The following is a 46,378-nucleotide window of genomic DNA, read 5'->3' on the forward strand; positions in this document are numbered from 1 at the left end:
GGCGGTGGCAGCAGTGGAAGCAGCGGCGGTGGCAGCAGTGGCGGTGGCAGCAGTGGAAGCAGCGGCGGTGGCAGCAGTGGCGGTGGCAGCAGTGGAAGCAGCGGCGGTGGCAGCAGTGGCGGTGGCAGCAGTGGAAGCAGCGGCGGTGGCTTCGGCGGGAGCAGCGGCTGCGGTTGCGGTGGTGGCCCCAGCGGCGGCCCTGGCGGTGGAAAAGGAGGCGGCCCTGGTAGCGGTGGTGGTTTTGGCGGAGGCTTCGGTGGCGGGTTCGGCGGCGGCTTTGGCGGAAGCTCCGGCGGCGGCCACGGAGGCAAGGGTAGCGGCGGTAACGGTGGTGGCAATGGCGGAGGAAACGGGCATTAGCAGTCGCCTGCTTCCCGGGTAGGGGGCCCCCGCGCCCTACCCGTCGCTAACGACATACTTCGGTATCTCGTCCGCAGTCCCCCGGCATCGGCGGTGATGTCTCGATCCCCCGGTCGAGCGTCACCGCCCAAGGCCGGTCGGCGTCAACAGCGTCCGCCAGCGGCCCGCCAAAACGGCGCAACTGCCGAAAACCGCGGACAAGCGGCTCCCGCACACGTTCAAAACCAGAACAACCGCTCGCGCTGTGCTTGACCGGAACCAAACCGAAGCGATTGCCTCATATCAGATTCAACGTTCGATATGAGGGCATCACAACATGCAACGAAACGTCCCCCACTCCATGGCGCGCATGGCCACCGGCCTGCTGATGGTCACCGCTCTGGGCCTCGCATCGCTCGCTCATGCGCAAACACCTGCGCAAACCCCGGCTACTTCGGCCCAGCCGCAGCCACAAACCTTGTCGCAAGCCGCTCCGCCGGTCGACCCCACGTTCTCCGCCTATTCGCTCGCGCAAACCTGCAAGCAGAAAAACGACAACGTCGCGCAAGGTGAATGCGTCGGCGCGATCCGCGGCATCATCCACGGCTATCAGTACGGCGTGTTGTTCCTCGGACAGCGTGCGTCGCTGCCGCCCAACGAAACGCAACGGGTGTCGCTGTGTTTGCGCAATACGCAGGTGTCGTCGATCGTCGACGACTTCGTCGCCGACGCCGCCCAGGTCAACGAAGATTCGCTCAAGCACACGCCCGCTGAAGTTGCCGTTCTGGGTTCCGTGCACATGCACCACGGTTGCAATTAATGACGCTAGCGCCGCGAGTCACAGTGGCGCAAGCGCATCGACTGCAAGGCCGGCTGCGATTCGCTAACGGCCACCGCTGCGCTTACAGCATTTCGAGCGGCCGCTTGCTGCGAGGCGGTTTGAAATAAGCGTCGATGGCAGCGAATTCATGAGCGTCGAGTTGCAGTTGCGACGCCCGATGGTTGTCGCGCACATGCTCGACGCGGCCTGCCTTCGGAATCGCGAACACGCCGGGCTTTTGCAGAACCCACGCCAGTGCCACCTGAAACACCGAAACGCCACGTGCGTCGGCGATATCGTCGAGCGGCGAGCGCTTTGGCAGGCGCCCGTGATCGACCGGGCTGTATGCCATCGCCGGCATCTTGCGCGCGGCGAGCCACGGCAACAGGTCGAATTCCGGCCCACGGCGCGCGACGTTGTAGAGAATCTGATTGGTGGCGCATGCCTCGCCGCCCGGCGCAGCGACAAGCTCTTCCATGTCGTCGGTATCGAAGTTACTGACGCCCCAGTGCCGAATCTTGCCCGTGCTGCGCAACGTCTCGAATGCCTCGACGGTTTCCGCAAGCGGCACCGAGCCGCGCCAGTGCAGCAGATACAGATCGAGCCGGTCGGTTTTCAGGCGCTTGAGGCTCCGCTCACAGGCCGCGATCACGCCGCGCCGGCTGGCGTTATGCGGATACACCTTGCTGACCAGAAACACCTGGTCGCGCAACCCCTCAAGGGCATCACCAACGAGCGATTCGGTAGCGCCGTCGCCATACATTTCCGCCGTGTCGATCAGCGTCATGCCCAGTTCGATACCGCAGCGCAGCGCGGCGAGCTCCGAGGCGCGGCGCGCCGGCTGTTCGCCCATCTCCCAGGTGCCCTGCCCCAGTTTCGGAATGCGTTCACCGTCGGGCAGGCTTACGCTCGCTATATCGCTCGTCATGCTTTCTCCTCGAAATGGCTAAACGGATTGCAATGCGCGTATGACCATGCGTGTATCTCGATGCGGCGGCACAGGCGAGTGCGCGGCGCACGCTAAGGAAATCATAGAGGGCGAGTTTAGCGGTTGTACGGGCATCGGATCGGGCCCCAGGCAAAAGCCCGCTATAACGGAGCGCGCCGATGTCTTAGAATTGCCGCTTGCCCTTCTTGCGTGAGCCCCATGACCTCTGCCTCGGAAGACCGCTGGCGCGACCTGCGCCCGGACCCGGAAAACGACACGCCGCTATACCTGCAGCTCGCTCGCAAGCTCGGCACTGCGATTCACGAAAACCGTTGGAACGCGGGCGAGGCGCTGCCCTCCGAGCGCGTGCTGTCCGAAGCGCTCGGCGTATCGCGGATCACCTCGCGCAAAGCCATCGCCCTCCTGGTCGAACAGGGATTGATCCGCCGCACCCAAGGCGCGGGCAGCTTCATCACGCCGCGCTATGAAGATCCGCTCTCGCGTCTGTCGAGTTTCAGCGAAATGCTGCGGCGACGCGGTTTTACGCCGAGTTCAAAGTGGTTGTCGCGGGAAATTTCTCCGGCTAACCGCGATGAGGTGATTCAACTGGGCTTGTCGCCGGCTGCTGCCGTGACCCGGCTGCGTCGCTTGCGCCTCGCCGACGGCATCGTGATGGCGGTGGAGAATTCCACTTTCCCGGCTGCGGTCATTCCCGATCCTCAGGCGATTGGTGATTCTTTGTACACGTACCTGGAAAATCGCGGACTGACGATTGTGCGCGCGCTGCAGCATTTTCGTGCAGTGAACGCGAATGAAGAGATCGCGCAGCAGATGAGCATTGCCCCGAACGAGGCACTGTTGCTGATCACTCGCGTCGGGTATACGGCGGATCAGCGGGCGATCGAGCTGACCGATACCTACTGTCGCAACGACTACTACGATTTTGTAGCCGAGTTGAGGAAGTAGATTTCTGCCCACGCGGCGCCTTTTCGCCGCATCTGCGATCAGGCGCCGTGCGCAAGCAATTGGACGCCGTGCGGGTAAATGGTCTTCACACCCATTTCGCGTCGTGCGCCCCGATCCGGGCCGGCGGCAACGCAAAATAGGCTGGCGTCTCTTCCAGACATTCGGCCGGTAGAACCCCGAGAACACGCCCGAACTCGGACTGAACAGTCGCAAGGCAATCCCGCACATCGTCGAGCGAAACATCGGGCGCCTTCCAGCCGTCGGGCTGCAATCCAAACGACTGCAGCCACCGCCCGGTCTGCGCGAGCGAAACCCGCGCGTGCCAGCTCCCGCCTTCGGTGGCTCGCCGCGCCAATGCGGCCATCGCGCCGAATGCGGCCAGATACCCCGTCGCGTGATCCAACGCCTGACAAGGTAAATGCTTCGGCTCATCCCATCCCGCCGCCTGGCGCTCGGTAAAGGCAATCCCGCTCGCGGACTGCACCAGACTATCGAAGCCGCGCCGCTCGGCCCAAGGCCCCTTGTGCCCGTAAGCGCAAACCGAGACATAGACGAGCCCCGGCCGCACCCGCGCCAGCTCCTCGGGACCAAACCCGCGTGCCGTCAGCGCGCCCGGCCGATACGCCTGCAAAAACACATCGGCGCCGCCGGCAAGGCCACGCAATGTTTCGCGCCCGGCTGCATCGCGTAAATCGACAACAGCCGAGCGCTTGCCGCGCCCGTTGTCGATCACCAGCGGCGCAATGTTCGGCAAGTGCGGAGCGTTGACCATCAATACCTCGGCACCATGCTGTGCCAGCGCGCGCCCCGCCACCGGGCCAGCGATGATGCGAGACAAATCCAGCACCCGCACGCCCGCTAGCGGCCGCTCCCCGCCGTCCTGCCGTGGCGGCTCAGCCGGTGCGTCGCCGATACGCTCGATCTCGAACAACGGCAGCCCCGCAATCGCCTTCGCCTGCTCGAGCGCGGCCCACTCGTCGGGCGTGCGAATCAAGGCGGCGCACAAGCCGGCGTCGGCGAGCGTCTGGTCAAGCGTTCCGCCATCCCAGCCGCGAATCGCCTCGGCCACCGCCGCGCGATCGTTCGCGCAGCCGAGTACCTTCAGCACCCCTTCGAGGTGATGCGGAAAATTCGTGTGCAGTTGAATCCAGCGGTCGTCTCGCGTCGCGTAGAAACCCATCACCGGATCGCGCAAGGCGGGCGGCGGCCCCTCGTCGATGCGCAGATAGCGCTCGCTGCGAAACGAGGCCAGCGCGCGCCGCATCTCCACCGTGACGTGTTGCCGGTGCCCCGTGCGCAAGCGGTGGTATTCGGCAGCTGCGAGACCGGTCGCGGCGATGGTCGCCGAGGCCAATGTGCCGACCCGATAGACCGACGGCAGGCCCGGATCGGTGCCGGCAAGCGAAACGGACCTCAACGCGGTCGGGTCACATTCCGCAGTCGTCCAGATATGTTTGAGAGCGAGTTCAGGCGTCATGGCGTTCATGTCGTTTCATCTCGAAACGGGAAGAAAGTGAACCGAGTCTAGAATTTCGCCTTGCCGCAATCAATCTTGATTATGATAATCAATATATATTGATTTCTTCGGTTTCTACGCGTTTCCATGCCACCCTCCCATTCCCTGACCGCTGCCGAAGCCGCCGCTGCGCTCGGCATCAGCCTGCCTACACTGTATGCGTATGTCAGCCGCGGCATGCTGAGCTCATCGCCGGATGCGCAAGGCAAGCACCGGCTCTACGACGCCGCCGAAGTGCGGCGGCTCGCGCGGCGCAAGGAAGACGGCAAGCGCGCCGGCAAGGTCGCGCAGAAGGTGTTGGACTGGGGCGTGCCGGTGCTCGAATCGTCGATCACGCTGGTGGCCGACGGCCGCCTGCTGTATCGCGGCCACGATGCCATGGAACTGGCGCGCACGGCATCATTGGAAGATGTCGCGGCGTTGTTGTGGGAATTCAGTGCGAGGCGGATCGCCGATGCACCGGCCGTGCCGTTCGCCGCCGCCCAGTGGGCAGCGTGGCTCAAGCTCTGGAGCGACAGCACGTCGCTCGACCGCGCGCTCGTGCTGCTGCCTGCCGCCGCGGCACAAATGCCGCGGGTATGGGCGCTCGGTCGCGATGCGCAGCTTGATACCGCCTGCGCGGTCATGCACTTGCTGGCCGCGGCGATGATCTCGGCGGCGCCGTCGAACGAACCGATGCACAAGCAGCTGGCTTCAGCGTGGAACGTGCGCAATCGTCAGCAGGCAGGGCTGCTGCGCGCAGCGCTGGTGGTATGCGCAGATCACGAACTGAATGCATCGACCTTCACGGTTCGCTGCATCACGTCGACGGGGACGCATCTGTTCGGCGCCGTGGCGGGCGGTCTGGCCGCGTTGTCCGGGCCGCGGCACGGTGGCGAGACGGTACGGATTGCCGCGCTGCTCGATGAAGCGTCGCGCGCCCCCGATCTCGACCGCTATCTGGCGACCCGGCTTGCGCGCCACGAACACGGCGCGCATGGGCCGGTGCTGTCGGGCTTCGGCCATCCGCTGTATCCGGAAGGCGACCCACGCGCGCGTCTGCTGCTCGGGATGCTCGCCGACTACGCACCGGCCCGCTCGCCGCTAGGCGAAGTGCATGCACTTGCGCGCGCGGTGCGCGACACGACCGGTGCGGAGCCGAATGTCGACTTTGCGCTTGTGGCCATCGAACGGGTACTCGGCCTGCCGGCCGGCGCCGCATTCACGCTGTTCGCAGTCGGCCGGGTCGTCGGCTGGATCGCCCATGCAATGGAACAGACGCGCGATGGCCGCTTGATCCGGCCACGCGCGCGCTATATCGGGGAGTATGAGGTGCCCGGTTGAGACGCGGATTACGCCACGCCCAACCAGCGCGGCAGCCAGTTCAACACCGGCAAACCGCGCAGTAGCCGCGTTGCAGCGCGCTCTGACCCGCTAGCCAGCGCGAAACGCGCACCGGCCTGCCCTGCGCTGACCCACGCCACCGCACCGCGCGGCAACTCGATGGATTGCCCCGTTGCCAGCCAGTGATCCTCGCTGTCGCCTTCCACGGTCACCCAGATCTCGCCCGAGATCGCCTTGAAGATCGACGGACGCGCGACACGCCAGGCTGCCGCGGGCTCGCTATGCTCCATTTCGAAAATACGGACTTCACGCATCGCTTTTCTCCTTCGAAGAACTTTCCTGTTGTACCGATTATTGACGTGCGATCATCAGATACCCATGCACAGTTCCGAACACTTCCATCGGAACTGTTCAGTCGAAAAAACGGACAGTTGGCGGCAATCGCGCGTCACGAGCGCGCGCAGCGGGAGCGGGCGATGAGCCGACGGCTCGGCGCTCCGCCTACTCGGCGAAGGAAAAAACCGCATGAAACTCGAAATCCAACTCGATCGGGACAACGGCGTACCGCTCACCGAGCAGATCGTCACGGGCATCACCGCCTGGATTCGTTCACGCACCGCTCACCCCGGCGCGAAGCTGCCGTCGATCCGCCAGTTCGCCGCTGACTACGGCGTGAGCCGTTTTCCTGTGATCGAGGCTTACGACCGGCTGGTGTCGCTCGGCTATGTCGATTCGCGCCACGGCTCTGGCTTCTATGTGTCCGACCGTCAGCCGGCAAGCACGCATTGCCAGGGCACGTCGGACCCGCGCCGCGCCGAGGACGAATCCGGGCACATCCTCCAGCAGTTCAACCATCAGGGCGAAACGCTCAAGCTCGGCAGCGGCTTCATTCCCGATGGGTGGCGCGACGTGGACAGCCTCGCGCAGGCGATCCGCCACGTGTCGCGCACCGACACCGCAAGCATGGTCGATTACGCGACCCCGCTCGGCAATCTGACCTTGCGCGAACATCTGCAAGGCCGCATCGGCCAGTTAGGGATTCAAGCGGACGCCTCGCAGATTCTGATCACCAACGGCGCGAGCCAGGCGCTCGATCTGCTGATGCGCTACATGCTCAAAGCCGGCGACACGATGTTCGTCGAGGACCCCGGCTACTACAACCTGTACGGTCTGCTGAAGCTGCACGGCGTGAAGCTGATCGGCATTCCGCGCACCCGCAACGGCCCCGATCTCGATGTGTTGCAGGCGCAGTTGCAACTGCATCGGCCGAAGCTGATGTTCATCAACACGGTCTTCCACAATCCGACCGGCACCACAGTCGCGCCGCCGGTAGCGTTCCGGCTGCTGCAACTGGCGCGCGAACACGGCTTCACGATCATCGAAGACGACATCTACGCCGACTTCCAGTCCGACGTCACCGACCGTCTCGCGACCCTCGACCAACTCGAGCACGTGATCTACGTGGGCGGCTTGTCGAAGACGCTGTCGTCGTCGTTGCGGATCGGATGCGTGGTGGCGAGCCACGCGATCATCAAGGATCTGGTCGACATCAAGATGCTGACGAGCATCGGCGGTTCGCGCTTTGCCGAGGCGGTCGCCGTGTCGCTGCTGGAGCGCGGTGCGTACCGCAAGTATCTGGAGCGCTTGCGCCGCCGCATGCGCGACGCACTCGGCTCGACCATCCAGACACTCGAAGACGCCGGCTGGGAGCTGTTCGAAAAGCCTGTCGGCGGAAAGTTCGTATGGGCGCGTGTGCCGCACGTCGATAACGCCGAACGGCTGGTGGCATGCGGCGCACCGCTCGGGGTGACAGTGGCGCCCGGCAGCTATTTCCGTCCAAACATGGAAGTAAGCCCGTGGACAAGGATTCACGCCGCCTTCGGCAATGACCCGCGTGCGCAGGCATTTTTCCGTGCTGCTGTGGCGTTGCCTGCTTCGGACTGAGCGGCTCATCCCGCGTTCGCGCTGAGCGTATATCCGCTGCGCCGGGCCACGCTTTTCCCTAGAATAGCGAGTCCCAGCCCGCCCCTGCGCGCCTAGCCGCCCTCCATGTCCACGCCGCCGACCCAGCCTGCTTCCGCCCCCGCCGCTTCGGCCTCCACAGGCCCATCGGCCCGCTCGCTCACCGTGATGCTGTGGCTCGTCGCCACCGGCTTCTTCATGCAGACGCTCGACTCGACCATCGTCAACACCGCGCTCCCCGCGATGGCGACGAGCCTCGGCGAGTTGCCGTTGCGTATGCAATCGGTGGTGATCGCCTACTCGCTGACGATGGCCGTGATGATCCCGGTGTCAGGCTGGCTCGCCGACAAACTCGGCACCCGGCTCGTGTTCTTCAGCGCGATCCTCGTGTTCGCGGTCGGTTCGCTACTGTGTGCGAACGCGCATACGCTGAATCAACTGGTGATCTTCCGCATCATGCAAGGCGTGGGCGGCGCGATGCTGCTGCCAGTCGGACGGCTCGCGGTGCTGCGCACATTCCCGGCGGAACGCTATTTGCCGGCCTTGTCGTTCGTGGCGATTCCAGGGCTGATCGGACCGCTGATTGGACCGACGCTCGGCGGCTGGCTCGTGAAGATCGCGTCATGGCACTGGATCTTTTTGATCAACGTGCCGGTGGGCATTGTGGGTTGCATCGCCACGTTTATCTTTATGCCGGATAGCCGTAACGAGCACACCGGCAAATTCGATCTGAAAGGGTATCTGCTGCTGATCTTCGGCATGGTGGCGATTTCGTTCGCGCTCGACGGCCGCACCGAGTTCGGTATTCAGCACGCCACCGTGCTGGTGCTGCTGATCCTGAGCCTCGCCTGCTTCGTCGCCTATGGTTTGCACGCCGTGCGTGAGCCCGCGCCGATCTTCCCGCTCGACTTGTTCAAGATCCACACCTTCAGCGTCGGTCTGCTCGGCAATCTGTTCGCGCGGCTCGGCACCGGTGCGATGCCGTATCTAATCCCTCTGCTATTGCAGGTGAGTCTCGGCTATAGCGCCTTCGAAGCCGGCATGATGATGCTGCCGGTGGCGGCCGCGGGCATGGCGGCCAAGCGCCTCGTCACGACGCTGATCGTCAAGTACAGCTACCGGCGCGTGCTCATCGTCAACACGGTGCTGGTGGGCCTGACCATGGCGAGCTTCGCGCTCACCACCGCCGGCCAGCCACTGTGGCTGCGGCTCGTGCAACTGGCGTTCTTCGGCGGCGTCAACTCGATGCAGTTCACCGCCATGAACACGTTGACGCTCAAGGACCTCGGCACCGGCGGCGCGAGCAGCGGCAACAGCCTGTTCTCGCTGGTGCAGATGCTGTCGATGAGTCTCGGCGTGACGGTAGCCGGCGCGTTGCTCGCGACCTTCACCGGCCTCCTGCCGCGCGTGACAGCCGCCAACTCGCTGCCCGCGTTCCATGCGACGTTCCTGTGTGTCGGCATCATCACCGCGGGCTCGTCCTGGATCTTCGCGCAACTGTCGCCGGACATCCGCACGCCCGCGAAAAAGACCGACCCTTCGGAACGGACCTGAGTTATTTGCCGGGATGCGGCGACCTCACGGCGACCTGGCTCGGGCTGGGTGCAGTGACTTCACTGCAACCTGGGCGCAACTTCGCGGCGGACTCGCGGCGACTCGCCGTCGCCCCGGCGTCACCGCAACAAGCCTCCTCGCCGTTCCCCGCCGCGCCTGCGCCGCCGACCCGCAACGGGGCGCGTGCCGCACCACTGAAGTGCGAATCATCGCCTTCGCGCACGCGCTGGCGCACAATCGCGGTATTGACCGGGGTAACCGGGCGCGCGCAGTGTGTTTCCGCGCGCGCATAGTTCTTGCTCACCTATCCTGTAAACTCACATTTTGCGCGTGCCCACTCGTGTCGAGCATGAGAAGCGCGCCGCCACCTCAACACGACTGACATGATGAGCATGATCGAACTCGATCCTCCCGGCTTCCAGCCGCCGCGCCCGATGGCCGGCGACGAAGGCTCCCGGCGCACCGTCCTGTACGGCGGCTACACGGTTTTCAGCGTGTTCCAGCCGGTTTTCTCGGTGTCGCACCGGCGCGCGATCGGTTATCACGCTTCGCTGCGCGCACACGACGAACATGCGCTGCAGGTGCCGTCGCACGAGGTTTTCACGCAGGCAGCGCGGCGCGGCGACCTGCTGGAGCTCGGGCGGCTCGCCGAATCGCTGCATCTGGGTAATTTCAACGCATTCGACAGCCACGACGAATGGCTTTTCCTGAGCCTGCACCCAGCGGCGCTGATGGACACCAGTTACGGCGACGCACTGCTCGCCGGCCTCAAGGCGATGGGCCTGCCGCCGCAACGGGTGGTGCTGGAAGTGTCCGAACAGGCAGGCGGTGAAACCACGCGCTTCGCCGACATCATTGACGCATTGCGCAAATCCGGCTTCCTGATCGCACTGGACGGCTTCGGCGCGAAGCATTCGAATATCGACCGCGTGTGGAATCTTCGCCCGGACATCGTCACGCTCGACCGCTGCATCCTCGCGCAAGCGAGCGAGCACTCACATATTGAACGCGTGCTGCCGGGCCTCGTCTCGTTGCTGCACGAATCCGGGCAACTGGTGCTGATGGGCGGCCTGGGCACCGAACGCGACGCGCTGATCGCGCTCGAATGCAACGTCGACTTCGTGCAGGGCGCGTATTTCGCCGGCCCGAGCGTCGAGCCTGTGAAACCGCAAGCGGCGGCCGGCTTGATGGACTCGCTCTCCGCGGCGCTACGCGAACGGGTGACCGCGCGCGAACGCGCACAGTCTGCGCGGCTCGCACCCTATGTCACGGCGCTGGAAACGGCGGCGGCCCAACTGGTGGCCGGGGAATCGGTTACCCAGGCGACCGCACCGCTGCTCGCGCTCGGCGAGACGGCACGCTGCTTCGTGCTTGACGGTTCGGGCCGGCAAATCGGCGACAACGTGCTGCCGCCAGGACGTGCTTCGCAACGCGCCAAGCGCTTCCGGCCGCTGCTGCATTCGGAAGGCGCAAGCTGGGAGCGCCGGCCGTACTTCATTCAGGCAATGCGCGTGCCCGGCCAGGTGCACCTCACGCCGCCCTACCTGTCGATCAACGAAGCGCACCTGTGCGTGACGGCCTCAATTGCCGCGCATACGCCGCACGGCACTCAGGTGCTATGCGTCGACATCAACTGGGAAGTCGCTGCGCATCGTAATTGAGGCAATGGCGTTCCGCTGAATCCGCGCGAGCAGCTTCATGACAGCCGCGCGACCCAACAAGCGGTTCGCCGCCTGCAAACGCGCCGCGCTGGTGACCGCGCGCAATGCGACGATCTTCGTGGCGCCGTCCGTGGACACGTCGATGACCCCGACAACCTCGCCTTCGAAGAGCAACGCAATACACATTGCGCCTTCGACCGACACGACCTCTGCATGGCTCGCCTGATGCGCGAGCGCTGTCACTGTCTCCATCCAGGCCACCGGCGCCAGTTCTTGCGTGCACACCGGCGCGTCGCTGACGACTTCCGGCGCGTCGCTAAAGAGACGCAGCAAGCCCGCTCGATCCTGCGCCTCCAGCGCGGTGCGCAAGCGCTCCACGATCCGCGCATGCGCAGCAGGATCCGGCCGTTCCAGCGGCGCACCCGCACGCTGCAAACGCGCCTTGGCCCGGTGGACGATCTGCCGGCAACCGGCCGGCGTGCGGTCGAGGATTTTCGCAATCTCCGCGTAGTCGCAATCGAAAGCTTCGTGCAGCACGAATGCCGCCCGCTCATCCGGTTTCAGACGTTCGAGCAGGAGCATCACGCCGTACGACATCTCCGCCGCGCGCAAGGCTAATTCCTCAGCCGAGGGCGCCACCTCATCGAGCCAAGGCTCCGGCAGCCAGCCGGCGGCTTGTGACGCGCGTTCACGCTGCACGTCACGCAGCCGGTCGATGGCCGCGCGCGTGGTGATCGTGGTGAGCCAGGCGGCCGGTGTCTGCACCTCTTGCGTATCGGCGAGATGCCATTTGAGCCAGACGTCCTGCACCACGTCTTCCGCTTCGGCGCGGCTGCCGAGCATGCGGTACGCCAGCGCGAGCAGGCGGGCGCGCACGGCCTCGAAGCTGGATGCCTTGTCGATTCCTTGTTCCGTCATGCGTACACCTCCAGATCTGCATCCCTTTTGCCTTGACGCTTGGCACCACACGGACGTGACAGGTCAACGAAGAAATATTCCTGTCACGCCGCCGCACGCCCTCTCGTCATAGGGGCAACAACGCGCGCAACCGGTGCCCGGTTGTTCGAATCGGCCACCGCTACCGGTTATCGGCAACACGCCGCCTAAAACGAGGCAAACATGCATTCCAGCTATTCACCCGTCACCGGACTGGGCCTCGTGCCCACCGTGATCGAACAGTCCGGCCGCGGCGAGCGCGCCTACGACATTTATTCGCGTCTGCTGCGCGAGCGCATCGTCTTTCTGGTCGGTCCGGTGAACGAACAGTCAGCCAGTCTGATCGTCGCCCAGTTGCTGTTTCTGGAATCCGAGAATCCTGACAAGGATATTTCGTTTTACATCAATTCGCCGGGCGGCTCGGTATACGACGGCCTCGCCATCTACGACACGATGCAGTTCATCAAGCCCGAAGTGTCGACCTTGTGCACCGGCTTTGCCGCCAGCATGGGGACGTTCCTGCTGACCGCCGGCCAGCGCGGCAAACGCTACGCGCTGCCGAACGCGCGCATCATGATTCACCAGCCGTCGGGCGGCAGCCAGGGCACCGCTGCGGACGTCGAAATCCAGGCGAAAGAGGTGCTCTACCAGCGCGAACGCCTCAACGCGATGATGGCCGAGCGCACCGGGCGCAGCATCGAAGAGATCGTACGCGACACCGACCGCGACAACTTCATGTCGGCCCACGGCGCCAAGGCGTATGGCCTCGTCGACGAGGTGCTGGAAACACGCGCGGCGCTAAGCGACCCAACTCGTTATACGGACAGATAGCGTGGGAACGCCGCGCGGCCGCCTCCTGACAAAGGCCGGGCGCAAAGATATACCTGTTCTCGCGCCCCGCATGTCCAGCAGCCGCTTGCGTTCACAGCAAGGAGGCAGTGAATGCAAGAGCGCCGACACTGCTGAGGCCGCTGGACGCGTACGAGCGCGTCCATTTCTTCCCCCTACCCGTGCAAACCGCAGGCCCTGAACAACGCCCGAAAAGTTGCCATTCCAAACGGCCTTTTACCCGCCGTATCGGTGCGCCAGGAACACAAAAGCTGATCACCTCCGTAGGAATCGCTATCATGGTCGCGATTCGTCGAATTTGACGAACGCTTCAATGGAGATATTCATGGCGTCATCCAACGAAACCGTCAGCATGGCGCTATTCTGCGACTTCGAAAACGTTGCGCTCGGCGTGCGCGACGCGAAGTACGACAAGTTCGACATCAAGCTGGTGCTCGAACGTCTGCTGCTCAAGGGCAGCATTGTCGTGAAGAAAGCGTATTGCGACTGGGACCGCTACAAGAGTTTCAAAGGCGCGATGCACGAGGCCAATTTCGAGTTGATCGAGATCCCGCACGTGCGCCAATCGGGCAAGAATTCGGCCGACATCAGGCTCGTGGTCGACGCGCTCGACCTCTGCTACACGAAATCGCACGTCAATACCTTCGTCATCATCAGCGGCGACTCGGACTTTTCGCCGCTGGTGTCGAAGCTGCGCGAGAACAACAAGCAGGTGATCGGCGTCGGCGTACAGCAATCCACCTCGGATCTGCTGATCGCGAACTGCGACGAATTCTTCTTTTACGACGACCTGGTGCGCGAAAGCCAGCGCACGGTAAGCAAACGCGAGTCGTCCCGCCCGCAGCAGGCCGCCCAGCAGACGGCCAAACGTACGCCCGACGAGGAAAAGTCGCGCAGCAAGGAAGACCTCGAAAAGCGCCGCACCAAAGCGGTCGAAATCGCGGTGCAGACGTTCGACGCGCTCGCGTCCGAGCGTGGCGACAGCGGCAAGATCTGGGCGTCGGTACTGAAGAACGCAATCAAGCGCCGCAAGCCGGATTTCAACGAGACATACTACGGCTTTCGCGCCTTCGGCAATCTGCTGGAAGAGGCGCATGCGCGCGGGCTGCTCGAATTCGGCCGCGACGAGAAGTCAGGCGCGTATGTTTATCGAAGCAATGTTGCGAGCGCGACTGCCGACAACTTGAACGAGTCAGCCGAATCCGGCGAATCGGCAGAACAATTGGTTGAGGCACAGGTTGCAGAAACGGTGGTCGTCGAGTCAGGCGGCAAGCACGATCCGCGCCGCAGAGGCCGCGGCAACCGCAAGGCCGGCCGTGGTGGCCAGCAGGAAGCCGCTCAGGAAGAGCGCGCGGCAGTCGGGCGCGGCGCTCACGCACAAGCTCACCCAGAAGAGGTAGGGACGCAAGTACCCTCTGCTAGCGAGTCTATTTTCGAACAGCCGGAAGCGGCTTGGGCAGAACCGGAGACCTTTGCCGCTGAACCGATCACCGTAGGCAGCGAAGAGGCACACGAACAGGCACAGGACGAGAGCGTTCCTCAACCCAAGCGCCGCAAGGAACGAACGCCGCGCAAGACAGCCGCGAAGAAAGCGAAGAAGGCCACGCCGCGGACGATCGATGAGGTACCGGAGATCGCCGCGCCGGCCGAAGTACCGGAGCCGTCCGTCAGCGTGGAAAAAGCACCCGTGGCGGCAAAAAAGGCCGCGCGCAAAGCCGCGCCACGTAGCCGTCGTCCGCGTAAGACAGTGGCAACGAGCGACGCGGAGTAAGCGTCCCGCATCGCTTGATGTGCGCTGAGCGCTTTCGAGGTTGCCTTTAGCAGGCTGCGCGCGGCAGTAGAAACTCTCCGGCAACGAAAAGCCCCTGTCCGTTACGAGCAGGGGCTTTTCCATTTCCGGGCATCAGCGGCGCGACCGAGCTAAAACTTCAACGGCTCCGTCACGCCATACAGTCACCGGCTACTGTGACCACGACTGCAACTAGAACCACAGCGCTCATAGCAAACCAAACACTGCCACTCCATTAGTCGCACCCACATACACTTTGCCCTTTGCGATCATCGGCGTGATGAACTTGTTGCCCGCGCCCCATTGATCACGCGTGCCGGCCTGATTGCTGTTATACAGCTCGTGCGCCAGGTTGCTTGCGTCGTACGCATGCAAGGCACCTGTCGTACCGTTTTCCGCCGCCCAGACGATGCCGTTGCTCGTGCCGTTGGCCGACACGGCCGGTGTCGCGCCGGGATAGGCAAACGTAGTTGGACTCTTTGACGCTGCGGTAGTCGCGAGAAACGCGCCCGAGACTGGCAGCGCCTTCAGGTTATCGTTCCAGCCGCCGTAATACACCACACCGCCGTAGTAAGCCGGCGAACCCCAGATGCCGCCGGCGAGCGTACCGGTCAACACCTGCCAGATATTGTTCGCCGTGGGACTGAATTTACCCATCGAGTCGCGATCGACCACATAGATCAGGTTGTCCTTGCCCGCCGCCACCGCCAAATGTTTGACAATGCCGCTCGCGGTCGTCTGATCCGGCAACAGCATCACGCCGCCCGAACCAAAATCGTTGTCGGCGTTTGCTTCGGCCACGACGTTATCCATGGCAAAGTAGTCCGTGACCTGCAGGTTTCCAAACGACAGCTTCATCAGCGAGTTGCCGAAGTCACCGTCGACCGGGAAACCCGCCGCATTTAACGTCGTGCCGAACGTGCCGTTACCGTCCACGACGTAAATCGAAGTGCCATCCGACGCCATTCCCGAGCCGGCCATCCAGATCGATCCCTGGCTGCCGTTCGGCGTGATGTTGAGCACGCTTGTCTGTCGGAGCGTGTCGGCGCCATAGGCCATCAGCCAGCCGGTATACGCGCCCGCCATGCAATGCGAGGTCCAGCCCATATAGATGTTGCCGCCGACCAGCGTGAGTGCCGCGCGCTCCGTGTGTAGCGCGGGATTAAAGGTAATCAGACCGTTGACGCTGCCCGCACCGTTGCCCGGGTAGGTCGCGGCGATCTCGGTCGGACCGCCCAGTATTTCAGCGCCGCTAGTCAGATCCAGCGCATGCAGACGGTGATGATAGGCACCGCTGCTGTCTTTGGTCATCGCCACGACGTACAAGACGCCATTCGTGCCACGACTGCGGTCAATGACCGGCGTCGACGTGATGCCGATTTCCGGCGTGAAATCCGGACAACTAAAGTCGTCGCTGGGTGTTTCGCCGCTGCCAATCAACGAAACCGTCCACAACTGGGCAAATGTCGTGGCGTCATAAGCGTACACACTGTCGTGTTCGGTCTCGACGTAGACCACATCGTGCGTGGTGCCGCCGATCGGCAGACTGGTCACGAACAGTGGCTGTGCATCGACCTTACCGTCCGCGGCGAGAAACGCGACTTTGCCGAAGCTGGCTGAATTGACGTTCGCGAGCGTCAGCGTCGTCTCGGCAAGCATCTGACCGGTGCGGGCGAGATCGTTGTGATGCATCAGCACGTCGGTGGCGTAGGCAGTCGTTCCCATGGTTGTGCTGCCCGAACCAGTCGAGCCGGTGCCGCCGGTGCCGCTGCTGCCGCCGGTTGTCGAACCGCCGGTTGTCGAGCCGCCGCTAGTGGTGCCGCCGCCGGCCGCTGAACCCGAGGCGGTACCCGACGCGCCACCGGAGCCGCCACCGCAAGAAAGGTAGCAGGCCACGACGAACGCAATCGCCAGCCACTCGCACACGCGGGACCACACGTTCGGATTGAACGCGCCGGTTTGCGGTCGCTGCATAGTCGCCTCGCTTGCACGACGTCCGGCCAACTCCGTACGTCGAGTGACGAAGTCAGAACCGGTGTGTGCCGGTAGGGATGGAGTGGTGTTTGCGGGCTGTGCAGCGCCGCCAGACAGCCGGCGTCGCTAGCCCTCGATCCAAACCTACGCCCTTTGCCGGGCGGTTTGGCGCCATCGTTTCGCGCTTTTCCGCCAGGCATGGCAGAAGCTTTGCAGCAACAAGCGTGCCTCGCGAACGATACAAACAGCTCGTTTCAGCGAACCGGGGCTGCCGACCCGCTTCAGTAATACGGGTAAGGCGCGTACATCACCGGCGGCGGCGCGACGTACCGCGGCGGCGGTGCATAGTAGTACGGTTGCGGCGCGTAATAGGCGGGCTGCGGCGCATAGTAAGCCGGCATCTGCGGCTGTGAAATCGTGTTGCCCTTCGAGGTCATGCACTGTGCGTAGGCAGCGTCGTAGCGCGCTTGCAGGCCTGCCGCGGAATACTGCGCGCCATTCGCCCCGTTCGCGCCGCCGATCAACAACCCGCTGCCCGCGCCGATTGCCGCGCCCGCGCCGGCATTGCCCGCCGCCGCACCGATCAGCGCGCCGACAGCGGCGCCGCCAAGCGTGCCGATCGCCGCGCTGTTCACGCTATTCGTGGTCGCCGCCTGCGCAGCCGCGTTCGGGTCGGTCGAGCGGTTCGCGTAGTCGCGGCATGCATAGTCGTCCTGCTGGAACTGCCCGAGCGGCTCGCCGCTGCGCGGCAGTGCGACCACGCTCGGACCGCTCGGCGGCATCACCGCGCAACCGCCGAGCGCGAGCGCGACGACGGCGACGGGTATGGCGATGCTTATCGACCTGGTGCTGGAGATCATGTTGGTACGCTTTAGAGACATTGGAATTCAAACGTTAGGCCAAACGGTACCGTCCCTGGTTACAAGATCGTTACAGAAAGTTTTTCGCTTACATTCGCGCAGTGGCCGCGCACGGGCCGGCGCCGTGCAGGAACGGTGCCTCGATCGCCCGCCCTACGGCGTTATATGGGGTAACGCTTGTAAGCGTAGCGGCAATCTGATTTCGCGCCTCGCGGCCTAAACTGACTGCCTCCAACGCCGCGCAATCCGGTCGCCGAAGGGTTCGGCCCCGCGTCGCACGGCAGCCCGACTGAGCGTGCGTTCACCCGTTGGCTCGATCGGCACCGTCAATGAAATAGAGGATCACTCGATGAATCGGTTTGTTTTCGCAGTGGCGGCGTCTGTCGGCTGCATATCGCCCGTCTTCGCGCAGTCGAATACGACATTCCCGAGCACCGTAATCGAGCCCTCGACGACAACATTTCCGAGTGCCTCGATCGCGCAGAATTTCCAATACATCAATCACCCACCGCCGCCGCCCGCGCCGGCGAGTTCGGTTGCGCCCAACGGCAGCGGGCGCGGACATCGGCATCGACAGATGTCGACGGATTCCGATACGACAGGGGCTGGATCGACTCAGCCTTGATCCGCGTGCTCACAAGGCCCGCTGCCCTGGTCGCCTGCCCTCGCGGCAGTTACCAACTGTGACAAATTTGCCACCGCGACTCCTGTAACGGCATCGCAGACGTTTCGGAGTCAACCGCGTAGGGTCAACGCGGCGCTCCGCATAGTCAGACGCGGCTCGGGGCTGGGTTCGATGCCGTCACTGCCGTCGTGTTTGCCTTGCGCCATGCGTCGCGCCCGATCACACCACGCTAGCCAGACCTCGCGGTAAGCGGCCTCGACATGAACCGCGAAGCGCGCGCCGTCCATCAATGGCGAAGCGGCAAGACGTGCGCGCAGGCTCTCGCGCATGCCGCTCAGACGCGGTAGATCGCGTGCCAGTTGAACCGCCGTCGCGACAAACTGCGCCTCGCTGTCGGCGACGAGTTCACGCAGTCCCAGGTTCGCCGACTGGCTCAGTCCGGCACGCCCCACTGCCGTGTCACCCACCCGCGTGACGACCGGCACGCCCATCCAATACGAGTCGAGACTCGTCGTGTGGCCGTTGTACGGAAACGTATCGAGCCCAACGTCAATCTGGTGATACGTGCGCAGGTATTCCGCGCGTGGCCGGAACGGCGTAAAGGAGACCCGCGCGGCGCCGATACCCTGTTGTCCGAGCCGCTCGAGCAGACGTGCGCGAGCCGTACCGTCGGGCGCCATCAGCAGCAGCCGGGCATCACCCACCTCGCGCATCACGCCACCCCACATCCTGAACGTCGCGTCGCTCAGTTTGCAGGGGTTGTTCAGACAGCCGAACGTCGGATATCCGTTGGACAGCGCGGGCAAGGCATTGACCGCCGGCGTATCGGTCAACGGGTCATAGCACCAGAAAGAGTCGGGCAGACGGATGGAAGCTTCGCTATACCAGGCATCGCTGTCGGCCGGATCGAGCCATGGGTCGGTCAGCCGGTAGTCGATCGCATCAATGCCGGTCGTCCCCGGATAGGCCAGCCAGGCAATCTGCACCGGCGCGGGTTTGCGCGCAAACAGCAGCGGACGGCCATCCGCCATGTGCATGGTCAGGTCGATCAGAATGTCGATCCTGTCGTCACGGATCATCTGTGCGAGCTGCTCGTCGTTGAGTTCGCGCACATCGCGCCATACGTCGGCATGACTGCTTACGCGCTGCGTCAGATCGTCCGGCCGGGTAACGCTCGCATAACAGAAGATTTCGAACTGCTCGTGATCGTGATGCGACAGCAGCGGAAGCGTGAACAGCGTCTGACAGTGATCGCGGAAATCCGGCGACACGTAGCCGATGCGCAAGCGGCGCAACGGTGCCGCATCGTTCGAATGCGGCTGATGCGTGTCACGATAGGGTGCCTCATGCCGCGCAGACCATCGACGGCATTCGTCCAGCAGAAGCTGCGAATGCTCCGCCTGGAAGCTCAATGCATACGCCAGATTGCTGTGCGCCACGACGTTGCAGGGATCGCACGTGAGCGCCCGGCGATAGCAATCGATACCGTCTTCGAGGCGCCCCTGGTCTTTCAGCACGTTGCCGAGATTGTTGTGCGTGACCGAGTGATGCGGATCGACAGCGAGCGCCTCACGCAGATGAGATTCGGCCTCGGCGATGCGGCCGAGCGTGCGCATCAGGGTAGCGGCGTTGTTGAGCGCGGCAATGAAACCCGGGCGCAGGCGGATCGCAGCGCTGAACGCCTGCGCAGCGTCCTCGCGCGATCCCGCCTCCTGATAGACGATACCCAGATTGTTATATGCGTCGGCGTGTGTGGGTGCCTGCTCGATCGCCCGCTGATAGTGGTTCACCGCTTCGCGCCGCCTGCCGAGCGCATGTAGCGTATTGGCCAGGTTATACGCCGCTTCAGGAAAGGCGGGGGCCAACTCAAGAGCGCGCGTCAGCAATACGGCGGCCTGAGCGAACTCGCCGCGCCGGTGAAGCGTAACGCCGAGATTCACGAGGCCACAGGGCGAATCGGGCGCCACACGCACCGCCGCCTCGAGCAGCACCACGGCTTCGTCCAGACGGCCGGACGCCTCGAGGAGCGTGCCGAGATTCGTGAGAGCGTTGGCGTCGTCGGGGCGCACCTCGATCGCGCGCCGGTAAGCGGCTTCTGCGGCAGCCGCGCCGCCCTGCTGCCGGTGGCAGTTGCCCAGGTTGTTGAGCGCGTCGACATGAGTCGGTTCGAGCGCCAGCAGCGACGTATAAGTCTCGATCGCAGCAGCGTACTCGCCGGCCGATTGCAGTGCTGCGGCCAGTGCGAACAGCACGTCAGTGGAAGCGGGTTCGAATGACAGTGCTTGCAGATAGGCGTCGATCGCCTCGGCGAACCGCTCTCCGGCGACAAACACTTGCCCGCGAACGAAGTGATATCGCGCGCAATCGGGCGCGAGGGTCAGTGCCCGATCGAGCCAGCCGAGTGCGGCATCGTACGCACCGCCTTGCATGTCGAGCACGCCGAGGCGGAACATCACGTTCGCGTCGTCGGGCGCGATCGCGAGCGCACGTTCGTATAACTCGCGCGCATGACCAACCTCGCCCGCAAGATGGTGCGCCGTAGCGCGTTCCAGAATCTGAGTGGTTTCCATCGTGCCCCGCGGGTGGACTGCTATTTCTTCGATGTCGCTTCGATCCGGACCGCTGTCCGCATCACATCCGTGTGATGTCATCCGCGAGGCGAGCCGTCGGCTGTGCGAAAGGGAACGAACAACAGTGAACGATAGCGAGCCAGTCCTTACCGATGTTTACCAGTGCTCACCCGGTGAAACTTGCAGCAATGCGTTTACGCCGCTTCCAGTCGGGCATGAAAACGTCGTGGAGGCTTTGCAGATGCGAGGCTGTAAGCGAGCACGGCAAGCGCCCTGCGCACAGCCAGCGCGGCGCGCGCTCCGCACAGATGAGGGGGATGACAACGACGAGTCTTTCGATGACAAGACCCCTGGCTTTCGGCAAGACCGTATCCGGAATGCGGAACGCCGACGAAGCTTGCCGGTTGCAAGAAATATCCAGTAACCCGTAAGTAACAATGGGCGCGGATAGCGAATGATTTGACGTGTAAACGCGACGGAGAGGAGGCGCGCAACCGTCGTCTACCAACCGCCGCGCACGAACCGGAAGTCTGCCGAAGATGCATGTCGTGGCCAAAATCGGCGTGCCAGAAAACAGAAAGCCCTCGCGAAGGAGGGCTTTCTGTTTTACTACCGCTTCCAGACTTCATTGTTGCGGGCCGTTCGAATGGCCAGTTTTGTTTGAAATCCGAACTATATTGTCACGCTGCAGCCACGAGGTCGTACTCGCGGCAACGCACTACATCATCGCGATCCGGACGCCCCCAAAACCTGTCCATTAACGGTTTGACCGTACATCGAGTGCGGCGAGTCATGGAACTTTGCTCGCGTGGCTTCAACGGAACCCAGAAAGCGAGGATCTTGTGGACGTTCATGGCTGTCCATAAACGTCGCCACGTCCCACGCTTGCTGGTCTGTCAGCGTTCCAGCCAGGCCCAACGGCATGTTGGCCTTGATGAAACCTGCTGCGTTCTGAATGTCACCCATTCCGGCACCCCAATTGAACGAATGAGCACCCCACAGCGGCGGAAAGACGGTTTGCCCCCCGCTTGACTGTCCCTGCCCGTCGGCACCGTGACACAAAGCACAGTGCTGTGCGTAGACCGCGCTCCCTCTCGCGTAGTCCGCCTTTTGCGCGGGCGCAGGAAGTTTGGGATAGCCTTGTCCCGGCAGCTTTTCTCCAATCGGCGCCCCTTTCGCGAGCCAGTAAGCGTACGACTCCAATGCCACCAGCACCGGGTCACCGAGCGGCGGGGCCTTGCCGTTCATGCTGTACATGAAGCATCCCTGGAGCCGCTCGGCGAATGAGTTCACATGTCCGTTCTTGCTCCGATAGGCAGGATACAAAGGATACGCGCCCCACAGCGGGCTCGAATCCGCCTTGCGACCGGCATCGAGGTGACAGCTCGCACAGTTCAGCGTGTTACCGACGTACTTCCCGGCGAACGTTTGAGTATGCGTAAAGATTTGCTCGCCCAGTTTGGCGGACTTGCCGAAACCGTCCGTCGGCATGCTCGACTCTGCCGGTGGCGCGAACGGCGTTACCGGCGACGACGCTGGGGCTTGCGCGGAAGAAGCGGGCAACGCCGCCATGTCGCCACTGGCAGCCAGGCACGCGCCGGCAACCGCACTCAACACGCCGGCGAGTACGCCGCGATACAACCAGATTCGATCGATCATTGCTTGCTCCCGTTCGCAGACGCCCCTTCGGTCGCCGCTCCAATGCCGCCGTAGTAGGCGGCGACAGCCGTGATATCTGTGTCGGAGAGCTTGCTCGCGACGGCCGGCATCAATGCCAAGGGCCCAGGCGGCCGGGTGCCGCTCTGCCAGCTATGCAGCTGGCTCGCGATATAAGATGCCGGCTGGCCGGCCAGTGGCGGGAACGTGGCGCCCACACCGATTCCGCCCGCTCCATGGCATTGCACACAGGCAGGCAGCCCCTCGTCCCAGCGTCCGCGCGTGGCGATCCATGCGCCGACGTCCGAAGGCTTGACTGACTGGTTGTCGCTCGCTTTTACGTCCGGCGGCGGTTGCAACCCGGCAAAGTACTGTGCAACTGCGTCACGCTCGCGTGTGGACAACAGTTTCGCCATCGGTTGCATGATCGGGTTCTGACGCGTGCCGTCCGCGAACGCCGCCAATTGTGCCGACAGATAGGACGCGCTGACGCCAGCGAGACGCGGAAAGCCTGCCGCGGCGTTACCCTCGCCTTTCGCACCATGACAACTGATGCACGCGGCGACACCCTTCGCCGTGCCCTGCATCGCGACGGTTTGTCCGGTGACCAGTTCATCCGCGTGAGCACCCGACATCGCCAACAACGTGCTCGCAATGACCAGATGCATGCTCAGGTATCTGCGCCGCAATATCATGACCGAATAGTTCACATCGTCTCCTTCAGATTATCGCGGGTTGCAACCCGCTCGGGCATGGGTATTCAGCCAGCGCTCGACTGTTCTCGTCAAATCGCAACAGCGCGTCATTGAACGGTCGAACTCAACGCCGGTTCGTACTTGCCGAAGCCGTATCGCTCGAAAATCTGAAACGCGGCGGGCGAGTGAATAAAGGCGAGCCATTTGCGAGCCGCTTGCGGATGCGCTGCACCGTTGACCAACGCGCCGGCATAGATCGCGGTCGTGTTTTCATTGTCGGGAATGTCGACATGAGCAAGAGGATGCCCGATCTGCTCCTGGAACAGGGCCTCGGATTTCCAGACCACGCCGGCATCGGCGCGATCCTGCATCAGAAAAAGCGCGGTTTGCCGGTGATGTATATGGGTCAGCTCAGTCGATCCGGCCCGCACCTTATCCTCATAGACCGCTTTGGCGAGCGCGTCGCCACCGGCTTTCACCAGCGATGCCTTGATCTGTCGCGACACGCCTTCAAACTCCGGATTGGGCATGGCGAGCCGCAACTCGGGTCGCGCCAGATCTTTGAGCGACGTGACGTGCTGAGGATTGTCTCGACGAACCATGATCGTCAGCTGATTCGTTACGTAGGGAACGGCGGGGCCCGATAGCGTGCCGTCCGCGATGAGGTCTTTAACCTTCGCCAAACCGGCGAAATAGGCATCAGGCTTGACCGTCCATGTCATATTGCCGACCGTGATCGTGCCGCCGGCCTTCATCTGCTTGACCAGCAAACCGGGTGGAATAGTTTCCCAGAAGATCCGCCCGCGATACTCAGGGTTGTCCTTCTCGAACTGCGCAACAAGCGGCGCCATCGCGAAGAAATAGTTTCCCCCAACGAACAGCACGAGCTTGGGCGAAGACAGGTTGCCGTGAAAATCGGCCAGCACGTCGACCTGCGGGACGGTGAATTCGAGCCCTCGATCGAGCGCGTCGTTATTTTCTCCCTGCTGCCACGGCGGAAAGACGTCAGCCTCCGGCGGAGCTGCTGACGCACACGCAAGACCAGCAGCGCAAGACAGCGAGACCGCAAGCATTAACCGCAAAAACCGTCGAAACCCATGCAACGGGTTTTGAGCGCAAATGTGTGCCATGGTTGCTCCTTAACTGGCGTAGTGAAAGCCGACCTGTTGGAGTTCGACCAAGGTCGCCACCGCGCCGGGCGTGACGATCGCACTCGGGATGATATGGTTGGTCAGATCGGCTGCAAGCGCGTCCAGCGGCAACTTGTCCGGATTCGCGTTGGCGGCGAGCAGTTTCTCCGCCAGTTCCCAAATGGCGTTGTGACACGACAGAAAGACCGCCCCTCTTTTCAGCAACGCTGAAATACTGTTGTCGTGCGACGAAAAGGCACCGTCGGCGCTTTCATGATCGCCGTTACCCATCGCTTCCGCCGGTTTGCTGCCGAGCAACGTATTGGCCGCAAACTTGTCGCCGCTCATTTTCGCGAGACCGTACTTGTCCCACGCTGACTGGTCGAACAAGGACAAATGGGCCGACCCGTGCGTTGCCGATACAACGAGAAAATCCGGATGCTTGTACGACCAGATCTGCGCATTCAACGCATTACGCATCAGGTTCAGCCATGGTCCGCCAAGGTCGGTGTTGTCCCAAACCTGTTTCGGACTGCCTCGATACCCGATGACGGCAGACAGCGCCTCATGATCCCATTGGTCAGGACGCTCGAGAATCATGGGTACCGTTTTGAAGTCGCGCCGCCTCGGGGCTGCGGCCAATCGCTTAGTCAATTCGGCCAGATTGCCTGCCCCTCCGGGCAGCAATGGTGCCGTGTCGGCTGCCATTGCTTGCGACTGCCCGGTGGCGCTCAGCAGCGCGGTACCGGCAGCCAGGCCAAATGTCTTTAACGCACTGCGGCGCGCATTCTGGTTAGTCATGCCTGTATCTCCTTGTTGTTTTTCGAAATGTCGTGGGTGCGAAAATGCGAGCGCACGAGTGATTCAACCGACATCTGTCTGTCCCGAACTCTCCGGACACTGGAAAGCAGAAAGCCCTCGCGAACGAGAGCTTTCTGCTTTCCCACCGCTCCCAAACCTCATTGCAGCGGCCAGTTCACGCGCCTTGATTCGCCATCCTTGCCGGCGATTCAAGACTGCCCCATTCCGACGCCATCTCGAAGAAGACGCGCATGGCTTCCGTCACATAGCGCTGCTGATGACGCAGCATCAGGAAATCCCGCGACGGCAGAGGCCAACTGAGCGCTATCAGCGTCCCGGCATTGAGTGAGGAAGCGGCGACCAGACGGGACATCACAGTCGCGCCAGCGCCGGCCTCGACCGCGGAACGTACCGCTTCGTTCGACGGAAGCTCCAGCGCGATCTCGAACCCGGCGGGATCGCCCCCCAGGCTTCGCACCATCTTTTCGAAGATCCCCCGCGTACCCGATTCCTGTTCACGCAGCACCCAGGCGCTCTCGCGCAAGTCAATCAAATCGGTCGCCGTCGAATCGCGGCCGGCCCAAGGATGGCTGGGGGCGACCACCAGCACCAGTTCATCCTGGGCAACGGCGCGCACTTCGAGACCGTCGGTGTCCACCTGGTCTTCCACGAAACCTAGATCGACGGCACCCTCGGCGACCTGCCGGACGACTTGTCCGGTATTCGTAATCGAGAGCTTGAGCGAAATGCCGGGGTAGGCCGCATGGAAGCGCTGCATCACCTTCGGTATCCAGTAGTTGGCTACCGTCTGACTCGCTGCAAGCGATAGCGCACCGCGCCGCAATCCAGCGAGATCGGCCAGCACGTTCCCGGCCGACGAGGCACGGGCGAGCACCGCGCGCGCTTCGTCGAGAAACTGCTGGCCGGCGTCAGTCAGCACAATATTCCGGCGAATTCGGTGGAACAGCTTGATGTCGTACTGCGCTTCGAGGGCGGCGATCGAGCTGCTCACCGCCGATTGCGAAAGCGCCAGTACGTCGGCCGCACGCGTCACATGCTGTTGCTCCGCCACCGCCACAAAGATTCGAAGTTGATCAAGCGTCATGGTTTTTAGCGGATTTCGAGCCTTTTTACGCCATGCCCAGCACGTGGATCAGCACAAGACTGATCAGCGCGAGCGCGACGATCGACAACACCACCGCGAGTGTCACACGAGGGCCGGCTTTGGCGACCATTCGCACATCGACGCCCAAACCAAGTGCCGCCATCGAAATAATCGTCAATATGTTCGCCGTGCTGTTGATGGGCGGTAACGCTTCCGTCGGAACGAGGTTGGCCGAACGGAGGGCAACCAGCGCCAGGAAGCCAATAATGAACCAGGGCAAGACTTTATGCCAAGCAAGACGCGGGCCCTTCGACACACCGTGCAATGCAGCAGCACCTGCACCACGACGCGAACCGATTGACAGGACAAGGATCACGGGACCGAGCATCAGCACACGGACCAGTTTGACCAGCGTTCCGAGATTGGCGCTGACCGCCGAAACAGGGACCGTTGCAGCAAGCACCTGCGGCACCGCGTAGACCGTCATTCCGGCCAGCACGCCGTATTGCAGGTTGCTGAGGTGCAGCACGGGAACCAGCAGCGGCAGTCCGAGCACGACGATCACGCCAAGCACCGCGGTAAAGGCAATCGACGCGGCCACGTCATCGCCATGCGCCCGAATCACCGGAGCAACGGCGGCGATCGCCGAGTTGCCGCAGATCGAGTTGCCGCATGCGACCAGCAAGGCCATCCGGTGATGCAAACCAAGGAGGCGTCCGATGCCGTAGCTGACCACGATGACCACGCCGACGACAACCACGATACCTGCCAGCAGTCCCAGCCCAGCTGCTTTGAGTGTCTGAGTGCTGAGCGAGGCGCCCAGCAGGACCACGGCAATTTCAAGCAACGTCTTGGCGCTGAAATTGATCCCGGCGTGCCAGTGAGGGGCTGGCTTCCAGACACTTCGTACAGCTGTTCCAACGAGAATGGCGAGGACCAACGCTTCCAGCCAGGCGCGCCCGAACAACCGTTGCTCAACCAGTTGCAACCCGAAAGCGGCCAATGTGACGGCAATGCAGAGGACAACGCCTGGCGCATGGATTCGAACCCAAGCCAACGTGCTGAATTCGACCGGATGCCTGCTGCCGGTTAAAACATGGGGTTCTAGCGGGGTTGACATCGCGCTCTCGATATTTCAGTGACCGGAAAGATGAGTAATTATCGCGATGGCCGGTTCTATATTCCAACGCGGAATATAGAACGAATTGATCGGTTATATAGAACGATGCTTGAGATGGCAGCCGGACGTTCGCACCGTCTGGTGGATTGGCTGCTGCGCGGGAAGTCGACTGTGAAATCGCGACTGCCGGTCTGATTTTGCGACGTTTGACAATATTGCGCGCCTGACCCTGTCAGCGGAACGCGCGTGCGTCGCGTTATATCAATCAGTGCCGTGCGGGCGCGCGACACTGATCGACACCACTTCGTCTCACACCTACAGGATCAGCGATGAAAATACCGTTTCTTTCCATGGCAGTGGCGACCGGATTGCTCGTTGCGACTGCTGGCTATGCACAGGTCCCGGCGAGCGCGCCGGCCGGATCAACCGCCCTCTGCAAGGACGGTACGTCCTATTCGGGCGCTTCGAAAAAGGGCGCTTGCGCGGGTCATAAGGGTGTGAAGACCTGGTACGGCGCATCGGGTGCCACAGCGGGGGCCGCCAGCGCTCCCGCTGCGACACCTGCCGCGGCCCCCGCTGTCGCTCCGGCCGCCGCGAGCAGCGCAAAACCGGCGGCAGCCGGCGGCGGCCCCGGCCAGGTCTGGGTTAACACGAGCACCAAGGTCTACCATTGCCCGACCGACAAGTACTACGGCAAGACGAAGAATGGTGCTTACCTGACTGAAGCGGATGCAAAGGCAAAGGGTTTCCACGCCGATCACGGGAAAGCCTGCCAGTAAATATCGCCAATAATAGATACACAAAAAACAGAAAGCCCTCGCGATGGAGGGCTTTCTTTTTTACTACCGTTTCCAGACTTCATTACAGCAATCAGTTCGGATGTTCAATTTTGTTTGAAATCCGAACTATATCGTCACGCTACAACCAGCAATCTCACGCGAAATTCTTCGACGCGAATTCCCAGTTGACGATGTTCCAGTACGCTTCAACGAACTTCGGACGCGCATTGCGGTAGTCGATGTAGTACGCGTGTTCCCACACGTCGATCGTCAGCAGCGCCTTTGCGTCCGTGGTCAGCGGCGTAGCTGCGTTGCTCGTCGACACCAGGTCGAGCGAACCGTCAGCCTTCTTCACCAGCCATGCCCAGCCAGAACCGAACGTGCCGATTGCGGTCTTGGCGAATTCTTCCTTGAACTTGTCGAACGAACCCCACTTGGCGTTGATCGCGTCAGCCAGTGCGCCGGTCGGTGCACCGCCACCTTGCGGCGACAGGCTGTTCCAGAAGAACGTGTGGTTCCACACTTGAGCCGCGTTATTGAAAACACCGCCCGATGCCTTCTTGACGATCTCTTCCAGCGACAGGTTCTCGAACTCCGTGCCCTTGATCAGATTGTTCAGGTTGGTCACATAGGTCTGGTGGTGCTTGCCGTAGTGATACTCGAGCGTCTCTTCCGACATGTTCGGAACGAGTGCATTTTTTGCAAACGGCAGCGGCGGGAGCGTATGTTCCATGGTGCTTTCCTTCTGTCTGTATCTGTTGTGGGGGAGTCTGCGGATAACGCTGTAGAGCACTGGATTGTAGGCGAGTTGGAATAACCCCGCAAACCAACGGACTTTATGTCCGGCATCGGCGAACATGCCGCACACAGCGCGTAATTAGTGCTTTCGCACGGGTCGTGCCCGGCCCATGCGGAAGTCAAAAATACGCCTTGGCGTGCTGTCGGCGAAGTGTCAGAAACCGTCGGTCAAGCGCGGTTGCACATCGGCGAGAGCAATGTCCGCGGCCCCTTCAGCAAGATGCACCGTGAGGCGCCGCCCCGGTTTCAGCGACGACGGCGCACGCACCGCGCGGCCGCTCTGCGCATCGAGCACGGCAGCATAGCCACGCTCCAGCGTGCGCTGCGGACTCAGCACCTCGAGCCGGGCGGCCAGCGTGTCGATCCGCGCAGACTGACGTTCATGCTGGCGTAACAATGCAGCATCCAGACGCTGCGAGAGCGTGCCGAGCTTCGCCTGATGCGCGGCGAGATCAGGGCGCCAGCGCTGCCAGCGCATCTGCAGCAGAGAAAACCGCGCTCGGGCGTCACGCACGGGACGCGCACCGGCCGACGCCAGCCGCACGCTCAATTGCTGCAGGTGCGTGCGCTGCCGCGCAAGCCGCTCGGCCGGCGACACGAGCCGGCGCGCAAGCCAGTCGAGTTGTTGGGCACGCCGCTCCATCATGCGGCCGAAGCCGCGTGCGAGCGTGGCGTGCCGATGATCGAGCTCGCGCAGCAACAGCACGCGCTGCGGGCTGACGAGTTCGGCGGCGCCGGTGGGCGTCGGGGCGCGCACATCGGCGGCAAAGTCGGCGATCGTGAAATCGGTTTCGTGACCTACCCCGCTCACCACCGGGATGGCGCTTTCAGCAATCGCACGCGCGAGTACTTCTTCGTTGAACGCCCACAGGTCTTCAATCGAGCCGCCGCCGCGGCACACGATCAGCACGTCGACCTCGCGCCGCGCGTTGGCGGCGTCGACCATCGCAGCCAGCTTCGCGCTGACGCCCGCGCCCTGCACCGGCGCCGGATAGACGATCACCGGAATGTGCGGCGCGCGACGCGACAAGGTGGTCAAGACGTCACGCAATGCCGCGGCCTGCAGCGACGTCACGATGCCGATCGCACGCGGGTGGGCCGGCAAAGCGCGTTTGCGTTCGGCGGCAAAGAGACCCTCGGCTTCGAGCTGCGCCTTCAGCTTGAGAAAGGCCTCGTAAAGACGCCCCTGCCCCGTGCGGCGCACCGCTTCGACGTTGAGTTGCAGTTCGCCGCGCGGCTCGTACATTGTCACCAGCGCGCGCACTTCGATGCGATCGCCTTCACGCGGCGTGAACTCGGCGTACTGCGCGCGACCGCGGAACATCACGCAGCGCATCTGCGCCTGAGCGTCCTTGATCGAGAAATACCAATGGCCGCTCGCGGCACGCGTGAAGTTCGACACTTCCCCGGCCACCCAGACGAGCGGAAACGAGCGTTCGAGCATCGTGCCAATCGCACGGTTGAGCGCGGAAACGGGGACGACAACTTCACCGCCGGGTGTAGCCGACGAGGAAAAAGGGCTTTCGGGATTCATGCGAGGAATATCGGTGACTGGCCGGACAGACGATAGACCGAGTAGCCATCGGCGTCCAGCGCAGCAGAGGAATTGTTAAAAGTGTCCACATGTCGGGACCCTTTAGACGAATGCCGCCAGATCGCCCGCCAGGCTGCGCAAATTGGAAGCATGTCGTTGATTTATATGCTGTTTATATCTCATTAAAGAGAACGATTGCCGATACGGAGCGCTCCGCGCGGCCCTCTCAGCCCGTCGACCGGCAGGTTCTCCACAAAGTTATCCACAGGCTGCAGGATCCGTTCGAAGCGCCGTCTCGCCGCGCTATACGAGGCGCGCGACTTGCCGGGCGGGACGCACGCGCGCTAGAGTGGCGGGTTCGACGGCATGCCGAACGCCCCGCAACGCTCGCCATCAAGGCATATTGGCGGCACACTGCGCGAGCGCATGGATGCAGCCGCTGCTTCATTTTTCGCTTCACTTTTCGATTGTCCGGAGAACCGCGTTGATGCTTGCACCGCGTATTGCACCTGGCGCTTCCACGCCGCCGTCCCGGCCCCTGTCGCCCGTCCTCGCGGCTCGCCGATGAGCGAACTGAACAACCGTCTCGAAGCACGCCTTGCGCGCGAGTGGCAACAACGCGGCCCGTTTGCGTGGGCGCTGACGCCCTTCGCGTGCGTGTTCGGCGCGATTGCCGCCGCCCGCCGCGCCGCCTTCTCGTTCGGCTGGCTGAAAGCCGTGCGGATTGGCGTGCCAGTGGTCGTGGTCGGCAATGTGACCGTCGGCGGGACCGGCAAGACGCCGACCGTCATCGCGCTGGTCGAAGCCTTGCGCGCCGCCGGCTTTAAGCCCGGCGTGGTGTCGCGCGGCTATGGCGCGCGCGTCAAGGGGCCGACGCCGGTCCTCGCGACGTCGGCGGCGAGCGTCGGCGGCGACGAACCGCTGCTGATCGCGCGGCGCACCGGCGCACCGGTGTGGGTCTGCCCGGATCGTGTCGCGGCAGCGCAGGCACTGTGCGCCGCGCATCGCGACGTCGACGTGATCGTCAGCGACGACGGCCTGCAGCACTACCGCCTCGCCCGCGACGCCGAACTCGTGGTCTTCGATCACCGGCTCGGGGGCAATGGTTTTCTGCTGCCGGCCGGCCCGCTGCGCGAGCCGCTGTCGCGCCGCCGCGACGCGACGCTGATCAACGACCCGTACGCCCGCACGCTGCCCCCCTGGCCGAACACGTTCGCGCTGCAACTCGCGCCCGCCGACGCCTGGCATCTCGACAACCCCGGACTGCGCCGTCCGCTTGCGCAGTTCAGCGGCGAGCGTGTGCTGGCTGCGGCCGGCATCGGCGCGCCGGAGCGTTTTTTCGCAACGCTGCGCGCAGCCGGTCTCACGCCCGCCACCCGCGCCTTGCCGGATCACTACGCGTTCGAGCGCAATCCTTTTGCGGATGCCGACGCGGACGCCATCCTGATAACCGAAAAGGATGCGGTAAAATTAGGGTCCTGGCACGACGCGCGCATCTGGGTTGTCCCTGTCGAAGCCGCGCTCGATCATCGCCTCATTGCATTAGTTGTGGAGAAAGTCCGTGGACGCTCGCCTGCTTGAAATTCTCGTCTGCCCGATCTGCAAGGGCCCGCTCAGCTACGACCGTTCTGCGCAGGAACTGATCTGCAACGCGGACAAGCTTGCCTATCCGATTCGCGACGGCATTCCCGTGATGCTGGTCGACGAAGCGCGGCAGACCGTGGAAGGCACGCCGGTCGATCTGAATCCGGGCTCCGTCGCCTGAGTCAGCTTTGCTTGACGCGGGGCGCGTGCCGATCAGACATTCGGCGCCGCCCGCGTGTCTGACCCGCATTTGCCATCCGCATTTGCCGTCTTTCCCATCAGCGCCCGCAGTGCACTTGCGAGCACTTTCTTCCGGTTGCATCGCCGCCAGTCCTTCCGATGACCAACGCTAACGCCACTACTCCCCCGTTCGTCGCCGTCGTGCCGGCCCGGCTCGCCTCGACGCGTCTGCCCAACAAGCCGCTCGCCGACATCGGCGGCAAGCCGATGGTGGTGCGGGTCGCCGAACGCGCACGCGAATCGGGCGCGCAACACGTGCTGATCGCCTCCGACGCGCAAGCGGTGCTGGATGTGGCCCGCGAGCACGGCTTCGAAGCCGTGCTGACACGCGCCGACCATCCGTCGGGCACCGACCGTCTCGCGGAAGTGGCGGCGCAGTTCGGCTGGAGTGACGAAACGATCGTGGTGAACGTTCAGGGCGACGAGCCGCTGATCGACCCGGCGCTCGTGTGTGGCGTGGCGTCGCACCTTGCTTCGAGCCACGGCTGCGCGATCGCCACCGCCGCGCATCCGATCACCGACCCCGCGGAAATTTTCAATCCGAACGTCGTCAAAGTTGTGCTCGACGCGCGCGGCGTCGCGCTGTACTTCTCGCGCGCGCCGATTCCCTGGGCACGCGACGCGTATCAGCCGCATTGGCCCAACGTGGCGTCGATGCCCACGCCACCGGCCCCCGCAGTCGTCCATCGGCATATCGGCCTGTACGCGTATCGCGCCCAATTCCTGCGCACGTATCCGAGTCTTGCGATCTCGCCGATCGAGCAGGTTGAAGCGCTCGAACAACTGCGCGCGATGTGGCACGGCGAGCGAATCGCGGTGCTCGTCACTCAGAATGCGCCGCTGCCCGGCGTCGACACACCTGCCGATCTCGCGCGCGTGCAGGCCTTATTCGGGTCTTGAGCGTAAAAACCCATGGCATAATCGGACGGTTGTGCGCGCCTCCCGTTAAATGCGAGAGTCAGGGTTTGCCCCGGTCGCGCCGTTGTCGTCTTGCAGCGCCGTCGTTTTCGACGTGCTGCGCGAGACTCGAAACGGCAGCCGACGCGGGTCCCTCGACGAATCGCGGGATGGCTGCAGCGCCACCAAAGAATTCACATAGATCTGGAGATATCACATGCGTTTGATCCTTTTGGGTGCGCCCGGCGCGGGTAAGGGCACTCAGGCAACTTTCATCAAGGAAAAGTTCGGCATTCCGCAAATTTCCACCGGTGACATGCTGCGCGCCGCCGTTAAGGCAGGCACGCCGCTCGGCCTCGAAGCCAAGCGCTTCATGGATGCCGGCGAACTGGTCACGGACGAGCTGATCATCAACCTGGTGAAGGAACGCCTGCAAGAGTGTGATTGCGCGAACGGTTATCTGTTCGACGGTTTTCCGCGCACCATTCCGCAAGCTGAAGCCATGAAGCAGGCGGGCGTCGCGATCGACTACGTGCTGGAAATCGACGTGCCGTTCGACGAGATCATCGTGCGCATGAGCGGCCGCCGCTCGCACGCGGCGTCGGGCCGTACGTATCACGTCAAGTTCAACCCGCCGAAAGTCGAAGGTATCGACGACGTGACGGGCGAACCGCTGATCCAGCGCGACGACGATAAGGAAGAAACGGTCAAGAAGCGCCTCGACGTGTACGTTGCGCAAACCAAGCCGCTGGTCGAGTACTACAACAACTGGGCGCAAAACGGCGATCCGTCGACCTCGCTGAAGGCGCCGCAATATCGCCGCATTTCGGGCCTCGGCTCGGTCGACGAAATTCGCAACCGCGCGTTCGATGCGTTGAAATAATCTCGCGTCTGCGTTTGTCGGTTGAAAAAACCCGCCTATTCCGGCGGGTTTTTCAATTGCGCGCCGCGTGGCGTGCGCTCTTCCCCGATCTCCGTCGGCCGCCACGCCTCGCCACGCACCGCATTAATTAGCCATCCGTAGCAGTTTGGCGGCGCGATGGGGTCTTCGGCAGGGGCTCCTGCCAGTCGCCCACCCCACCCGCCACTTCGCTTTCCGCATTGCAGCATAGCCGTTACAATCGATCATCGAAAAGATATTCGATCGAGACATTACTGAACTGAAGCAAAGGAGCAGACATGGAGATTCGTGACAACGTATTCCTGATCACCGGCGGTGCATCGGGCCTCGGCGCGGCCACAGCGCGCCTTTTCGTCGAGAACGGCGGCAAGGTGGTGCTGGCCGATCTGAATCAGGATGCCGGTGAGGCACTCGCGAAAGAACTCGGCGGCGTGTTCGTCAAATGCGACGTGAGCCGCGAAGACGACGCCACGCAAGCAGTCGAAGCCGCCACGAAGCTCGGCACGCTGCGCGGCCTCGTCAACTGCGCGGGCGTTGCGCCCGCCATCAAGACGGTCGGCAAAGACGGCCCGCATCCGCTCGACTCGTTCGCGCGCACCATCTCCATCAATTTGATCGGCACCTTCAACATGATCCGGCTCGCCGCCGCAGCCATGTCGAAGAACGAACCGAATGCGAATGGCGAGCGCGGTGTGATCATCAACACGGCATCCGTGGCTGCGTTTGACGGCCAGATCGGTCAGGCCGCTTATGCTGCGTCCAAGAGCGGCGTGGTCGGCATGACGTTGCCGATCGCACGCGACCTGTCGCGCAACGCAATTCGTGTGATGACGATTGCACCGGGCATCTTCGAAACGCCGATGCTGCTCGGCATGCCGCAGGAAGTGCAGGATGCGCTCGGCGCGATGGTGCCGTTCCCGCCGCGCCTCGGCAAACCGGCAGAGTACGCGATGCTGGCCAAGCAAATCTTCGACAATCCGATGCTCAACGGCGAAGTGATTCGCCTTGACGGCGCGATCCGGATGCAGCCAAAGTAAGGATGCGTCCAGCGCGCCGCTTTACGCGGCCGCGCCAATGAAAAACGCCTGCGCATGCGTCATGCGCAGGCGTTCTGTTTTGACCGGCAGGTCGGCAAGCATTCTTAGTCGCGATCGTCGTACTGGGTACGCTGACGCAGTTCATGCAACTGCGACTCCACCACCGTCGCGTCTTCCGCGTCTGGCCGATCGCCGAGATATCGTTCGAGATCCTCGAGCGCCGGACGCAGGTAATCGAGCCGTGCGTAGGCGAAACCGCGATCGCGCACCTCCTCGATACTGTCCGGCAACAGGATCACAAGACGCTGTTGCACCGCCAACAGACGCTGCCAGCGTTCCGTCTGAAGATAAGTGGACTTCAGATTGCGCAGCATGCGAGCAATGATCTCGCGGCGCGTGGCCGGTTGCAGCAACATGCGCAGCGCCCTGCTCACCGACTCGCCCGCCGACGCCACATACGGCTCCAGCATTTCCACCATCTGCGATTCGGACAGCGAATGCCCGCTGGTCGGATCGAGCATCACGTCGCCGTCCGGCGTCGTTACACGCAACAGGAAGTGGCCCGGAAACGACACGCCGCGCACTGGAATACCGATCTGCTCGGCCATCTCCAGATACAGCACCGCCAGCGAAATCGGAATGCCGCGGCGCCGCTTGAGCACCACATTCAGATGGCTGTTGTCGGGATCGTAATAATCGTTGAGGTTGCTGGCGAAACCCAGCTCGCGGAAGAAGAACCGGTTCAGAATGCCGACCTTCTGCCTGATGTCGGCATCGTCCGGCATGCGGCGCTGCAAACGCACGACCAACTCGTCGATCTCGGCCAACGTGCCTTGCAAATCGAGATCGGGATAAGCGTCCTGCGCGAGCGAGAGCGCCGCCTCGGTCAGCGGCAGGCTGTCATCTTCGGCAACCAGCGTGCTGAAATAGTCGAGAACTCGCGTCATCGTGATCACTTCACTCGCCTTTTGAAATACGCGTACTTGAAGCCCATCAGCCAAAGCATACCGAAATATAACGCGGCGAACAGAACGAGGCACGCCCCCAGCAACACGATGCGGTCGACCGGCCGGCTATGCATGCCGATCCAGTCGAAACTGATCGCCAGCCAATGCATCGTGCCGGCCAAAACCAGACAGGCGCCGAGCAACTGCACGAAGAACTTCAGCCAGCCTTTCGACGGCATATAGATACCGCGCTTGCGTAGACCGAGAAACAGGAACAGCGCATTGACGCAAGCGCCAAGCCCGACGCTCAGCGTGAGGCCCGCATGCGCGAAAATCGGCACGAACACGTAATTGCTCAGCTGTGTGACGATCAGCACGCCGACGCCGATCTTCACCGGCGTCTTGATGTCCTGCTTCGCGTAAAAACCGGGCGCAAGGATCTTGATGAGAATCAGGCCGATCAGGCCGATACCGTAGGCAGACAGAGCACGGCCAACCATGACCACCGAGTTGCCGTCGAACTTGCCGTAGTGAAACAGCGTTGCGGTGAGCGGCTGGGCGAAGAAGAACAGCGCGACGGCGCTCGGCGCGGCCAGCAGGAAGGTGACGCGCAAACCCCAGTCGAGCAGCGACGAATACTCGTGCGGATCGGCGTCGACGTGCGCTTTCGACAGGCTCGGCAGCAGGATCGTGCCGAGTGCGACGCCGAGCAGCGCGGTCGGGAACTCCATCAGCCGGTCAGCGTAGTTGATCCAGGAGACGGCGCCCGGACCGATGCGCGACGCGATATTGGTGTTGATGATCAGGCTGATCTGCGCGACCGACACGGCGAACATCGCCGGCACCATCTTCGACAGCACCCGCTTTACGCCGCGGTGCGCGAGCGCCTTCAGCGGATTCAGGCCGATGCGCGGCAGCATGTCGATCTTCTTCAGACCCGGCAGTTGCACGATGAATTGCAACACACCGCCGGCAATCACCGCCCACGCGAGCGCATAAACCGGCGTTTGCAGGCGCGGCGCGACAAACACTGCAGCAAAGATGAAGGCGACGTTCAGCAGGACCGGCGCGAACGCCGGCAGCGAAAAGTTCTTGTACGTATTCAGCACGCCGGACGCCAGCGACGTCAACGAGATGAAAATGATGTACGGGAACATGATGCGCGTCATCGTGACCGCGAGCGCGTACGCCTGGCCCTCATGCGCGAGCCCCGACGCGACGATGAACACCACGCCCGACGCCCCCACCACGCCGATCAGCGAGAGAATCGCGAGCGCCCAGGCAAGTACGGTCGAGGTGGCGTCGACGAGCGCCTTGGTGGCGTCGTGTCCTTGCTGGTTTTTGAATTCGGCGAGGATCGGCACGAAGGCCTGTGAGAACGCACCCTCAGCGGAAATGCGACGCAGCAGGTTCGGAATGCGGAAGGCGACGTAAAACGCGTCAGTATATTGACTGGCACCGAACGCGCGTGCGATCAGCGTTTCGCGGGCCAGTCCGGTCACGCGCGACAGCAGCGTGAAGCCGCTGACCGTCAGCAGGGCTCGGAATAGATTCATGGGGCGCTTATTATACGGGTGCCGCAGGTGCGGACGACGAGCCGGAACGCGAATCGGACCGATTTGTGACGCAGACGTTCGGTCGGATGAGCGGATCGGGCTTTTTTTGTTGCTTGCCCTAGGTTTCGCGAGCCGCACGCTCGTCGGCCGCCCGCCCGTCGCGACGGCGCCCGGACCCTCGCGAACCGTGGAAACTTACAGAATTCAGCGCGATGCACGGTAACCCGCCACATCAGGATTGGCGATTCCCCGTTGTCACGTGCCTGATTTTGTTGCTATAATCGCCGGTTTCGAAGCTCGCTCAATTTTCGGACGGGTTTTTGGACTAGGTTCGGGCACGCAGTAGGCAGGCGCCGCTCGAGCAGCGCGCAAGCCATATTGAGGCGCCAACCAGCCTCGAAACACACCGGAACACGGGCCCGCCTTCGCGTAGTCCGATCGATTTTTTCGAATTATTTCGACACTTTTGCGCTCTTGGGCAATCGCTTCCAGGAGTTCGATCTAAAAGCAGCACCTACCACTTGAAGGTCAGGTACTGGAAACAGGAACAGGATAAGGAACCGTCATGGCTAACACCGCACAAGCACGCAAGCGCGCCCGCCAGGCCGCCAAGGCTAACTCGCACAACTCGGCACTGCGCTCGAAGTTCCGCACGGCTATCAAGGCTGTCCGCAAGGCAATCGAAGCCGGCGACAAGGCTAAGGCCCTCGAAATCTTCCAGGCATCGTCGAAGACTATCGACATCATCGCCGACAAGAAAATCGTTCACAAGAACAAGGCCGCTCGCAACAAGAGCCGTCTCGCTGCAGCCCTCAAGGGTCTGCAAGCGCCCGCAGCGCAGTAAATTCGGTCAGCCCGCTTCGGTGGGCTACCTCCTGTTTCCGCTGCAACAGAAAGGCTCGCTTCGGCGGGCTTTTTTGCTTGGCGCCGACAGATCCGCGCTGTCGCGTCGCGCTCGTAGTTGACGGGCCGCCCACCGAGGCCTTGACCTCAGCCATAAAAAAACCCGCTGCTTGCGGGTTTTTTACCTTTGCCGATCCGACGGCTGGCTCGCGTTACAGCACGTGCCTTTTGGCTTGCGGCGTAGCGTGCTCAAGTTGCAAGTCGCAAGCCTCGGTCACGAGGAGGTCATTGTCTTTCGCAAAGTTCAGGACGAAATCGAAGGCCATCGGCTCGATATCGCGCAAGCGCGAATCGAGAATCACACATTTGAGGTCGCCGATCAGAGTGGGCCGGACATACAACGAGTATTGCAGGTAAGCGTTCGGCCCCCTGCCGCCCGCCCTGGGACCGAAGCATGACATCACGCCTGCGAGCCGCTCCGACCAGTCGCTCGGCCGGAATTTTTTCCCAGTCGACGTGATGCCCTGAATGAAATATTCGGTTGGAGCTGCTTCGGCCATGTAGGAATACCTGTGTGACTGCCCAGAGGGATGACGGCAAAGCTGAATGCAACGCGGCTTTGGGATACCTGAACACGTCGACCACGCCTGCATGGCGAAAGGCCGGACAAGCCGCCTCGGCGCTCATCGTGACGGCGCACCGCGAGGAAACTTTCTGGCGCGCGCGAGCCGTGTCCCGCAAGCTCAATACCAGCCTGCTGGGCTTAGGGATAACCGGTAGATTATAGCGCAGCGGACCTTTTTCCGCAGCGCACACAAGCCTCGTTTGAGGGTTGCGAAAGGCTTTCAGACAGCATGCCTGGCCTTTTGGCCGACTCGTCAAACGGGGCGAAATCCTTTATGCTGCATTGAGTTACCACAAACGACGGCGGCGCCGTCCGGCAATCCTGCCGGGTGAGACCGCCGTATTTGTTTCATGACCGCCAAGAAAATTCGCCACTACCTGCAGTTCAAGGATTTCTCGCTGGAAGACTACGAGTACGTGCTGGAACGCGCGCGCATTCTGAAGCGTAAATTCAAGAACTACGAGACCTACCACCCGCTGCACGACCGCACGCTAGCGATGATCTTCGAGAAAAACTCGACGCGCACGCGCCTGTCGTTCGAAGCCGGCATCTTCCAGCTGGGCGGCCACGCCGTCTTCATGAGTACGCGCGACACGCAGCTTGGCCGCGGCGAACCGATCGAAGACGCAGCGCAAGTGATCTCGCGCATGGTCGACATCATCATGATCCGCACGTTCGGCCAGGACATACTCCAGCGTTTTGCCGAAAATTCGCGCGTACCGGTGATCAACGGGCTGACCAACGAATATCACCCGTGCCAGGTGCTGGCGGACATCTTCACGTACTTCGAGCACCGCGGTCCGATTCGCGACAAGACGGTCGCGTGGGTCGGCGACGCGAACAACATGCTGTACACGTGGATCGAAGCCGCCCAGATTCTCGGTTTCAAGCTGCGCCTGTCCACACCGCCGGGCTACAAGCTCGACCCCGCCATGGTCGCTGCGGAAAGCGCACCGTTCTATCAGGAATTCGACGATCCGAACGAAGCCTGTGCGGGCGCCGATCTGGTTACCACGGATGTGTGGACCAGCATGGGCTTCGAAGCCGAAAACGAAGCCCGCAAGAAAGCCTTTGCAGACTGGTGCGTAGACGCTGACATGATGGCCTGCGCCAATTCTGATGCCCTGTTCATGCACTGTCTGCCCGCCCACCGCGGCGAGGAAGTCAGCGCCGAAGTGATCGACGGCCCGCAAAGCGTCGTGTGGGACGAAGCGGAAAACCGTCTGCACGTGCAAAAGGCGTTGATGGAGTATCTGCTGCTCGGCAAGCTGAATCACTAAGCGAGCCGTTCTTCAGCACCTGAAGCAGCACCTGCGTGAAGCGCGACGGGGCCTTGAATACGAGGCAAGGCATCCACGTTTAGCGCCACGCATCAAGCCGGCGTCCACGGTTGCAAGCGGAGCCGGCTCACCCACCGCACTGCCCCAAAAACGCGGGCAAGCGGCGGTTTAGTGTCAAAATAGTGGTTTTCCGCGCTCCGGAACCGCCGGCGCGCCTTGTTTTCCAGCTTTCTCCAGCTACGAGTTCACCATGAGCGATATCAAGAAAGTCGTGCTCGCCTATTCGGGCGGCCTCGACACCTCCGTCATCCTGAAGTGGTTGCAGGACAACTACGACGCCGAAGTCGTCACGTTTACGGCCGACATCGGCCAGGGCGAAGAGCTGGAACCGGCGCGCAAGAAAGCCCTGCAACTCGGCATCAAGCAGGACAACATCTTCATCGAAGACCTGCGCGAAGAATTCGTGCGCGACTACGTGTTCCCGATGTTCCGCGCCAACACGATCTATGAAGGCGAGTACCTGCTGGGCACGTCGATCGCGCGTCCGCTGATCGCCAAGCGTCAGATCGAAATCGCCCGCGCAACCGGCGCGCAAGCGGTCTCGCACGGCGCAACCGGCAAGGGCAACGACCAGGTTCGCTTCGAACTCGGTTACTACGCGCTGGAACCGGGCATCAAGGTGATCGCACCGTGGCGTGAATGGGATCTGCTGTCGCGCGAAAAGCTGCTCGCGTACGCCGAAAAGGCCGGTATTCCGATCGAAATGAAGCACAAGCAAGGCGGCGCGCCGTATTCGATGGACGCGAACCTGCTACACATCTCGTTCGAAGGCCGTCACCTGGAAGACCCGAAGGCCGAAGCCGAAGCCGATATGTGGCGTTGGACCGTGTCGCCGGAACAGGCGCCCGACCAGGCCGAGTACATCGACATCGAATATGAACACGGCGATCCGGTCGCGATCAATGGCAAGCGCCTGTCGGCAGCTGAAATGCTGACCGAGCTGAACAGTTTGGGCGGCAAGCACGGCATCGGCCGTCTGGATCTGGTCGAAAACCGTTACGTCGGCATGAAGTCGCGCGGCTGCTATGAAACGCCTGGCGGCACGATCATGCTGAAGGCGCACCGCGGTATCGAGTCGATTACGCTCGACCGCGAAGTGGCTCACCTGAAAGACGATCTAATGGCGCGTTACGCTTCGCTGATTTACAACGGCTACTGGTGGAGCCCGGAGCGCCGCGCAATCCAGGTGCTGATCGACCACACGCAAGAGAAGGTCAACGGCTGGGTGCGTGTAAAGCTGTACAAGGGCAGCGTGTCGGTTGTCGCGCGCGATTCGAAGGAAACGCTGTTCGACAAGACCATCGCTACGTTCGACGACGACGGCGGTGCGTACAACCAGGCTGACGCTGGCGGGTTCATCAAACTGAACGCGCTGCGTATGCGGATTGCTGAAAACGCACGTCGTCAGCGCAGCTGACGACGTGCGTTTCGGTGAAGGCTAACTTCGCGCGGCGAAGTTAAGCGCCGAAAGGCGCGGGCCGGAGCCAAAATGCCAAAGTCAGCGCAGCTGACGACGTGCGTTTCGGTGAAGGCTAACTTCGCGCGGCGAAGTTAAGCGCCGAAAGGCGCGGGCCGGAGCCAAAATGCCAAAGTCAGCGTAGCTGACGACGTGCGTTTCGGTGAAGGCTAACTTCGCGTAGCGAAGTTAAGCGCCGAAAGGCGCGGCCAAAACTGAAGCGCAGATGCGAAAAAGGCGCCGGGAGGCAACTCCCGGCGCCTTTTTTCATTGCTGCAAGCCACTTACGCGATCACAAGCAAACCGGCTCCGCTTCCAGCTCAACCCCAAATCTCGTCAGCACATCCCGCTGAACCGCTCTCGCGAGCGCCAACACCTCGGCGCCGCTCGCCCCACCGCGATTGACCAGCACCAGCGCCTGCCGCTCATGCACGCCCGCTGCGCCCATCGCGCGACCTTTCCAGCCGCATCGGTCGATCAACCAGCCCGCCGCAAGCTTCACCCGGCCGTCCGGTTGAGGGTAAGCGACGACCTCGGGCTCCTGAACCTTCAGCGCCTCGAACTGCGTCGCCTCCACGACCGGATTCTTGAAGAAACTCCCCGCATTGCCAAGCTGAAGCGGATCCGGCAACTTCGCGCGCCGCACCGCGACCACCGCGTCGAAAATCGCCTGTGCGTCCGGTTGCGCGTCGGTGTGGCCGCTCGCGGCCAACTCACGTGCAAGATCCGCATACCCGGCGCGCGGCTGCCATGTCTTCGGCAAACGAAAAGTGACCGAAGTAATCACGAAACGGTCACGCCCTTCCCGCTTGAAAAAACTATCACGGTAGCCGAATCGGCAGGCGTTGGCATCGAGTTCAACTACGGCGCCCGTTTCCAGCTCCACCGCCCGCAGCGACGCAAACCGCTCGCACATCTCCAGCCCATACGCGCCGATGTTCTGGATCGGCGCCGCGCCAACGGTCCCCGGAATCAGTGCGAGGTTCTCCAGCCCAGGCAGCCCTTGCGCCAAAGTCCATGCAACAAAGTCATGCCACGGCTCACCGGCTGCCGCTTCGACGTACCATGCATCATCGTCCTCGCGCACGATGCGGCGGCCTTGCAGCGCCACCAGCAGCACCAGTCCCGCGAAGTCGCCAGTCAGCACGACATTGCTGCCGCCGCCCAGCACCAGCCGCGGCAAGCCGGCGGTACGCGGATCGCGCACGGCAGCCATCAGTTGCGCTTCGCGCTCGATCCGGCAAGCAAACTGCGCGCGAACATCAAAACCGAAGGTGTTGTGCGCCTTCAGCGGATAGCCGGCAATAAACGCGGCAGATTCGGTTTGGGACATCAGAATGAGAAAAATGGAACGACGTGCGAAACGACATCTGGCCCCAGCCGCGCGACAATGCGCGGCGGCCTTAGGCAAAAGGGAGTGGCGTCGGTAAAATGACGTCCGGTTCGTGATTATAGCGAGTGCCCCGTGAGCAGCCGACCGGCCGCGCCACGCACCGCAGCACTATTGGGAGAAAACAATGCCATCGTTTGACGTCGTCTGCGAAGCAGACATGATCGAAGTCAAGAACGCGATCGAGCAGTCCAACAAGGAAATTTCAACCCGCTTCGACTTCAAAGGGTCGGACGCGCGCGTCGAGCACAAGGAAAGCGAAATCACGGCCTACGCCGATGACGATTTCAAGCTCGGCCAAGTAACAGACGTCCTGCTGTCGAAAATGGCCAAGCGCAATGTGGACGTGCGTTTTCTCGACTACGGCAAGATCGAGAAGATCGGCGGCGACAAGGTCAAACAGGTCATCAAGATCAAGAAAGGCGTGTCCGGCGATCTGTCGAAGAAAATCGTACGTCTGGTGAAGGACAGCAAGATCAAGGTCCAGGCGAGCATTCAGGGCGACGCTGTGCGCATCACCGGCGGCAAGCGCGACGATCTGCAAAGCGTAATCGCAATGCTGCGCAAGGACGTGACTGACACGCCGCTCGACTTCAACAACTTCCGCGACTGAACACGCATCACGCCCGGCAGCGGGCGTGCGTTGTGGCACGGCGCTGGGCGCATGTTGAACGCTCGGCAAAACGGGGCACCTAAAGGCCCAGCACCCGGCGATTCTATGCGTTAAGGCGCAGCACCCGCCCCATCGCACAGGCCGTGCGCCTTGAGCGAACCAGGGCGCGCCGGCTAACACCCGTTCGGGCTACGCACCGCCCTCGCTCAAGGTTCGTTACCGCCCGTCGCGCTAGCCGCTGCGTCGGCTTTCTTCTTGGCGCCGATGCGGCTTTCCTGGCCGCGCATCAGCTTGGCGATGTTGCCGCGGTGGCGCCATACCAGCAGCGAGCTCATCACCACGATCGCCAGCGCGATGATATGCGGCCCGAACAGAAAGCCGTCGAAGATCGGTGCGAACACTGCCGCGGACAATGCCGCCAGCGAAGAATAGCGGGTGAAGAACGCCACGATCAACCACGTCAACAAGGTGGCAATGCCGAGGATCGGGTTGATCGCGATCAGCACGCCCGCTGCGGTCGCCACGCCCTTGCCGCCCTTGAAGCGGAAGAAGATCGGATACAGGTGGCCGAGAAACACGGCAATGGACGCAATCGCTACCGACGTATCGTCGAGGCCGTAACGCGCGCCGAAGTGCACGACGAACCACACTGGCAACCATCCTTTGAAGGCGTCGCCGATCAGGGTGAGAATCGCGGCCTTCTTGCTGCCGCTGCGCAGCACGTTGGTCGCGCCCGGGTTACCCGAGCCGTACGAGCGTGGGTCGTCCAGCCCCATTGCGGCGCTCACGATCACGGCAAACGACACCGAGCCGATCAGGTAGGCAACGACAGCGACGATCAGGTTTTGCATCTGGGACTCTTATAAGGATCGGCGGTCTGAAACTCGATACCCCAACCGCAACAGGGAACAAAGCGGCGCACATTCTACCGAACCCACCTGCCCGGAAGACATTCAGGCAAACGTCAATCGACGCTCGCGCATTGAACCGGCTTCGCTGTCAGCAAGCCGGTCAATATCGTCGGCTCGATGCTGACAAGAAAACCGCGCCGCCCGCCGTTTAGCCAGATCTTGTCCATCTCGAGGATGCTCGACTCGACGTACACCGGCATCTGCTTCTTCGTACCGAACGGCGACGTGCCGCCGATCAGATAGCCCGAGTGCCGGTTCGCCACCTCGGGCTTGCACGGCTCGACGCGTTTCGCGCCGATCTGCCGCGCCAGATTCTTGGTGCTGACAGTGCGGTCGCCGTGCATCAGCACGATCAGCGGCTTGGCGTGCTCGTCTTCCATCACCAAGGTCTTCACGACATGATGTTCGTCCACACCGAGCTGGCGCGCCGATTCCTCGGTGCCGCCGTGCTCGACGTAATCGTAAGGATGTTCGCCGAAAATGACGCCATGACGGCGCAGAAACTGCGTCGCAGGCGTTTCGGAGACGTGTCTGGATTTGCTCATCGGCGCATTGTAATAGCGAGTTTGCACAACGGCTATTTGCCGAACGGCCAATTGTGCGGGTCGGGCGATTGTGGCACGATCGTTCGCAAATCTTCCGGCGCACAGCAAGCCGGGCACCGAATAGCTTTGCAACTACGTTGCATGGGACCAGAGTACGTGCTTTGCATGGGATCAGAGTAACGCGCTAAAGCGCGAACTCTGATCGACAGCTAAAGCGCCAACTCTGGTCGACCGCTTTGCATGGGACCAGAGTACGGCGCTAAAGCGCCAACTCTGGTCGACATTGGAGACAGCGTTGAGCCTCGATTCATCCACCCGTTCCACGATCGACATTCCCGCGCTGCTGGCCGCCCTGCCCACGCGTATTGCCGAAATTCCGGCACTCGCGGCCGCGCGCGATCCGCAGCACGTCGCCTTGATCGAGGAGGCGCGCCGCCTCACCAATGCGCAACTTCTGGAAGCCGTGGATGCCGCCGCCGCGCTGCTGCGCGAATGGGGCGTGCGTGGCGGCGATCGCGTGATGATCGTGGCCGAGAACAGCATCGTGCAGATCGTGCTGTTGTTCGCAACCGCGAAGCTCGATGCGTGGGCGCTGGTGTCGAATGCACGCCTGTCCGCCGCCGAACTCGACGCGATCCGCGCGCACGCGCAGCCTCGCGTGGTCGCGTACGCGGTTGAAAGCTCCACGGATGCCCAACAGCATGCGCAGCGGCACCAAGCCGTCACAGCGCCTGCCGTCACGCCGGACATCGGCGCGTGGTCGTACACGATCGACACCACCGCAAAAGCCGAACCGGTCGAAGCCGCCAACGACCGTCAATGCGCCGCGCTGATCTACACCACGGGAACCACAGGCGCGCCGAAAGGCGTGATGTTGTCCCATCGCAATCTGCTCTTCATCGCGGCCGTTTCCAGCCGCTTACGCAAAGTCGGGCCGGACGATGTCGTGTACGCCGTGCTGCCGATCTCGCACGTGTACGGCTTCGCGTCGGTTTGCCTCGGCAGCCTGCACGCCGGCGCGACGTTGCGCCTCGTACCGCGTTTCACGCCGGAAGCGGTGCGCCGTGCGCTCGCCGAAGAACGCGTATCGATCTCTCGAGAAACATCGCATGGAAGTACGGGTGGTTTTCAGGCCGTTTTCGTGTCGGGAATGATCTGGAAACCAAGCGCGGACGCGCGGCGTCTGAGCGCCGCGATGCTGCG

Annotated in this window: 41 protein-coding genes; 20 read left to right on the plus strand and 21 right to left on the minus strand. The window is 62.6% G+C overall.

Going from position 1 to position 46,378, the window contains the following annotated elements; translation table 11 throughout:
• Together KHO31_RS36490 and KHO31_RS36495 are read left to right on the plus strand one after the other, a co-directional pair.
• On the plus strand, positions 1-382 hold a 382-nt coding region (locus KHO31_RS36490; RefSeq protein ID WP_211625719.1), incomplete at its 5' end, for a hypothetical protein.
• A gap of 294 nt (positions 383-676) precedes the next feature.
• Positions 677-1,159, plus strand: coding sequence for a hypothetical protein (locus KHO31_RS36495; RefSeq protein ID WP_201070845.1), 483 nt, complete (start codon positions 677-679; stop codon positions 1,157-1,159).
• 82 nt (positions 1,160-1,241) lie between these two features.
• Here the strand turns inward: KHO31_RS36495 and KHO31_RS36500 are convergent, their stop codons facing one another.
• Positions 1,242-2,087: an aldo/keto reductase gene (locus tag KHO31_RS36500; RefSeq protein ID WP_201070850.1), complete on the minus strand. Its 846-nt coding sequence runs from the start codon at positions 2,085-2,087 to the stop codon at positions 1,242-1,244.
• A gap of 219 nt (positions 2,088-2,306) precedes the next feature.
• Between KHO31_RS36500 and KHO31_RS36505 the strand changes: the two genes are divergently transcribed.
• Positions 2,307-3,053: a GntR family transcriptional regulator gene (locus KHO31_RS36505; protein ID WP_169489063.1), complete on the plus strand. Its 747-nt coding sequence runs from the start codon at positions 2,307-2,309 to the stop codon at positions 3,051-3,053.
• An 85-nt stretch (positions 3,054-3,138) separates the two neighbouring features.
• Here KHO31_RS36505 and KHO31_RS36510 read toward each other — a convergent pair whose 3' ends face one another.
• On the minus strand, positions 3,139-4,530 hold the full coding sequence (locus KHO31_RS36510; RefSeq protein ID WP_211625726.1) for a CoA transferase: 1,392 nt from the start codon (positions 4,528-4,530) through the stop codon (positions 3,139-3,141).
• Between the two features lie 126 nt (positions 4,531-4,656).
• Here KHO31_RS36510 and KHO31_RS36515 point away from each other — a divergent pair, with 126 nt between their 5' ends.
• Positions 4,657-5,892, plus strand: coding sequence for a citrate/2-methylcitrate synthase (locus tag KHO31_RS36515; RefSeq protein WP_211625720.1), 1,236 nt, complete (start codon positions 4,657-4,659; stop codon positions 5,890-5,892).
• 8 nt (positions 5,893-5,900) lie between these two features.
• Here the strand turns inward: KHO31_RS36515 and KHO31_RS36520 are convergent, their stop codons facing one another.
• Positions 5,901-6,206, minus strand: a complete 306-nt coding sequence (locus KHO31_RS36520; RefSeq protein ID WP_201070855.1) for a DUF2917 domain-containing protein — start codon at positions 6,204-6,206, stop codon at positions 5,901-5,903.
• 211 nt (positions 6,207-6,417) lie between these two features.
• Between KHO31_RS36520 and KHO31_RS36525 the strand changes: the two genes are divergently transcribed.
• From KHO31_RS36525 to KHO31_RS36535, 3 genes are all read left to right on the plus strand, one after another.
• Positions 6,418-7,836 (plus strand): aminotransferase-like domain-containing protein, encoded by a 1,419-nt coding sequence (locus tag KHO31_RS36525; protein ID WP_201140556.1) that lies wholly within the window; start codon positions 6,418-6,420, stop codon positions 7,834-7,836.
• A 186-nt stretch (positions 7,837-8,022) separates the two neighbouring features.
• Complete coding sequence (gene mdtD / locus KHO31_RS36530) at positions 8,023-9,408, plus strand: multidrug transporter subunit MdtD (RefSeq protein WP_201071121.1); 1,386 nt, start codon at positions 8,023-8,025, stop codon at positions 9,406-9,408.
• A 386-nt stretch (positions 9,409-9,794) separates the two neighbouring features.
• Positions 9,795-11,069: an EAL domain-containing protein gene (locus KHO31_RS36535; protein WP_201071125.1), complete on the plus strand. Its 1,275-nt coding sequence runs from the start codon at positions 9,795-9,797 to the stop codon at positions 11,067-11,069.
• Here KHO31_RS36535 and KHO31_RS36540 read toward each other — a convergent pair.
• On the minus strand, positions 11,025-11,987 hold the full coding sequence (locus KHO31_RS36540) for a sigma-70 family RNA polymerase sigma factor (RefSeq protein WP_201070859.1): 963 nt from the start codon (positions 11,985-11,987) through the stop codon (positions 11,025-11,027). The genes KHO31_RS36535 and KHO31_RS36540 overlap by 45 nt on opposite strands.
• A gap of 201 nt (positions 11,988-12,188) precedes the next feature.
• Between KHO31_RS36540 and clpP the strand changes: the two genes are divergently transcribed.
• Entirely contained in the window at positions 12,189-12,836 is a 648-nt protein-coding gene (gene clpP, locus KHO31_RS36545) for an ATP-dependent Clp endopeptidase proteolytic subunit ClpP (protein WP_201070861.1), read from the plus strand.
• A 343-nt stretch (positions 12,837-13,179) separates the two neighbouring features.
• Positions 13,180-14,625 (plus strand): NYN domain-containing protein, encoded by a 1,446-nt coding sequence (locus KHO31_RS36550; RefSeq protein WP_201107708.1) that lies wholly within the window; start codon positions 13,180-13,182, stop codon positions 14,623-14,625.
• Between the two features lie 225 nt (positions 14,626-14,850).
• Here the strand turns inward: KHO31_RS36550 and KHO31_RS36555 are convergent, their stop codons facing one another.
• The 9 genes from KHO31_RS36555 to KHO31_RS36595 all read right to left on the minus strand — a co-directional run bounded on the left by KHO31_RS36555 (position 14,851) and on the right by KHO31_RS36595 (position 27,179).
• Entirely contained in the window at positions 14,851-16,617 is a 1,767-nt protein-coding gene (locus KHO31_RS36555; protein ID WP_201070865.1) for a PQQ-binding-like beta-propeller repeat protein, read from the minus strand.
• A 281-nt stretch (positions 16,618-16,898) separates the two neighbouring features.
• On the minus strand, positions 16,899-17,477 hold the full coding sequence (locus KHO31_RS36560) for a glycine zipper family protein (protein ID WP_201071128.1): 579 nt from the start codon (positions 17,475-17,477) through the stop codon (positions 16,899-16,901).
• 735 nt (positions 17,478-18,212) lie between these two features.
• Complete coding sequence (locus KHO31_RS36565; protein WP_211625722.1) at positions 18,213-20,672, minus strand: tetratricopeptide repeat protein; 2,460 nt, start codon at positions 20,670-20,672, stop codon at positions 18,213-18,215.
• Positions 20,673-21,395: 723 nt separating this feature from the next.
• Entirely contained in the window at positions 21,396-22,244 is an 849-nt protein-coding gene (locus KHO31_RS36570; RefSeq protein WP_236071688.1) for a c-type cytochrome, read from the minus strand.
• Between the two features lie 83 nt (positions 22,245-22,327).
• The gene (locus KHO31_RS36575; protein WP_236060634.1) at positions 22,328-23,038 is read right to left on the minus strand and encodes a c-type cytochrome; all 711 of its coding nucleotides are present in this window, start codon (positions 23,036-23,038) and stop codon (positions 22,328-22,330) included.
• A gap of 92 nt (positions 23,039-23,130) precedes the next feature.
• Positions 23,131-24,153, minus strand: coding sequence for a substrate-binding domain-containing protein (locus tag KHO31_RS36580; RefSeq protein ID WP_201121941.1), 1,023 nt, complete (start codon positions 24,151-24,153; stop codon positions 23,131-23,133).
• Between the two features lie 9 nt (positions 24,154-24,162).
• Positions 24,163-24,954 carry a thiosulfate dehydrogenase gene (gene tetH, locus KHO31_RS36585; RefSeq protein WP_211625724.1) on the minus strand — a complete coding sequence of 264 codons (792 nt, stop codon included), beginning with the start codon at positions 24,952-24,954 and terminating at the stop codon, positions 24,163-24,165.
• A gap of 175 nt (positions 24,955-25,129) precedes the next feature.
• Positions 25,130-26,059 carry a LysR substrate-binding domain-containing protein gene (locus KHO31_RS36590; RefSeq protein ID WP_201070878.1) on the minus strand — a complete coding sequence of 310 codons (930 nt, stop codon included), beginning with the start codon at positions 26,057-26,059 and terminating at the stop codon, positions 25,130-25,132.
• A 25-nt stretch (positions 26,060-26,084) separates the two neighbouring features.
• A complete protein-coding gene (locus KHO31_RS36595) occupies positions 26,085-27,179 on the minus strand; it encodes a YeiH family protein (protein WP_201070881.1) in 1,095 nt (364 codons plus the stop codon).
• A 329-nt stretch (positions 27,180-27,508) separates the two neighbouring features.
• Here KHO31_RS36595 and KHO31_RS36600 point away from each other — a divergent pair, with 329 nt between their 5' ends.
• Positions 27,509-27,958, plus strand: a complete 450-nt coding sequence (locus KHO31_RS36600) for a DUF3761 domain-containing protein (protein WP_201084732.1) — start codon at positions 27,509-27,511, stop codon at positions 27,956-27,958.
• 154 nt (positions 27,959-28,112) lie between these two features.
• On the opposite strand, the gene sodB is transcribed toward KHO31_RS36600, so the two are convergent.
• The gene (gene sodB, locus KHO31_RS36605) at positions 28,113-28,691 is read right to left on the minus strand and encodes a superoxide dismutase (RefSeq protein ID WP_201070886.1); all 579 of its coding nucleotides are present in this window, start codon (positions 28,689-28,691) and stop codon (positions 28,113-28,115) included.
• Positions 28,692-28,910: 219 nt separating this feature from the next.
• Positions 28,911-30,290, minus strand: coding sequence for an exodeoxyribonuclease VII large subunit (gene xseA, locus KHO31_RS36610; RefSeq protein WP_201070889.1), 1,380 nt, complete (start codon positions 30,288-30,290; stop codon positions 28,911-28,913).
• A 564-nt stretch (positions 30,291-30,854) separates the two neighbouring features.
• Between xseA and lpxK the strand changes: the two genes are divergently transcribed.
• The 5 genes from lpxK to KHO31_RS36635 all read left to right on the plus strand — a co-directional run bounded on the left by lpxK (position 30,855) and on the right by KHO31_RS36635 (position 34,949).
• A complete protein-coding gene (lpxK, locus tag KHO31_RS36615; RefSeq protein ID WP_201070891.1) occupies positions 30,855-31,871 on the plus strand; it encodes a tetraacyldisaccharide 4'-kinase in 1,017 nt (338 codons plus the stop codon).
• The gene (locus KHO31_RS36620) at positions 31,852-32,055 is read left to right on the plus strand and encodes a Trm112 family protein (protein ID WP_006050060.1); all 204 of its coding nucleotides are present in this window, start codon (positions 31,852-31,854) and stop codon (positions 32,053-32,055) included. Before lpxK ends, KHO31_RS36620 begins: the two co-directional genes overlap by 20 nt.
• A gap of 158 nt (positions 32,056-32,213) precedes the next feature.
• The gene (kdsB, locus tag KHO31_RS36625; RefSeq protein WP_201070893.1) at positions 32,214-33,014 is read left to right on the plus strand and encodes a 3-deoxy-manno-octulosonate cytidylyltransferase; all 801 of its coding nucleotides are present in this window, start codon (positions 32,214-32,216) and stop codon (positions 33,012-33,014) included.
• A gap of 214 nt (positions 33,015-33,228) precedes the next feature.
• Entirely contained in the window at positions 33,229-33,894 is a 666-nt protein-coding gene (adk, locus tag KHO31_RS36630) for an adenylate kinase (RefSeq protein ID WP_201070894.1), read from the plus strand.
• 296 nt (positions 33,895-34,190) lie between these two features.
• Positions 34,191-34,949 (plus strand): 3-hydroxyacyl-CoA dehydrogenase, encoded by a 759-nt coding sequence (locus KHO31_RS36635; protein ID WP_201070897.1) that lies wholly within the window; start codon positions 34,191-34,193, stop codon positions 34,947-34,949.
• Positions 34,950-35,053: 104 nt separating this feature from the next.
• Here KHO31_RS36635 and KHO31_RS36640 read toward each other — a convergent pair whose 3' ends face one another.
• Entirely contained in the window at positions 35,054-35,896 is an 843-nt protein-coding gene (locus KHO31_RS36640) for a SirB1 family protein (RefSeq protein WP_201070900.1), read from the minus strand.
• 5 nt (positions 35,897-35,901) lie between these two features.
• Positions 35,902-37,452, minus strand: coding sequence for a murein biosynthesis integral membrane protein MurJ (gene murJ, locus KHO31_RS36645; RefSeq protein ID WP_201070903.1), 1,551 nt, complete (start codon positions 37,450-37,452; stop codon positions 35,902-35,904).
• A gap of 565 nt (positions 37,453-38,017) precedes the next feature.
• On the opposite strand from murJ, the gene rpsT reads away from it, so the two are divergent.
• Positions 38,018-38,296: a 30S ribosomal protein S20 gene (rpsT, locus tag KHO31_RS36650; RefSeq protein ID WP_201070905.1), complete on the plus strand. Its 279-nt coding sequence runs from the start codon at positions 38,018-38,020 to the stop codon at positions 38,294-38,296.
• Positions 38,297-38,507: 211 nt separating this feature from the next.
• On the opposite strand, the gene KHO31_RS36655 is transcribed toward rpsT, so the two are convergent.
• Positions 38,508-38,855, minus strand: a complete 348-nt coding sequence (locus tag KHO31_RS36655) for a DUF3579 domain-containing protein (protein ID WP_201070908.1) — start codon at positions 38,853-38,855, stop codon at positions 38,508-38,510.
• A gap of 415 nt (positions 38,856-39,270) precedes the next feature.
• Between KHO31_RS36655 and argF the strand changes: the two genes are divergently transcribed.
• Positions 39,271-40,200, plus strand: a complete 930-nt coding sequence (gene argF, locus KHO31_RS36660; RefSeq protein WP_159004249.1) for an ornithine carbamoyltransferase — start codon at positions 39,271-39,273, stop codon at positions 40,198-40,200.
• A gap of 250 nt (positions 40,201-40,450) precedes the next feature.
• Positions 40,451-41,677: an argininosuccinate synthase gene (locus KHO31_RS36665; RefSeq protein ID WP_201070913.1), complete on the plus strand. Its 1,227-nt coding sequence runs from the start codon at positions 40,451-40,453 to the stop codon at positions 41,675-41,677.
• Positions 41,678-42,008: 331 nt separating this feature from the next.
• Here KHO31_RS36665 and murB read toward each other — a convergent pair whose 3' ends face one another.
• Complete coding sequence (gene murB, locus KHO31_RS36670; RefSeq protein WP_201070916.1) at positions 42,009-43,049, minus strand: UDP-N-acetylmuramate dehydrogenase; 1,041 nt, start codon at positions 43,047-43,049, stop codon at positions 42,009-42,011.
• Between the two features lie 184 nt (positions 43,050-43,233).
• Here murB and KHO31_RS36675 point away from each other — a divergent pair, with 184 nt between their 5' ends.
• Complete coding sequence (locus tag KHO31_RS36675; RefSeq protein ID WP_201070919.1) at positions 43,234-43,719, plus strand: YajQ family cyclic di-GMP-binding protein; 486 nt, start codon at positions 43,234-43,236, stop codon at positions 43,717-43,719.
• Between the two features lie 206 nt (positions 43,720-43,925).
• Here the strand turns inward: KHO31_RS36675 and plsY are convergent, their stop codons facing one another.
• Together plsY and ybaK are read right to left on the minus strand one after the other, a co-directional pair.
• Positions 43,926-44,570 carry a glycerol-3-phosphate 1-O-acyltransferase PlsY gene (gene plsY, locus KHO31_RS36680; RefSeq protein ID WP_201084734.1) on the minus strand — a complete coding sequence of 215 codons (645 nt, stop codon included), beginning with the start codon at positions 44,568-44,570 and terminating at the stop codon, positions 43,926-43,928.
• Between the two features lie 113 nt (positions 44,571-44,683).
• On the minus strand, positions 44,684-45,175 hold the full coding sequence (gene ybaK / locus KHO31_RS36685) for a Cys-tRNA(Pro) deacylase (protein WP_201070925.1): 492 nt from the start codon (positions 45,173-45,175) through the stop codon (positions 44,684-44,686).
• A 295-nt stretch (positions 45,176-45,470) separates the two neighbouring features.
• On the opposite strand from ybaK, the gene KHO31_RS36690 reads away from it, so the two are divergent.
• A partial coding sequence (locus KHO31_RS36690; RefSeq protein WP_201140558.1) for a class I adenylate-forming enzyme family protein occupies positions 45,471-46,378 on the plus strand: 908 nt, incomplete at its 3' end.

Origin of the sequence: Paraburkholderia domus (genome assembly GCF_905220705.1) — a bacterium.
GTDB classification, from domain to species: Bacteria; Pseudomonadota; Gammaproteobacteria; order Burkholderiales; family Burkholderiaceae; genus Paraburkholderia; species Paraburkholderia domus.

Excerpts from the sequence above, each read along its gene's own strand:
- KHO31_RS36495 (WP_201070845.1), top strand. The coding sequence starts at position 677 with ATGCAACGAAACGTCCCCCACTCCATGGCGCGCATGGCCACCGGCCTG.
- KHO31_RS36500 (WP_201070850.1), bottom strand. The coding sequence starts at position 2,087 with ATGACGAGCGATATAGCGAGCGTAAGCCTGCCCGACGGTGAACGCATT.
- KHO31_RS36505 (WP_169489063.1), top strand. The coding sequence starts at position 2,307 with ATGACCTCTGCCTCGGAAGACCGCTGGCGCGACCTGCGCCCGGACCCG.
- KHO31_RS36510 (WP_211625726.1), bottom strand. The coding sequence starts at position 4,530 with ATGACGCCTGAACTCGCTCTCAAACATATCTGGACGACTGCGGAATGT.
- KHO31_RS36515 (WP_211625720.1), top strand. The coding sequence starts at position 4,657 with ATGCCACCCTCCCATTCCCTGACCGCTGCCGAAGCCGCCGCTGCGCTC.
- KHO31_RS36520 (WP_201070855.1), bottom strand. The coding sequence starts at position 6,206 with ATGCGTGAAGTCCGTATTTTCGAAATGGAGCATAGCGAGCCCGCGGCA.
- KHO31_RS36525 (WP_201140556.1), top strand. The coding sequence starts at position 6,418 with ATGAAACTCGAAATCCAACTCGATCGGGACAACGGCGTACCGCTCACC.
- mdtD (WP_201071121.1), top strand. The coding sequence starts at position 8,023 with ATGCTGTGGCTCGTCGCCACCGGCTTCTTCATGCAGACGCTCGACTCG.
- KHO31_RS36535 (WP_201071125.1), top strand. The coding sequence starts at position 9,795 with ATGAGCATGATCGAACTCGATCCTCCCGGCTTCCAGCCGCCGCGCCCG.
- KHO31_RS36540 (WP_201070859.1), bottom strand. The coding sequence starts at position 11,987 with ATGACGGAACAAGGAATCGACAAGGCATCCAGCTTCGAGGCCGTGCGC.
- clpP (WP_201070861.1), top strand. The coding sequence starts at position 12,189 with ATGCATTCCAGCTATTCACCCGTCACCGGACTGGGCCTCGTGCCCACC.
- KHO31_RS36550 (WP_201107708.1), top strand. The coding sequence starts at position 13,180 with ATGGCGTCATCCAACGAAACCGTCAGCATGGCGCTATTCTGCGACTTC.
- KHO31_RS36555 (WP_201070865.1), bottom strand. The coding sequence starts at position 16,617 with ATGCAGCGACCGCAAACCGGCGCGTTCAATCCGAACGTGTGGTCCCGC.
- KHO31_RS36560 (WP_201071128.1), bottom strand. The coding sequence starts at position 17,477 with ATGATCTCCAGCACCAGGTCGATAAGCATCGCCATACCCGTCGCCGTC.
- KHO31_RS36565 (WP_211625722.1), bottom strand. The coding sequence starts at position 20,672 with ATGGAAACCACTCAGATTCTGGAACGCGCTACGGCGCACCATCTTGCG.
- KHO31_RS36570 (WP_236071688.1), bottom strand. The coding sequence starts at position 22,244 with ATGGCGGCGTTGCCCGCTTCTTCCGCGCAAGCCCCAGCGTCGTCGCCG.
- KHO31_RS36580 (WP_201121941.1), bottom strand. The coding sequence starts at position 24,153 with ATGGCACACATTTGCGCTCAAAACCCGTTGCATGGGTTTCGACGGTTT.
- tetH (WP_211625724.1), bottom strand. The coding sequence starts at position 24,954 with ATGACTAACCAGAATGCGCGCCGCAGTGCGTTAAAGACATTTGGCCTG.
- KHO31_RS36590 (WP_201070878.1), bottom strand. The coding sequence starts at position 26,059 with ATGACGCTTGATCAACTTCGAATCTTTGTGGCGGTGGCGGAGCAACAG.
- KHO31_RS36595 (WP_201070881.1), bottom strand. The coding sequence starts at position 27,179 with ATGTCAACCCCGCTAGAACCCCATGTTTTAACCGGCAGCAGGCATCCG.
- KHO31_RS36600 (WP_201084732.1), top strand. The coding sequence starts at position 27,509 with ATGAAAATACCGTTTCTTTCCATGGCAGTGGCGACCGGATTGCTCGTT.
- sodB (WP_201070886.1), bottom strand. The coding sequence starts at position 28,691 with ATGGAACATACGCTCCCGCCGCTGCCGTTTGCAAAAAATGCACTCGTT.
- xseA (WP_201070889.1), bottom strand. The coding sequence starts at position 30,290 with ATGAATCCCGAAAGCCCTTTTTCCTCGTCGGCTACACCCGGCGGTGAA.
- lpxK (WP_201070891.1), top strand. The coding sequence starts at position 30,855 with ATGAGCGAACTGAACAACCGTCTCGAAGCACGCCTTGCGCGCGAGTGG.
- kdsB (WP_201070893.1), top strand. The coding sequence starts at position 32,214 with ATGACCAACGCTAACGCCACTACTCCCCCGTTCGTCGCCGTCGTGCCG.
- adk (WP_201070894.1), top strand. The coding sequence starts at position 33,229 with ATGCGTTTGATCCTTTTGGGTGCGCCCGGCGCGGGTAAGGGCACTCAG.
- KHO31_RS36635 (WP_201070897.1), top strand. The coding sequence starts at position 34,191 with ATGGAGATTCGTGACAACGTATTCCTGATCACCGGCGGTGCATCGGGC.
- KHO31_RS36640 (WP_201070900.1), bottom strand. The coding sequence starts at position 35,896 with ATGACGCGAGTTCTCGACTATTTCAGCACGCTGGTTGCCGAAGATGAC.
- murJ (WP_201070903.1), bottom strand. The coding sequence starts at position 37,452 with ATGAATCTATTCCGAGCCCTGCTGACGGTCAGCGGCTTCACGCTGCTG.
- rpsT (WP_201070905.1), top strand. The coding sequence starts at position 38,018 with ATGGCTAACACCGCACAAGCACGCAAGCGCGCCCGCCAGGCCGCCAAG.
- KHO31_RS36655 (WP_201070908.1), bottom strand. The coding sequence starts at position 38,855 with ATGGCCGAAGCAGCTCCAACCGAATATTTCATTCAGGGCATCACGTCG.
- argF (WP_159004249.1), top strand. The coding sequence starts at position 39,271 with ATGACCGCCAAGAAAATTCGCCACTACCTGCAGTTCAAGGATTTCTCG.
- KHO31_RS36665 (WP_201070913.1), top strand. The coding sequence starts at position 40,451 with ATGAGCGATATCAAGAAAGTCGTGCTCGCCTATTCGGGCGGCCTCGAC.
- murB (WP_201070916.1), bottom strand. The coding sequence starts at position 43,049 with ATGTCCCAAACCGAATCTGCCGCGTTTATTGCCGGCTATCCGCTGAAG.
- KHO31_RS36675 (WP_201070919.1), top strand. The coding sequence starts at position 43,234 with ATGCCATCGTTTGACGTCGTCTGCGAAGCAGACATGATCGAAGTCAAG.
- plsY (WP_201084734.1), bottom strand. The coding sequence starts at position 44,570 with ATGCAAAACCTGATCGTCGCTGTCGTTGCCTACCTGATCGGCTCGGTG.
- ybaK (WP_201070925.1), bottom strand. The coding sequence starts at position 45,175 with ATGAGCAAATCCAGACACGTCTCCGAAACGCCTGCGACGCAGTTTCTG.